This is a genomic window from Bradyrhizobium japonicum USDA 6 (assembly GCF_000284375.1).
Lineage (GTDB): Bacteria > Pseudomonadota > Alphaproteobacteria > Rhizobiales > Xanthobacteraceae > Bradyrhizobium > Bradyrhizobium japonicum.
On record NC_017249.1, the window covers coordinates 8544779 to 8602449 of the forward strand.

The 57671-nt window shown below is 59.2% G+C and carries 38 protein-coding genes and 4 pseudogenes (2 of these 42 running past the window's edge); 24 read left to right on the top strand and 18 right to left on the bottom strand.

Annotation, left to right across the window (positions count from 1 at the left end):
* The 3 genes from BJ6T_RS39465 to BJ6T_RS39475 all read left to right on the top strand — a co-directional run.
* On the top strand, positions 1–340 hold the final stretch of the coding sequence (locus BJ6T_RS39465; RefSeq protein WP_202557266.1) for an AAA family ATPase. 2081 nt of this gene lie to the left of the window's left edge; only the last 340 of its 2421 coding nucleotides appear in the window; its start codon lies beyond the left edge, outside the window; the stop codon is at positions 338–340.
* Positions 341–1284: 944 nt separating this feature from the next.
* Positions 1285–2379: a DUF3800 domain-containing protein gene (locus BJ6T_RS39470; RefSeq protein WP_014498100.1), complete on the top strand. Its 1095-nt coding sequence runs from the start codon at positions 1285–1287 to the stop codon at positions 2377–2379.
* A 72-nt stretch (positions 2380–2451) separates the two neighbouring features.
* Entirely contained in the window at positions 2452–3051 is a 600-nt protein-coding gene (locus BJ6T_RS39475) for a hypothetical protein (protein ID WP_011084407.1), read from the top strand.
* 288 nt (positions 3052–3339) lie between these two features.
* Here BJ6T_RS39475 and BJ6T_RS47820 read toward each other — a convergent pair whose 3' ends face one another.
* The gene (locus BJ6T_RS47820) at positions 3340–3783 is read right to left on the bottom strand and encodes a hypothetical protein (RefSeq protein WP_014498101.1); all 444 of its coding nucleotides are present in this window, start codon (positions 3781–3783) and stop codon (positions 3340–3342) included.
* 98 nt (positions 3784–3881) lie between these two features.
* Here BJ6T_RS47820 and BJ6T_RS39480 point away from each other — a divergent pair, with 98 nt between their 5' ends.
* Positions 3882–4118 (top strand): helix-turn-helix domain-containing protein, encoded by a 237-nt coding sequence (locus tag BJ6T_RS39480; RefSeq protein ID WP_011084405.1) that lies wholly within the window; start codon positions 3882–3884, stop codon positions 4116–4118.
* Here BJ6T_RS39480 and ku read toward each other — a convergent pair.
* Positions 4105–5076 (bottom strand): non-homologous end joining protein Ku, encoded by a 972-nt coding sequence (gene ku, locus BJ6T_RS39485; protein WP_014498102.1) that lies wholly within the window; start codon positions 5074–5076, stop codon positions 4105–4107. The genes BJ6T_RS39480 and ku overlap by 14 nt on opposite strands.
* Positions 5077–5199: 123 nt before the next feature.
* Here ku and BJ6T_RS39490 point away from each other — a divergent pair, with 123 nt between their 5' ends.
* Positions 5200–5604 carry a hypothetical protein gene (locus tag BJ6T_RS39490; RefSeq protein WP_161170732.1) on the top strand — a complete coding sequence of 135 codons (405 nt, stop codon included), beginning with the start codon at positions 5200–5202 and terminating at the stop codon, positions 5602–5604.
* A 414-nt stretch (positions 5605–6018) separates the two neighbouring features.
* On the opposite strand, the gene BJ6T_RS47825 is transcribed toward BJ6T_RS39490, so the two are convergent.
* Positions 6019–6207: a hypothetical protein gene (locus BJ6T_RS47825; protein WP_028170338.1), complete on the bottom strand. Its 189-nt coding sequence runs from the start codon at positions 6205–6207 to the stop codon at positions 6019–6021.
* 161 nt (positions 6208–6368) lie between these two features.
* Between BJ6T_RS47825 and BJ6T_RS48970 the strand changes: the two genes are divergently transcribed.
* The 6 genes from BJ6T_RS48970 (at position 6369) to BJ6T_RS39520 (ending at position 12669) form a co-directional block, all read left to right on the top strand.
* A complete protein-coding gene (locus tag BJ6T_RS48970; RefSeq protein WP_011084401.1) occupies positions 6369–6764 on the top strand; it encodes a hypothetical protein in 396 nt (131 codons plus the stop codon).
* Positions 6742–7596 (top strand): site-specific integrase, encoded by an 855-nt coding sequence (locus tag BJ6T_RS39500; protein WP_011084400.1) that lies wholly within the window; start codon positions 6742–6744, stop codon positions 7594–7596. Before BJ6T_RS48970 ends, BJ6T_RS39500 begins: the two co-directional genes overlap by 23 nt.
* 510 nt (positions 7597–8106) lie before the next feature.
* A complete protein-coding gene (locus BJ6T_RS39505) occupies positions 8107–9840 on the top strand; it encodes an ankyrin repeat domain-containing protein (RefSeq protein ID WP_011084399.1) in 1734 nt (577 codons plus the stop codon).
* On the top strand, positions 9837–10640 hold the full coding sequence (locus BJ6T_RS39510; protein WP_014498104.1) for a hypothetical protein: 804 nt from the start codon (positions 9837–9839) through the stop codon (positions 10638–10640). Before BJ6T_RS39505 ends, BJ6T_RS39510 begins: the two co-directional genes overlap by 4 nt.
* Before the next feature lie 11 nt (positions 10641–10651).
* Positions 10652–11773, top strand: a complete 1122-nt coding sequence (locus BJ6T_RS39515) for a hypothetical protein (RefSeq protein WP_014498105.1) — start codon at positions 10652–10654, stop codon at positions 11771–11773.
* A 290-nt stretch (positions 11774–12063) separates the two neighbouring features.
* Positions 12064–12669, top strand: coding sequence for a hypothetical protein (locus tag BJ6T_RS39520; RefSeq protein WP_011084396.1), 606 nt, complete (start codon positions 12064–12066; stop codon positions 12667–12669).
* 165 nt (positions 12670–12834) lie between these two features.
* On the opposite strand, the gene BJ6T_RS39525 is transcribed toward BJ6T_RS39520, so the two are convergent.
* Entirely contained in the window at positions 12835–13182 is a 348-nt protein-coding gene (locus tag BJ6T_RS39525) for an HAD hydrolase-like protein (protein ID WP_011084395.1), read from the bottom strand.
* A gap of 40 nt (positions 13183–13222) precedes the next feature.
* A pseudogene (locus BJ6T_RS39530) lies at positions 13223–13540 on the bottom strand (transposase domain-containing protein); the annotation flags it as partial.
* Between the two features lie 39 nt (positions 13541–13579).
* On the opposite strand from BJ6T_RS39530, the pseudogene BJ6T_RS49790 reads away from it, so the two are divergent.
* Both BJ6T_RS49790 and BJ6T_RS49795 read left to right on the top strand, forming a co-directional pair.
* A pseudogene (locus tag BJ6T_RS49790) lies at positions 13580–13901 on the top strand (IS66 family transposase); the annotation flags it as partial.
* Positions 13830–14096: pseudogene (locus BJ6T_RS49795) on the top strand (IS66 family transposase); the annotation flags it as partial. The pseudogenes BJ6T_RS49790 and BJ6T_RS49795, both read left to right, overlap by 72 nt.
* Before the next feature lie 39 nt (positions 14097–14135).
* On the opposite strand, the gene BJ6T_RS49800 reads toward BJ6T_RS49795, so the two are convergent.
* The 4 genes from BJ6T_RS49800 to tnpA form a co-directional block, all read right to left on the bottom strand.
* Complete coding sequence (locus tag BJ6T_RS49800) at positions 14136–14300, bottom strand: IS66 family transposase (protein WP_014498108.1); 165 nt, start codon at positions 14298–14300, stop codon at positions 14136–14138.
* A gap of 27 nt (positions 14301–14327) precedes the next feature.
* Positions 14328–14759 (bottom strand): IS66 family transposase, encoded by a 432-nt coding sequence (locus BJ6T_RS39540; protein WP_011084391.1) that lies wholly within the window; start codon positions 14757–14759, stop codon positions 14328–14330.
* Positions 14760–14940: 181 nt separating this feature from the next.
* Positions 14941–15162, bottom strand: coding sequence for an IS66 family insertion sequence element accessory protein TnpB (gene tnpB, locus BJ6T_RS39545; RefSeq protein WP_370141156.1), 222 nt, complete (start codon positions 15160–15162; stop codon positions 14941–14943).
* 26 nt (positions 15163–15188) lie between these two features.
* On the bottom strand, positions 15189–15620 hold the full coding sequence (gene tnpA, locus BJ6T_RS39550; protein ID WP_011084389.1) for an IS66-like element accessory protein TnpA: 432 nt from the start codon (positions 15618–15620) through the stop codon (positions 15189–15191).
* A 233-nt stretch (positions 15621–15853) separates the two neighbouring features.
* Here tnpA and BJ6T_RS44860 point away from each other — a divergent pair, with 233 nt between their 5' ends.
* Positions 15854–17311, top strand: coding sequence for a hypothetical protein (locus BJ6T_RS44860; protein WP_014498110.1), 1458 nt, complete (start codon positions 15854–15856; stop codon positions 17309–17311).
* Here BJ6T_RS44860 and BJ6T_RS39555 read toward each other — a convergent pair.
* Positions 17222–18478, bottom strand: a complete 1257-nt coding sequence (locus BJ6T_RS39555; protein WP_014498111.1) for a hypothetical protein — start codon at positions 18476–18478, stop codon at positions 17222–17224. The two genes, BJ6T_RS44860 and BJ6T_RS39555, sit on opposite strands and share 90 nt — an antisense overlap.
* A gap of 11 nt (positions 18479–18489) precedes the next feature.
* The gene (locus BJ6T_RS48975; RefSeq protein ID WP_014498112.1) at positions 18490–19059 is read right to left on the bottom strand and encodes a hypothetical protein; all 570 of its coding nucleotides are present in this window, start codon (positions 19057–19059) and stop codon (positions 18490–18492) included.
* Between the two features lie 148 nt (positions 19060–19207).
* Here BJ6T_RS48975 and BJ6T_RS39560 point away from each other — a divergent pair, with 148 nt between their 5' ends.
* The 5 genes from BJ6T_RS39560 (at position 19208) to BJ6T_RS39575 (ending at position 42613) form a co-directional block, all read left to right on the top strand.
* Positions 19208–31513, top strand: a complete 12306-nt coding sequence (locus tag BJ6T_RS39560) for a hypothetical protein (RefSeq protein WP_014498113.1) — start codon at positions 19208–19210, stop codon at positions 31511–31513.
* A 14-nt stretch (positions 31514–31527) separates the two neighbouring features.
* Complete coding sequence (locus tag BJ6T_RS39565; protein ID WP_225895086.1) at positions 31528–39648, top strand: hypothetical protein; 8121 nt, start codon at positions 31528–31530, stop codon at positions 39646–39648.
* A gap of 118 nt (positions 39649–39766) precedes the next feature.
* Positions 39767–40378: an amidase domain-containing protein gene (locus BJ6T_RS44865; protein WP_011084384.1), complete on the top strand. Its 612-nt coding sequence runs from the start codon at positions 39767–39769 to the stop codon at positions 40376–40378.
* Positions 40379–40544: 166 nt separating this feature from the next.
* On the top strand, positions 40545–41285 hold the full coding sequence (locus tag BJ6T_RS48980; protein WP_225895087.1) for a hypothetical protein: 741 nt from the start codon (positions 40545–40547) through the stop codon (positions 41283–41285).
* Positions 41286–41299: 14 nt separating this feature from the next.
* A complete protein-coding gene (locus BJ6T_RS39575) occupies positions 41300–42613 on the top strand; it encodes a lipase family protein (protein WP_161170733.1) in 1314 nt (437 codons plus the stop codon).
* Between the two features lie 210 nt (positions 42614–42823).
* On the opposite strand, the gene BJ6T_RS39580 is transcribed toward BJ6T_RS39575, so the two are convergent.
* The 3 genes from BJ6T_RS39580 to BJ6T_RS47830 form a co-directional block, all read right to left on the bottom strand.
* The gene (locus BJ6T_RS39580) at positions 42824–45652 is read right to left on the bottom strand and encodes an alpha/beta hydrolase family protein (protein WP_011084380.1); all 2829 of its coding nucleotides are present in this window, start codon (positions 45650–45652) and stop codon (positions 42824–42826) included.
* Positions 45653–46990: 1338 nt separating this feature from the next.
* The gene (locus BJ6T_RS39585) at positions 46991–47194 is read right to left on the bottom strand and encodes a hypothetical protein (protein WP_011084377.1); all 204 of its coding nucleotides are present in this window, start codon (positions 47192–47194) and stop codon (positions 46991–46993) included.
* 64 nt (positions 47195–47258) lie between these two features.
* Positions 47259–47396, bottom strand: coding sequence for a hypothetical protein (locus BJ6T_RS47830; RefSeq protein WP_155256745.1), 138 nt, complete (start codon positions 47394–47396; stop codon positions 47259–47261).
* Positions 47397–47689: 293 nt separating this feature from the next.
* Between BJ6T_RS47830 and BJ6T_RS47835 the strand changes: the two genes are divergently transcribed.
* The 4 genes from BJ6T_RS47835 to BJ6T_RS39600 all read left to right on the top strand — a co-directional run bounded on the left by BJ6T_RS47835 (position 47690) and on the right by BJ6T_RS39600 (position 50125).
* A complete protein-coding gene (locus tag BJ6T_RS47835) occupies positions 47690–47884 on the top strand; it encodes a hypothetical protein (protein WP_014498117.1) in 195 nt (64 codons plus the stop codon).
* A gap of 229 nt (positions 47885–48113) precedes the next feature.
* Positions 48114–48590: a hypothetical protein gene (locus BJ6T_RS44880; protein ID WP_225895088.1), complete on the top strand. Its 477-nt coding sequence runs from the start codon at positions 48114–48116 to the stop codon at positions 48588–48590.
* 367 nt (positions 48591–48957) lie between these two features.
* Entirely contained in the window at positions 48958–49290 is a 333-nt protein-coding gene (locus BJ6T_RS44885; RefSeq protein ID WP_225895092.1) for an avidin/streptavidin family protein, read from the top strand.
* Positions 49291–49633: 343 nt separating this feature from the next.
* Positions 49634–50125, top strand: a complete 492-nt coding sequence (locus tag BJ6T_RS39600; protein WP_014498119.1) for a hypothetical protein — start codon at positions 49634–49636, stop codon at positions 50123–50125.
* Positions 50126–50331: 206 nt separating this feature from the next.
* Here the strand turns inward: BJ6T_RS39600 and BJ6T_RS49485 are convergent, their stop codons facing one another.
* The gene (locus BJ6T_RS49485; RefSeq protein WP_306328939.1) at positions 50332–51186 is read right to left on the bottom strand and encodes a Crp/Fnr family transcriptional regulator; all 855 of its coding nucleotides are present in this window, start codon (positions 51184–51186) and stop codon (positions 50332–50334) included.
* A 646-nt stretch (positions 51187–51832) separates the two neighbouring features.
* Between BJ6T_RS49485 and BJ6T_RS39610 the strand changes: the two genes are divergently transcribed.
* Positions 51833–52192, top strand: a complete 360-nt coding sequence (locus tag BJ6T_RS39610) for a methylamine utilization protein (RefSeq protein ID WP_014498121.1) — start codon at positions 51833–51835, stop codon at positions 52190–52192.
* Positions 52193–52196: 4 nt separating this feature from the next.
* On the opposite strand, the gene BJ6T_RS39615 is transcribed toward BJ6T_RS39610, so the two are convergent.
* The 3 genes and pseudogenes from BJ6T_RS39615 to BJ6T_RS49805 all read right to left on the bottom strand — a co-directional run.
* A complete protein-coding gene (locus BJ6T_RS39615; RefSeq protein WP_014498122.1) occupies positions 52197–53189 on the bottom strand; it encodes a hypothetical protein in 993 nt (330 codons plus the stop codon).
* Between the two features lie 507 nt (positions 53190–53696).
* Positions 53697–54719, bottom strand: coding sequence for a cytochrome-c peroxidase (locus tag BJ6T_RS39620; RefSeq protein WP_014498123.1), 1023 nt, complete (start codon positions 54717–54719; stop codon positions 53697–53699).
* Between the two features lie 388 nt (positions 54720–55107).
* A pseudogene (locus BJ6T_RS49805) lies at positions 55108–57671 on the bottom strand (putative bifunctional diguanylate cyclase/phosphodiesterase) (it continues 237 nt past the right edge of the window).

Here is a 57671-nt window from a genome sequence, read left to right on the forward strand (position 1 = left end):
CGGCAACCTCAATACGGCTGCGCTGACGCTTTTTCTCGGACTTCATCTCTCGGTCTCTCCAGCCTTGCCTTGGTTGGTTCTGGATGACCCAGTTCAAAGCATGGATGACGTGCATATTGCCCAATTTGCGGCCTTGCTGCGTACCCTCAAGCAGCATGGGCGCCAGATCATTATCGCGGTGCACGATCGACAGCTTTTCGACTATCTCACGCTTGAGCTCAGCCCGACCTACAACGGCGATCGTTTGATTACGATCGAATTAGGGCGAGATTCGGATGGAATGACCACCGCGCCTTGGAGTCTGATGTCATTTCGGCCCGATCGCGCAATCGCTGCATGAAAGCGACGCCAGCCTTGCCGGCCACGGCCTGCAGCGCAGCATGTTGCTCCAGTTCAAGCGCTGCGATTTCCGCGGCGCGGCCTTCCGGCCGCGACAGGTTCGAGCGGTCACTAACGTGCAGCCTACCAGCGGAGCATGCGCGCCCGCGCCGCGAGCAGGGCCGGCCGACACTCCTTTAGTGAAGGGCTGCCTTTATCAGACGCCGGCGGAAGCAAAGGAGCTCGACGTGCTGTCGTGGCGGTGGCCGCAGGTGTTGAGCAATACGGTAGATCCGGCAGGGCAAGACGGGCGGGACGAGCTCAACTCCTGGACATCAACGGCAAGCTGACGGTCACTGCCCTGCTGCGCGCCAATACACGCGCAAGAAAGGCCCTCAGTACACGCGCGAGGCCATTGAAGCTGCTGGACGCCAAAGCGCCCGACGTCTGAAATAAACCATTAGGCGGACATACTGCCCCGTCTTCGCGCCGGCTCTTCGCACGCGCCCCTAATAAACACAGTTAAAATCCCGGCGATAATCTGAGGCTCGGGCGTGAACAGCATCCAGCCGCTTCGGTTCAGGGCAAGCTGGCCCAAGGTTGCGCTTCCGGAAAACATGGAGGCGCTCTATATCGATGCCATACAAGTCGCGGGCGTGAGGCTTGATTTTTCATGCATTTCCACGATGGTTCATGAAGCGGGGTATGGCGACGATGCGGCTGTGCTGCATTGGACATCGCGGGCCGTCAGGGGCCCTGAGATCATCTCGGTCCGTAGCTACACGTACGACCACGAGAACTTCGCCGAGCGCAACAAATCGGAGGCTGGGATCGATGCGGTGATGATGGCGACCTATAAGAGGGACCTAAGCCGAGCTAAGCGGCGGCGCCGTCGCAAACTCTTGCGGTCAAGGCAAATCCTCCGCACGGCCCGTGATAGAAAGATGGCACTGCAAGCGATCGGTTATGAGAACCTATTACGTCGACGAGACAGGCTTTACCGGCGAGGACCTCCTGGCGGCAGACCAGCCGATCTTCTTGCAGGCGACCAACGACCTCAGCGAAGACGAGGCGGATCGACTCATCGCTTCGACCTTTGGCGGTCTGGGCAGCACCGAACTCAAATATAGCCGGCTCGCGCGCGGCGGCCGTCACCAAGACAGGATCGTCGAGTTCATCGGGATACTTGCGCAGGATCCTCTGCGCGCCGGGGCGTGGATCGCCCACAAGGAATTCGCCATGATGACGTTGATCGTCGATTGGTGGATGGAGCCCCTTGCTTACGAGGCAGGCTTGAACTTGTATAAGGACGGCGCAAATCATGGTATGGCGAACATGCTGTATTTCTGTCTGGAATCCTACTGGTCGAAAGGTTTCAGGCGAAAGGTCCTTGAACATTTCCAGCGCATGCTCCGTACGCGAACCCTGGAACGATATACGGAGTGCCAGCTCCTGATCGAGAAGGCGCGCCGGCACGCAACAGGCGATCCCACCCGAGAAGAGCTTTTAAGGTATCTGTCCGTGTCGTTCATGCTCCTCGGCTACGATCACGTACGCCGTATGCCCGAGCGCGCGCTCGATATCGCGCTGACCGGCCTCGTGCAGCTCGGTCATATGTGGACCGAACGGCACAGTGGTCCGTGGAGCGTCGTGCACGACCAATCCTCCAACATGTCCAAGCAAAAATGGATATGGGACGCCTATTCGGCGGAAACTATGCCGCCGGCCAAGTTCGAGAACCCCGGCACGGTGGCGCGGTTTCCGATGAACGTCACGCAAACGCGCTTTGGCGATTCCGCGCAGGAGAAGCAGTTGCAAATTTGCGACGTTCTGGCGGGCGCGTGTTCGGCATTCGCGCGGTTCGATAAGACAGATGCCGAGCACCTCGCCTACCGCGATCGCCTTGGCGCGGCCGGGATCGAGAATTTCTTTACAGGTGTGATGTGGCCGGTCCCGGAAGTGACGCCTGAAGGCCTCGGTCGACGGGGCTGGGACGGCAATATCGCACTCGAATATTTGACGCAGAACATGCGTGCGAAACGGCCGGAGCCCAAACCTTGAGACGCGTGTGAGGCATTCTGCAGCATCGCGCCCTGCGCAGGGACTCCCTCTAACCCAATCCTGGCGACGAGCATGTCCAATGCCTATCAAGAACTGATCAATAGTGACCCGGAATGGAAGCGCAACTACGAGCTGATACGGACGCTCGGCGTCGAGAGTGAACGTGGCATGGCGGTTCTGGTCGGAGCTGAGCTGGACCGCGCGCTGGAACTTGTGCTTTGTGCGTATCTTGCACCAGGAAAGGCGCGAACAGAGCTCTTCGCGGGCAGCTCGCCACCGCTCGGCACGTTCTCGGGCAAGATCAATCTCTGCCGCGCGTTGCATCTGATCAACGAAGACGAATGCACAGCACTTCACACGATCCGAAAGATTCGAAACGAGTTCGCGCATGACCCGGACGCATCCTTCGCAAATGCGCAAATCAGGTCATGGGTCGACATTCTTAGGAGCAATCCCGAGCAAGACCACAAGACCAGATTCGAACTCGAGGCCGCAGGACTGATCGCATCGCTCGAAACGACGGCGGTCGATCAGGCGCACGGGCGGGTCTATGAAGAATCGTTCAATACGTGGTACCGGCGTGGCGCCGATCGTGACGCCAAGCCATTAAAGTCGAAGGAAGAGGCCGCTGAGGCCTATCGATCGAAGAGGAGCGACAAGACCGCGCGCTGACCCAGATAGCCGAAGCGATGGTCACAAGGACCTGCTTCGCTTGTTCGAGGATGTCCGTTCGCCGCCATGGGCCATACGAAACGACAGGAGCCGGCGCTCGGCTTCAAGAACGTAGCGTCGATCAAGAGATGACCCTTGCACCCACTGGTTGACGTATCGCCGCAAGTCCAGCGGGGCGCGTTCTTTGACTAGCGCCAGTACGTACGGCCAATCGTTCCGACGAAAGCGCGTCAGCAGCCGCGAGACTACGCTGTCCTGGCCAGTTCTTTTTCAGCCGTGCTTCGAAACTCAATTTTCGAAACTTTGATCTTTCGCTCTATCAGTACAACGAGCCAGAGCATCTCTTACGACGTTGACCGATGCTTCCAGTCTTTGAAGCATGGTCGTCAAGCTCACGATCGTTGCTTCGTCCATGTGAAGATTTTGCGGGGTTAAAGTCGCGCGGATGAGTTGATCAATCGGCAATATGAGAGCTCCATTCGAAGAAGTCCTACCGCGTTCAAACGAGAACTCAGGAATCAGATCGCCGTCCGGGGTAAGCCTGCACGACAACGCCATGTTGGATGAAATTGCTTCTTCTAAGAGCTCAGCGGGAATTTCGATCGCCGCGACAATGGCCCCGGTCTCACTGATTCTGTATCCAAACCGATAAAGATCATCCGCCGTTCCCGCATTTCCGAGACATACGCGTTCGGCAAAGGGTTCAACTGCTTGTCGAGCAGCAAGAGCCAATAACTTAACTCCGTCAACGTAAGCTTCCCTCCGCTAATACCTAATTTATCGGTATCTGAAAAGTCGTTCTATGTGTCTGGCCCCCTTCCGGAGGCCAGATGCCCAAGACGGTTACCTCGCCCATTCAAAAGAAGCTTGCCGCCATGTTGGTCGAGCTAAGAAAGGGCGCGGGACTCCGTCAGGTTGATCTCGCCAACAAACTAGGGGTCTACCAATCCTGGGTAACCCACCTTGAATCTGGGCAACGTCGAATAGACGTCGTTGAGCTGATCGAGTTGGGGCGAGCCATTGGCTTTGACCCCGCCGAGGTCGTTCGGAAACTCAACAAACGTTAGGGCCGAGCCAGGCAGACCGACGCTGCGACCTTGCCGGCTGCTTTTTTGCACCTGCCTCCTTTGCCTGCTTCTTGCCGGCGATAGGCATCAACATCTCCTTCTGACCGCTTGCGGCCTTGCGCGGCTTCTTGGCCGACTTCTTCGGAGCATTTGCAGGCTCCGTCGCCTTCTCTCTCCCGACGCTCTGCCGTAGCGCCTCCATCAGATCAACGACGTTCTCACCCTTTGGCCGCTCTTTAGGGCGGATCAACTTTCCGGCCCGCTTCTGGTTGATCAATTCGACCAGTGCGCTTTCGTAGTGATCCTCGAACTTTTCGGGATCGAACGTGCCTGCCTTCTGGTTCACAATGTGCCTGGCGAGGTCGAGCATATCTTTGGTAACTTTGACATCCTGGATTTCGTCAAAGTACTCCTGCTCGCTGCGGACCTCGTAGGGGTAACGCAGCAACGTTCCCACGAGCCCTTTGTCCATCGGCTCCAGTGCAATGATGTGCTCGCGATTGGTCAGCACGACGCGGCCGATGGCGACCTTGTTCATTTCACGGATGGTCTCGCGGATCACCGCGAAGGCGTCGTGGCCGACCTTGCCGTCCGGACGAAGGTAGTAGGGTCGGATCAGGTAGCACGGGTCGATTTCTGACTTGTCGACGAACTCATCGATTTCGATCGTGCGGGTCGATTCCAACGCGATCTCTTCGAGCTCCTCCTTCGTCACTTCAATGAACTGGCCCTTCTCCAGTTCATAGCCCTTGACGATGTCCTCGTTAGGCACCTCGTCGCCCGTGTCCTGGTCCACCTTGATGTACTTGATGCGGTGGCCTGTCTGGCGGTTGAGCTGATTGAAGGAGATCTTCTCGGACTCAGAAGTCGCTGGGTACAGCGCCACCGGACAAGTCACGAGGGACAGACGCAGGAAGCCTTTCCAATTGGCACGGGGGCCGTGTACGCAGAACTCCATGTTGGACGGCTCGGACTCAAGACGATCGAAAGCGGCTGGTTCCGACAATGTCAGGGGCAAATAATTCGGCCAGCCTCCCTTCGTCGGACTCGACTTTTGTTCTCTTTATGTTCTAATTCCGGGATGAACGATCGGCCTGCGAGTTGGCGAATGCCCACCCCGAAGCAAATGGAAAAGCTAGCCGCCTCAATGGGAAAGAAAGCCGCGAGGGAGCGTTCGCTCGGTCCCAAGGACGACATGCCGGACGAGTACTGGCATGCCCTCCTCGATGATGCCGATGACCAGGCCGCGGTTTCGGGACGTTCGAGCCCCGGCCAGCGCCTCTGTGAGATGCCGCAGCATGTCCTGCGGGTTTCCTGCCGCAGGTGCGAGCGCATTGTTGAGATCCAGAAAGCGGATGCCGCCCGTCTCTACGGGCAACAGGCGAGCTGGAAGGAGGTCGGGCACCGTTTGCTGGACAACACATGCCAGAACCGAACCGGCCGCCACGAGGAGGACGGTTGCTGGCCGGCCTTCGGGCCGGTTTGACCGATCCCCCCTGCGTCGGCCCCGGATGGCTCCGAAGCATCACCCGACGCCGCTCTCCGGCGGCGACCGGAAAGCCCTTGGCAAGGAGCTCGGCAACCCGAAGCCTATGATTACGCTTCGTCCAAATTGCGTGCGTTCACCGAGCAAGCGAGCGAAGCAACCACAGACCAGTTGGACTGAAAGTTAAATGAGGCATATCACGAAAGTGATCGATACCCGCACCTAGGACGACGTTGGCGCGGCCGCCACCAAGCCTTCTCCGCGCCGGCCCATATCGGCTCAAACAGCAGCTCGTCGCAATTGAGCTATCGCCCGCGCGTTGATTGTATGTGCCAATGGGCACTGGCGATCTCGAGGCGGATAGCACCAACGGAAGGATTCGCAATAGCAGCAGCGTTGAGCAGAACGTTGCCGTTACTCAGCGTTGCCACACATTTCGAATCCCCACATCTGCCCCTTGCTTCTCGGCAAGCGCACTCCTCCGACGAATAGAATCGCGTCGATGCCGCCCGCATAAAGCTCGATCACCGTTAGTCCCTCGCAGATCGCGATTCGGCTAACATGATCGAGATAACAAAGCGCCCGAAGGGCGTTGGTCTGCACGATCCACTCCGTCTTGCTGTAGCAGCGGCCGTGGCATTCCCCGATGGTTCGATGACCGCTTCCGGACTGCGCAGAGAGAGCGCCCGCGGACGACTCATCATCGAGCGCATTGCGGGCAAGGACTACACAACACTCTTTTATATAGAGAGAATGAGGGAATTATGCCGCGTCGAAGCAAGGGTGCCAGGCTCCATCTCAAGGCCGCTCGACGAGACAAAGCCGGCAAGATTACCCACCGGGCAACGTGGATCATCCGAGACAACGGCCTGGATATCAGCACAGGCTGCGCGTCAGATGAAATTACGGCCGCCGAGCAAGCGTTAAAGGATTATATTGCCTCGAAATACGCCCCCAAGCGCAAGGCCCAAGACATTGAATCAATCCCGATCGGGGATGTGCTCTCGATCTACCTCGATGCAGAGCTCGCCAAGCTCCGCGATCGCTTCAAGGTCGCTGAAGATGATGAAGAGACGATTCCCGGCATCCGCAAGTTCAAGGCGGATTGGGCGCCTGAACGATTGGTGGGGCGCAAAAATGCTAGCCGGGGTCGACGGTGAGCAGTGCCGTCAATACGCTAAGGAGCGCGGCAACAAGGGCGGCTCAAGGCGCGATCTTGAAGACCTACGCGCAGCTATCAATCATCATGCGGCGGAAGGTTATCATCGAGGGATCGTCAAGATCACGTTGCCAGCAAAGGGCGAGCCCCGCGATAAGTGGCTCACGAGATCCGATGCCGCAAAGCTGATCTGGACGTGCTGGAGATACCGCGAGCTGCAGAAGATGTCGCGGGGGCCACTGAAAGGCCAGAAAGTCGCGACCGGAAAGCGGCCCTTACGGCACCTGGCACGGTTCATTTTGATTGGTGTTTACAGCGGGTCGCGAGCCGGCGCTATCGCCGCCGCTTCGCCGATTCCGGCAGTCGGCCGCGCGTTTGTCGACCTGGAGCGCGGTATATACTATCGGCGCCGCCAGGGCGACGCAAAGACCAACAAGCGGCAACCGCCAGTGCCGATCCCGCCGCGCCTGCTTGCGCATCTCAGGCGTTGGCACCGGATCGATCATCACGCGAAACACTTCGTGGAATTCAATGGAAAACCCGTCATCTCAGTGAAGACGGCCTTCAAAACCGCCGTGCGACTGGCCGGCCTTGGCGTGGGTATTTCGCCCCATACGCTTCGGCATACAGCAGCGACTTGGTTGATGCAGCGTGGCGCCGATCCGTGGCAGGCAGCGGGCTACCTAGGCATGTCGCTTGACGTTCTGCTCAACACCTACGGCCATCATCACCCCGATTATCTCGCAGACGCCGTTGAGAAGATCGCCAAGCGAGAGAGGAAGATCGAAGGAAACCGCGGCAACTTCGATTCGGTACTGCCGCTGCGTCGATAGAAGAATGGAGTTCGTGGGGATTGGATTGCTGGTGCAACCCGAACTGATGACTATCGAGCTCACCCGACGTCCGTCAGAAGACCTTTGTTCGAGGCAGAGAGAGTATCAGGAAATTCCCATTGAAAAATAGAGCATTTTTCGATCTTGCCGGACAAGCAACCACTGTTTGAGCTACGGCCTGAAGATAAATTCCGGCTCCGTTCCGTTAATGGCCGATCCATCCGCCGACCATCAAACGACCAACGAGCGGCGAACTAGTTGAACCAACCACTCTAATCGTTAGCCTATCCTCCGAGGGCAAAGGTCCACGCTTTCGGATCGTGACGGGCGGGCCAAAATGCAATAAGGTTGATGCTGGCAAGACATGCTACCTTTGCTTCGCTCCAACATCACGCAACCGCGTGGCAGCTAAGTGAGGGCAAGAAACTAGAAAAATCCGGCTATATTTCATAGACTTAAGTGCCTAGTTCGCACAAACAATAATGTCCCAATTTGACTTGGGGAAGGGCTGTGCTGTTGAGCGAATTGTTGCGCGAGGCAGTTATTGTTGCACTGGTCCTCGCAATCAGTTGGTCAGCCTCGGTAGGTGGTGCTGCCTCACAGGAGCGCCCGTCTGACACATTCAGGGCATCGGCAGTCTCCCTGCTAGCCAGTTTTCTTCGAGTGAACGCCAGCTTCAAGGGTTGCAACGCGAAGGAGGGCTTTGCGTTTATCGTTGGCGAAAACGACGACAAGCTTTTCTTGGCGGTGCCGGATCACGTAATCCACTGCCGGGTATTTACTCCACCGGTTGCCGAAGTCGTCCAATTGGGGGGGTATTCGAGCGACGGGAAGCCTTTCAGCTTTGGCCGGGCAGACCCGATCGCCTTGCCTGCGGCGGGTACCAGTGGCTCCGAGGACATCGCCTTCCTATCGGTACCTAAGCCTCAAACCTGGACAACGAAGCACACGTTAATGGCGGACGCCGCCGAACTAGCGAACGGTACGGCTGTGACATTTCTGGGCTATTTACAGCGGCCGATCATCCCCCAACAGCTAGGTGTCGTCGTTGATGTCTGCGACACCGCTTATACAACCAAAGCATGTGGAATCCTGGTTGAAAGGCTTGCGACGCAAGTCGGGACCTCTGGCGCGGTCGTCTTCAACGAGCAAGGACACGTCGTTGGATTGAACATTCTGGGAGAGCGCGATGAATCGCTTGCGCTTGCGCTTAGGCTTGATGAGATTCGGAGAATTGCAGAAAAAGCCGGGGTGCCGTGGAACATTTATACTGACGCCGAGGAACTCAAGTTCGGCGAGCGGTTGGGACGGGCCATCAATGGCGGCGACCGAGAGAAATTTAAGGCGGTCGTGGCCAAGCGCATCAATCTCGATCGATCATATAAGTTCAACGATGAGAATAGCCCGTACCCACCGCTTGCCGTTGCCGGTTGGGCGAACCAGATCGACATGGCCGTGACTTTGATCAAGTCCGGCGCGCGTGCTCACTATGGCCCCGCTATTGGCGCGGCAATGGCAGCGCAGCGCTACGATGCCCTGAAGATCATGCTGGACGCAGGCATGGGTACCGCGTGCCCTTTTAATACCGCGCTCAGCAAGGGAGATGAGACTTCGATCAGGATGATCCTAGCGGCAAACTCCCGCGAGCTCGTAACGGGAAACTGCGGCGGGCTTACGCCAGTGAATGCAGCGATCAAGGCTGGAAGAGAGGACGTCGCAGCAGCCTTGTTCGAGTTAAGGCCAGCCGGCCTAGGCGACGAGGACCAACTGCTTGTTTCTGCTATCCTCAAAGGGCAGTCAAGCATGGTTGAAAAACTCCTGAACACCGGCGCTGGCAAAGGGTTAGTGGGCGATAACGTGACGGGAAGTCCGCTTCATGCCGCGGCTTTTGTGGGAAATTCAGAACTGGTCGAGCGATTGCTAGCGATGGGTGTGCCCGTGGACCTTCGCGACTATCAGGGCGGGTTGTATGGACCAACGCCTTTTGAAGCAGCGATTTTTGGCGGCAACTTCCAAATTGCACGGCTGCTAGCCAAGCGAGGAGGTAGCCCGCTCGGGTACCGCAACGGCAAGGAGCGTATCTTCAGTGACCTTATCTTTTATAAGCTGACAGACGTCCAACAACAGCAGGCCAGACGCGTGGTGATAGAACTGGCTACGGACTACTGCAGTAAGCTAAAAGAAACCCAGTTCAGCGAAGCACGCGACTTCCGCATTCAGCGACGGAATTGCGAGAATCTATGACCACCTGTATCAGTGGCTCACGCTTAATGACCATCTTGCCGGTCGCGGTTATTAGCTTTTCGTCCATTCAGCGGTCACAAGCCGCCATGGACTGTGGTGCCGTGCTTACGATGGACAACCAATCGCCGGCACATGGCGCGAGTTCGTACGGACGGCGCTCTGAGGAGCGATGCGAGGGGACTATTCGGGAAGATCAAGCTGGCTCGGTCGGTGTCGCGATATTGCGTCTCGAAGTCCTACCAAGGGTAGACCTCACTTTGGTCAAGACCGTGACGATAACTCGCACCGCCGATATACCCAAAGGCGCGAGCGCCATTGCAACCATTTTGGAGAGGACAGCACAACACTTCTATCGTCTCGACGCGGCGCTCGATAAGGCGAAGGCCGTTGCTTGGCCGCTCGACGATGTTGCCAAACCACTTGGTGTCTCTCTGACTAGCCTGGACCTGGTCGGTCGGATCCAAGATCCGGCACAACCTGGACAGACGATCTTTTTCCCCATAGCTCTGCGCCAGCCACAGTCAGCTGGTCCCTCCGAACAGTCCGACCTCGCGCTTCGGATGATGCTTACAGCGCCGGCCCGAAATGTATCTGTCAGCGTCGGCCGCTCCGACCTATCCAATAAGTGCACCGTTGATCGCGAGCTTCTGAGCCTGGCATCCTCGTCGCCTTCAACGCCCATAGAATTGACGCTACCTGCTGCTATTCCCCGAATGTTTTGTATCGAGGTTACCTTCAGCACCAAGAATCTTGACGGGAAGTTCGTCGAAGGTAGTACCTACCTGTCCTTTCGAAAATAAGGGGGCGCGGCATGGGTCTGGAGGCCGCTAAGGACTGGGCCCGAAGCCAGAAGCAATTGGCACTCTCCGAACTCGACGCTGCCCGTCGAGCCAACGATGCCAACGCAATTGAAGAAGCTGCCAACAGACTCATACACCTCAGCCAGTTCACAGTTGCGTTGAGTGGCGAGGCGCCGGATGCGAGCGATGGCAAGCTAGGACCAGGGGGATGGTTTCTTCTTATCGGGATAGCATGTGCGTTGGTTGCGCTATTGCTCAGCATTCACCCCACCGCCGGACTGATTTCAATGGAAGCGTCGTCCCGAGGTGTTCGTCTCGCATTCGAGAAAGACGTTAGGCTGAAGGGAGAAGGACTAGCATTCGTCGGATACGACATCACCGAAATATCTGGAGCCGCAGCGGTCACGGACGCCCGAGGCGGGGCCACGTTACCGCTAAACGTAAAGAACGAGCGACTTAAGATTGAGGCAGACGCAGCTATCGCCGAGATCCACGTCGCGAAGGATGACGAACTTTCCGTGGAGCTTTTCGGTTCCGATCTAATGCGGTTGTCCCTGCACGGTCCGGGGTCCGGCATAGACTTATCGCTCAATGGCACAGCTGTTCGATTGCTCGATGGCGATGGCAAGCCTCTCCAAGCTGGAGCGCTCACGGCAAAGAGGAATGTTCATTTTCAGAGCGGACCCGCACTTGAAGTGCTGTTGACGAGACGGCCAAAAGCCGGTGAACGTCTGTCCGTCATTCAATATAGCGGTCAAATGGGCCTAATCGCGTTCGACAAGCGGGTGCCCGTCAATGGCATACTGAATGGCCGCAGCAACCTTCTCCAGTCAGCGACGGTCGCATTTTTGGGCTTCGGCGACGAAAAAACGTCCCCCTTCGGCGGACAGGCACTTTCGGTAATTAGGGGAAATGGCGCTTTTGAACTGAGCGCCACGGCCACGACGCTGAATGTGGCATTTAATGGCAACGCCGTAGACGTTCGTGGTACCCAATCGACTCTCACGCCGAGCCTTCTTCACTGGCTATGGAAGAATACAACAATCACTTTCACATTTGGTGCAATCATCAGCGTTCTTGGCTTCCTTCTAACAAGTCGCACTCGGATACGCGAGTTTCTAAACAAGGGTTAGGCTTAGAGGTCCATTCAAAGTCCGAGAGTTCATGCAGCATGACTCGAGGCCCCGGTTTGGACGCTTGAATCACGTCCAAACCGATGCCTTCAATCAGCGGAAGCCGGACAATCGGCATTTCCGAGATTGCCCCCTTACCGGACATGCGGACATGCCAAAATCGACGTAAATGGACGATGCGAGCCAATTGCTGGAATTTCTCTGTGATGTAAGGTGAGTGTATTCCCTGAGCCGACAATCGCGTTGGCGCCGTACCAACTTTACTTTGTTACTTGGCGGAGTTTGCGCAAATGATCGATCCAAAAGTCGTCAAGACATTCATTGGACTTATAAAAGAGCTTGTTGGGGCGGGTTTCAAAATCGACGCGAAGCATAAAGGGCGTCTGGGGAAGAACCTTCGAGAAATTGCAGAGCTTCTTGAGACCACCAAGGATCAACTAGCGAACGGCATGGTGCCGCGTGAATCGTCGCACCAAGTTGCAACACTTATCAATTTCACAAACGACACCCTACAAGGCGTGTTCAAAATTCCCAACGCTGATGAGTTGGACGACATATTCTCGAAGCAGCTTCCCCACATTGGCTACTTGTTACGCAGCGCCGACGTGTTCATTGATGGCAAACCTCGAACTGGCCGCCACAAATACATGTATGGGCTGGAGGCCCGCGACGGTGATTATCAGGTTTCGCCTCAATCCGTCAGTTCGGCCATAGAGGAAATTGAACGAGCTGCAGGTCGACTTCGCGGCGCGGCGAATTTTCTTGATCCCAACGCCGGCATCAGCAGAAATAGGAAGTCAAGCAGCAAGCCCAAGGCCTCAAATACTTCGAAGGGAAACATCGCAGCAAAGAGAGGTTCGGTGAGGAAGGCTGCCAAACCAAGCGGCAAACGCTAGGCATGCGGCCTTAGTCCAGCTTCGTAATTGAAGTAGACAAAGTCAGTTAATGGACCATCTCGCCGTTCCGCTGCTGTGCAACAATACGTCGGCTATCGGGGCAGAGCGGACTTCGACAAGCCGTCAGCCCTGTACGTTTGTGGGTTCACGGCCTACGTAAAGCCGTCACGAGCCGAAAATCGTCAACGCTGGAGGTCCACTGGATGCAACGCACTTGTAATGGCTCAAGTTATCAAGCATCGCTACAACGCCGGGCATAGGCTTTAAATCGCGTGCAAATAACTCTGAGACGCGCCCGCGATCGTTGTTTTCAAACGTATCGGGCAGGCTTCCGCCGATACGATGTTCGATATCGGCGAGAATAGCCGAGAGCTTTTTGCCACGGTATCTTTTGACTAATACCTCGGCAGGATCGCTCAACTCCGGCAGCAGGTCGAGAAAGGCTTGATTACAAAGGGTCTCGCTGTCAACGAGCGTTCCATCCAGATCAAAAATGACACAGATATCTGGCATCTGCAAAAGGTCCCACTGCCGTTTCAGTGTCGTCCCAACCTTAGATCACTGTATTGGCTACAGCCATGATTTCGGGCTTGTCAGCATAGGCCCAAGGCAGCAGATCATGTATCTCGCTATTTGGATGCCCATTGACGATTTTGTTGAGGACATCGGTCGGGTAGGCAAGCGGATCGACATCGTTCAGCTTGCAAGTCTTGATCAGGGAGGCGATCACTGCCCAATGCTCGGCACCGCCGTCGGAGCCTGCGAACAACGCATTTTTCCGATTGAGGGTGATCGGACGGATCGCGCGTTCGACGGCATTCTTGTCGAGTTCGATACGGCCATCATCGATGAAGCGCGTCAGTCCCTCCCAACGGATTGGGTCGGCCATGCCGCCTGGCACCTGCGTCCGCTGCACGAACGACTTCTCGTCACGCTCCGGCAAAGATCAAAGCTGTTCGCCGACGAGACAACGGTGCCGGTGCTCGATCCGGGCCGTGGCCGCACCAAGACAGGGCAACTGTGGACCTATGCCGTGGATGACCGGCCATGGAGTGGGCGCCGATCCGCCATGCGTCGCTTATGTCTACGCCCCTGACCGCAAGGCGAACGGCCGATCGCTCATCTCGAAGGCTTCAAGGGGATTCTTCAAGTCGACGGCTATGCCGGCTACGGCAAGCTCGCCGAGCGCGGCGACGTTGCGCTCGCGTTCTGCCGGGTGCATATGCGGCGCAACTTCTACGAACTCGCCACCCCCGGCCCGGCGCCAATTGCCAGCGAGGCGCTCAAGCACAACCGAGTTCTACGCCATCGAGAAGAACATCCGGGGCCGCAGTGCCGAAGAGCGGTGCCTCATCCGGCAGCGCAAGAGTCGGCCACTCGCCGATACGTTCCAGAATTGGCTACGCGCAAAGCTCGCCCTGATCAGCCAGAAGGGCAAGCTCGCCGAGGCCATCCGCTATGCGCTCTCACGCCAGCATCGAGCGATCCAGCGCGATGCCTTGCCGCGCGTAAATCTGGACCTGCCGGTACAGCGGCAGATGATCGGCGCATTTGGACACCAGAACCTGGGCGACGGTGGCCTCGGTCGGCAGCCCGCCCTCGATCAACCGCGCCGGAGCCGGCGCTTGCATGACGCCGTCCTCGCAGGATCGGCAGGCCTATTTGGGCCGCCGGGTGACCAAGATCCGGAACTGCGCCGGCACTAGGTCCAGCCGCTCGCTTTTGTCCTCGCCGATCCGGTGCAACTTGCCCTTGCAGCAGGGACAAGTCTTGGCGTCGATGTCGACGACGACCTCGATCCGCGGCAGGTGCGCCGGCAGGGCTCCACGATTGATGCGACGATTGCGGGCCCGTGTTACGCGACCTTCGGGCGCTCTCGCATCCTGCTCTGCTTCGCCGCACGCTGCGACCTGCTCGACGTCTTCCAGACCAAGCAGCATCTGCTCCTCGCGCTGTGTCTCCGCCCGGCGGCCAAAGCGATGGCGCTGCAATTCCTTGATGATCTGGCACAGCCGCTCGCTCTCGCACCGCTCGGCGAGCAGCATCGCTTTCAATATCTCAGGATCGTCAGGCAGGGAGTCGCTCGGCACCAGCAAATCAGATCACACTCGGCGGCACTTTGCGACGAGCGCGGGGCGTCTGATTCATTTCGCCGCAGCGCTGCTAACAATTATCCGGGCTGCGTCGGTGTCGCCGTCTCCCGTGCCTCATGGACCCGCCGCCAGTCCAGCCCCTCCAGCAGCGCAGACAATTGCGCCGCCGACAAACGCATCACGCCATCCTCGATCTTCGGCCAGCGACGCCGTTCTCCAAACGCTTGACGAACAAGAACAGACCCGTTCCGTCCCAGAAGATCAGCTTGATCCGGTCCGCTCGCTTGGCCCGAAACACATACACCGTGCCCGAGAACGGCTCGGCCAGCATGCTCTCGCGCACCAGTGTGGACAGCCCTTCTGCGCCCTTGCGGAAGTCGAGCGGCTTGGTCGCCACCATCACTCGAACCGTCCCGGATGGACCGGTCACCGGCCAGCCTTCAGCGCCTGAACGATGGCCGCGATCATCGTCGCATCCGCGCCACGGCCGACCCGGATCGTGACGCCGTCGACCTCAATCTCGATCATTCCGACGTCGGACCTGGACTTGCATCGCGGCGGTTTGCGCTCATTGCCAAGAACAGGCGTCTGCGCGACCGCGCCTACCACGGCCGGCACGAACTGCAAGTCTTCCGATCGGGAACGCTCGGCCGCGGCTTCTCGCAGTTGGCGGCGCCAACCAAACTGCGGCGATAATCCATGGCGCCGAGCCACGGCACAGACCGAGTCACCACTCGCAACGATCTCGGCAACAATCCACGCCCTGTCTTCGTCGCTCCACTTCCGCCGACGACCGGCGCCGGTGAAGACTTCCAGACGCCGAACCGGCTCCGTGATAGCACTATGCACTGCGTCCATTCTACGCCTAGCGGTCGAAACTAACCGCAGGCTCGCAGATTACCACTTCATCCGAAACGTGGCCGCAGGACGCCGCTTACCCTAGTTCGATGGTGATGCCCGCTATAGTCGGGCCAAGGCCTGCTCGGATTTCTAGTCTTAGCTTCGCACTTCGGATATCCGATCGCTTGCAGCGGCGCCTGCCAAAAGGGCCTAGTTGCAGCACCTAAATCCGAATCCCGCGAGAGAAACAAGTGACGCTACGCTTAACGCGCGAACAACTCTATGAATTGGTTTGGCCGGAGGCCATGAGCCGAATTTGCAAAGCGATCGGCATTTCTGACGTGGCGATAGCCAAGCACTGCGGCAAGGCGGATATACCCATCCCGGAACGCGGATACTGGAACAAGCTGCATGTTGGTCAAAAGGTTACGCGAACGCCTCTTCCTCCGCGCGATCTCGCAACGATCAATCTGATTGAAATGGGTGGAGCATTGCCGCCCGAACTAAAAGCTCGGATTACCGGTGAGCCCGGCATTGACGGCGAACCGGAGAACATAGATGTGCTGACGGAGCGGTTTCGGAAGCGTCTCGGCAAAGTAAGCTTATCCCGCGACCTGACGCGCGCAGATCCCGCCATCGCCAAACTGCTCAATCGCGATGAAACGATTCGTCAGAAGATGGCAGCAAGCTCCTTCCATTGGGAGAAGCCTCGTTTCGAATCATCCTACGAACGGCGGCGTCTACGCATTCTCAACTCAATCTTTCTCGCCTTTGCCAGGGTGGGGGGAGGAAGTGCTTACATCCGCGATCGGGAGGCACGCGAGATTTCAATCCGCGGACCTGCGGGCGTCAGCATAACTTTGGGTTCCCCAAAGAAGCGTCAGGCCCGTAACCGGCGCTCTGACGATGCGGACGCAAAGGACAAGCTGGAGCTACGGGCTGAAGGTGGTCGGCACCATCCAGATATTATTTCGAGTTGGATGGATGATGATGCAGGTAAGCTCGAAGACAAGCTGACTGAAATTGTGATCGGCCTTGCTGTTGTGAGTGAACGCGAATCGCGGCGATGGCAGTCCGAGATGGCGACGTGGCAGCGCAAGCGTGAGGAAGGGGAAGCCGAAGCACGGCGCAAAGCTAAGGAGAAAGCTGAACGCGAAGAACGGGAACGCATTGCAGCCGAGGAGAAGGCGCGCCGCGATGGGCTTTTAACCGAGGCCAAGAACTGGCGAAATGCCAGGCTAATACGTGAATACGTCGAGGCAAGACGCAGATCAGAAGTAGCGCAAGTGCCAGAATTCGAAAAATGGGCGCGTTGGGCGCTGGAGGTAGCAGATCAGATGGATCCGCTCTTCAACATTAAGTCTAACTCTGACATTGAGGGCGTCAAAATTCGTCCGTCTCGGAAACAGAGTTTCCGCCTTCACCCAGAGCCGGTGCTTCCGATAGCCAGTCGTCCTGATCAAGCCGATCGTGGCTACGCATCTTGCCATGCCCGGAGCGACAGAGCGATACGCACCGCGACACTGCGCGCCTCAAGCGCTTGCAGGCTTGCGAAACCGATTGGACCGGCTATTGTCTGGGCGTGCGGATCGGCGAACGATGCCGGAAAGTCCGCGCGGTTAGTGCTGCACTGGTTTTGGCGACGGCGTGTCAGCAGCCTTTGCCACAAGATAGGTGGCGTGACTGACAGCCAGCATGGCGGCCATTGACGTTCCTACCGGCGGCAAAGCGCCAATGAGGACATCAACCTTCTGGATCACGAGCAAGATTTCCTGCGCAGTGAGATCGCGGACCGCCGCGAAGATCGCGTTTCCGTAGGTGACAAGCAGCCCGGACGTTATCAGCACCATCTGCACGCGCGTGATGTCTATCTTGTCCTTGTTGTCGGTGTCTTCACCCAGGAACCAGTCTGCAATGGAGGCGCGGTGCCGCGGGTCGTATCCCGCGACCTTGTCCTTGAACATGGTCACGCTGCCGACTGGCTGCGACCTCTCGGACGAAACAACCGTTGGCGAATCGTCGGTGCCCTTGATTGACTTGATCAGCGTGGACAAGACGGTTGACCCGAACGAAATCCCCAGCACACCCCAGATCCCGGTAGGGATATCCGGAAAGAATCCATTCTTGACAGCATTGGGCAGGTCGCTCACCGCTCTTGGGAAATTACGGACCATCTCGGAGACAAGACCTCCGTTGAAGATAGCGATCGCCATCACGCTCGTCAGTACGAGAACAGTCCAGGAGGTCACTTGGGCGAGCGCGAGCGAGTATCGGCCATTTGGACTGATCAGCGCACCAAGTGGAGTACCGTTGACGCCCTTGCCCAACCCAACAAGCACAAGGATCACGCCGAGCATCATCAGAGCCGTTGGCATACCAAGCGACACGGCCTGCGCTCCGCTCGTCGGCACATGCCAGCCAAACAGCCACCAACCCACGAATTGTGCGGCGTGTCCGACCCACGTGTCGGCCTTGATGACGAGATTTTGCGCAGCAAACTTGACCGCGTCTCCGAGCAGGGCAAGGCAGAACAGATTTTTGGCTTGATCGTCGGCCGAAATCGGCTTCTTCGTTTTCGGATCAACTGGCGGTTTCGTTTCGTCAGCCCATTTCGTCAACCGTTCAACGCACGTAGGTCCTTGATCGGAAAAGAGGTCATACAGTTTTTTGTCACGACTCTTTCTCGCGTCATCCAGCGCTGTGCCGCTCTTGCCTTTTAGAGTGTCGGCTGCGGTTTCGCAAGCCTTCTGATCCGGCCCCCCTCCAGCTGGACACGCCGGCAACGGCAGGGAACTGCTGAACTTCTGACCGTCTTCGATCTGCCGATTCGCGAGCAGATCATACGCTAGGCTGAAGCTGCTCGCGGTCCACAGCAAGCTGAAAGCCGCTAGAAAAAAAGCGCGCCGCCGGAAAGTCCTATCCCCCAAGCTGGGCTTCGATACCAGCGTCGCCGGTCCGAAGGCCGAACGACACCGGAATCGGTATAACCGGAGACGTAGGGCAACTCGTCCTCGGCAGGAAGTTTGGGCGATTCAAAGAGCCGGTAGGTTCGCGTATCGGCGCCGGTACCGGCAACAAAATCGCCGCCGGACGTGACATCCGCGTCGAACATCCAGGCGACGGATGTTGGCGGCAAATTGTCGCGCGGCGGCGCGCCGTTTTCGTTGACCTCCCAGAGCACTGCGCGCGCTGGCAACTCCATCTCGGCGCGATACGTGTTCGTCTCGACTGCGCTCACCGTCGACGACATCGCGTTGTAGGTGACCATTGCCACTGCGTCGTTGGCGCGCGGCGCCAGTTGCTGTTTCAGATTTCCACCGAGACCGCGGCGCTGAGCGGCGGCGGCCAGCTTAGCGACCACCGCGTGTAATCGTGCGAGCGTCTGATTGCTACCATCCTTAGCCGCGAGCCCCGAGGTCTCTCCCCACACGATCGCGAGTAATTGCTGATCGGCCATCTTGCGTCCCCCGGCGCGGTTGAAAAACCATTTCTAAAAATCTGACGATGTCGCTTGGCAATGGCCTATCATTTATGATTGAATGGCAAGATACAACTGAAAATTGTTGGCATATTTCGCCAACTCAATGCCGACACCGGGGGCGTGGATGGCGGCGAGCATAATTTTTTTCTCCGGCGCAACGAATGCGCTGACCATCGCGGGCCTAACCCCGAACGATCCATTCAAGGTCGAGGAGATTCTCGTCACGACGCCGCAAGGCAGCGGAAGAATCAAAATCAATCCGTTTGTAATTCCGTCCCATGCATCCCAGACGCCCGGCCATCCACTAGAATCTATCCTGATCGAAGACGCGGATGTCGCGCTCGATCCGTGGAAGCTAAAGTCCTGGAGTCAGATCCAAAAGGACATCAAGTCCCTCAGAGACAGTGCGGCATTCGCGCTGGCCGCAGCCGCCGAAGCTGAACGGGACACGCTGCGGCAAGCGCTTCAAGGCGTATCGATAGACCTTGCGGCTGCAGGCTTTTTCGGCATCAGCGGGATACCGTTCGCAGCGGCCGGAGCTTTCGAGGCCCATCTCGGTATCGACATTGCGGCTTTTGATCCTGGCCAGGACGATACTCCACTGCTGACCGCGACGCTGACCGGAACTGGCCAGATATCGGTGCCGAACCAAATCACCCGCGCTGACGTCCGCTTTGAGGTCTCGCTGACCCGCAACGAAGTGGTCGATCTGCTGCCCTCGATATCGCTGCACCCGCTGCCCCAGTTTCCCGCGCTGCATCTGCGCTGGCCGAAGATCCCGTGGCCCCAACTAAGCTGGCCCGCGCTCGATTTGAGCGGTCTGATCAATCTGTTCAAGTTCGATCTACCGATTCCGAAACTCGATCTCGGCAAGTGGCCGATATCGATCCGATGGGCTACCGCGCCCAAGCCCACACTGGCGATCAACGCGCAGAAGCAGCTGGAGATCACCACCAGTCCGGCGCAGCGCGGCGATGGTACGCTGATCTACGAGAGCGCAGGCCACACTACCGATATCGCTGCGATCAACGGCTTCGGCATCACGCTCGATGCCGCCGGCACATTGTCGCTTGCGGGGAAAGTCATCCCGACCGGCGTGCCCCCCATCGATCTGCCAGCGACCACCATCGAAAAGCCCGACGCGCTGCCGTTCAAGATCGAACTGGCGGCCTCGGAGCTGAGCCTCGCTATGCCCCCGGTCGACCTCTCAAATCCGACGGCGGTGGGCGTCACCGCCACGCTCAACATGCCGCGCATCCTGGTCCGCGCCAAGAACGATCCGGCACTGCTGATCGCCGTTCATGCCGCCTATTCACAGACGTTCGACACCCTTACCGGCAATTCGTCGGGCCAACTGACCGCGCTGGAAATTGTCGAACCCTATCCGGTCAAACTTGTCGCGCTGGCAGCGCAGGAAGCGGCCGATCTTGCCCAGGCGCTGGTCCGGTTCGTGTCGGCGCTCCACGTTCAGGGTCCGAACGTCCCCGATCTGTCAAATGTTCTCAAGGTGCTCGAACGTTTCGCGGACATGATGGCGGCGGCAGTGCGCTGGCTGGCGCAGCAGGCCGGCTCCGCCGCCAGTTCGCTGCTCGGCGTCGCCGAAGCGGTCGCCGAGGTCCTGGCGAAGCTGATGCGCATGCTGTGGGATGCAATCAAGGCCCTCGGGACGAGCGGCCCCGGCATCGCAATCGTCGTGGAGGTGCGGCTCGACGCGCGCAGCTATGCGCTGCGCCAAATCGTCATCACGCCGGCATGGGTCAATGCGCCGGGCGGGAATTTTTCAGGTCAGGAGCTCGGCCTCAGCATCGACATACCGCTGGACTGGCAACCGATGCTCCTCGTCGAGCTGGATGGCTCGCCGAGCGTCGCGCTGATGGCCGTACCGCCGGTAGGTTCACTCGCAACCTTGGGAACCGATCTCTGGCTGTCGCGCGACGCCGGCGTGGAAGCCGTGAGGGATACCGACCCGGACGGCAAACGGGCTGATAAGCGTCTGATCCAAGCCACCGCGAAATTCAATACTACGACGGCGATTGCGGTCATCCGCCTGAGTGGCGGCAAGGCCCAATTCATGCAGGCCTGCAAGGCGACAGTCCAGGCGACGCCGATCATGCCGCCGGCCGGGACCAGCCTGCCCGCGGGCTTGATGGTCGCGCGCATGACGGGCGCGATCACCTATTCGCCGCTCGATTGGGCGAGTGTCGATGTCAACATCGAGGCTCAGACCGACAGGCTGCTGCCGTTCCTTCAATCATCCAAACAGAGTACGCCGAAGTTTGTTGACGCGCTCGGCCAGTACATCCAGGTCACCGCGAAGAAATCTGCTGTTCCGGTCGGAAACGGTGCCTTTGATCTGCCGATCAGCGTGACGCTGAAAATCAAGGACGCAAATGTCGATTTCGATCTCAACGTCCACATCGACCTCACGAATTTCAGCGTACGATTGTCCGGCGGCGATAAGGTCCGCATCTTCGGCGAAGCCAGCAAATCGGATTTCAGTTTGCTTGGCCTGAACGGCAACATCGTCCTGAATGCGCCCAGAAGCGCCGATTGGCCTGCCGGCAAATTTCCGTTCTTCGGGCTGGATTTCTCGAGCGGCGACGTGCGCCTCTCACTGGCTCCTGAGGCGCGGCTCGACCTTGCCTACGGCCAGGTGGCCAGCGGCGGCCGCGGCATCGTGTTTCATGTCGATGAGCTCGGAATGTCGCGCAGCGGGCTCGACCTGGCGGCCAAGGTCGACCGTGACACTCCGGTGCAACTCGCCGGCGTCGACATGCCGTTCCGCTTCGATGGCGGCGGGCTCTCGATCAAGAACAGCGAAATCCAGGCATTTTCGATCAAAGGCTCCGGGCAACTGCCTCCTGAACTGGTCGGCGAAGCCAACGCCACGATTTCCATCTCGATGGGAAGGGGAAGCGACGGCTCGCTGATTGTGCAGAGCGCCGAAGCCAAACTCGACAAGGCCAACGATCCGATCGTTTGCCACGCCACACGGTTCGTGCTGACTATCACCGCGCTTGGCCTCGAATTTCAGAACTTTACCGGCAATGGCGCCGGCTATCATTTCTACTTCACCCTGACTGGGACCGCGGTATTCCAGCCACGGGAGGGCGAATTCACCGACGGGCTGCTGAAATACCTCGGTAGCATTACCATCACCCTGGACAAGGCGCCGCTCGCTCGGGATTCGTCGATGCTGCTGCGCGCGATTAAGTTCCAGGTCGCCGTGGTTCCGGCCAAGCGATTCAACTTCTTCAATCTATTCAACTTCGAGCTGCGCGGCATCGGATTCCATCCGGCTTCGCCGGCGTTCGGCGGCAAGCCGGCATTGTCGATTTCCGGACAGGTCAATTTCGTCGAAGCCGGCGATATCGTCAGCCCGAGAATTGATTTTCACGAGCTATGGATCGCGCCGCCGAAGGCTGGCCAGTCACTCCCGCAGATCCGGTTCGACGGATTGACGCTCGGCATACGCTTCGGCGGTGCGGCATCGATCGAAGGCACGGCGATGACCGTGGACGATACCTTGCCGAGTCTTTACTCGCCGGGCGCACTTCCAAAGGACGTCACCGTCCACGGCTTCCTTGCTTCCGGCAAGCTGACCATCAAGGGCTGGGGCGCTATGTCCGCCGCGATGGGCTTCCTCGAGCTTCGCAAACCGGGCGGCGATTTGCGCCAGGCGTTTTTCCTTTATGGCGAGGCCGACGACCTTTCGATCGAAATACCGACCCCGGTCGGTCCGATCTATCTTCGGGAGGTCGGCTTTGGCTTCGGCTACCGCTTTACGCTCGCCGCCTTCAACCGCGCCGATCAGGTGACCAACGTCAAGGACCTCATCAAAGTCCTGGACGACATATCCAAATACCAGGGCAACCTTGCCTCGGTAAAATCGTGGGAGCCGGAGGCGGAGGGCAATCGCGTCACGCTGGCGCTACGGGGCTTGATCACGATCGAGAGCGCCTCCGAGGAAACCGAATATAACGCCGACGGCGAAAAGGAGCTTCCTAACCCGATCCTATTCGACATCGTCGCAGCCCTGCGCAGCGACTTCACCTTCTTCTTGAACGCGCGGGTCTGGATCGCACGCAACTACGCTGACTGGCATGATTCCAGTGTCAATGATGGATGGCGCAACAACCCGACCCTGCGCGGTTATGTCTACCTTTCAGTCCCGCGCAAGGAGTTTCTCGGGCGCCTAATCGCCGATGGCACCGGCGACGTCGAGGGTACTCATCCAAAACTGCCGGCGCCGCTCGTCAAGGCCATGAAGAACATTCGGTGGTCGGCGACGACATACATCCGTCCCGGGCTGTTCCACCAGGAATTCGGCTGGCCTTACGAACTCGGTTTCACGTTCGAGGAGAGGCAGAGCGGCGGCAGCTTCCAGATCGTCTGCGAGGGCGGGCTGATCAACCGCATCGAGGACGGCTCGATGCTGTATGGCATCGCCTTCCGCGCCCGAGGTTACGCCCAATTTGGCGGCCAGGTCGGCGGCCGCTCGTTCGGCGCTTCTGTGGCGGCGCGCGCGGACTTCGCCATCGATGCAAAATTCATTGCGTACATCTCGGTCAAGCGCTTCAGCGAAACACTGTTCTACGGCTCGATCGCTTTCGACATCTCGCTTTCGCTGCAGGTTCGCGTATGGCTCGAGTTCAGTGTCGGTTTCACCGACATCCATCTGGAAGTCGGTTTTTCGATTTCGCTGACGATCTCGATCGCACTTGAGGCCGCCGCCACGCCGAACAGCATCGCAGCGCGTGGTGCGGCATCGGTTGCCGTCGGGGCGTTTGGTCGTCACATCCGGCTGGGTATCGGGTTTGCGATCAATCCCGGACGCCTCGACGAGGCACGGGCGCGCGTCGAACGCTTCATGCAGCTTGGCCTTACGGTTGCGATGCCGGACGCTGAAAAGGGCATCGCGCCGCCGGCACCGGAGCTGCCGCGCGGACCTAGTGCAGCCGATGCCGACCAGGCTGCCAACGACGCGCTGGACAAGCACGACGCGGTGACCGCCCCCGCACCCGGCGCGGCCCCGACCGCGCAGGGGCGGCCGCTGCAGCCGACCGCGTATTGGGCGATGCTGTTTCCGGTCGCCGGCGACCAAGGCACCGGCGACGACGAGCGATTTGTGATGGTCTTCGTGCCCCGGGATCACACCGAAACCGGATTGGATACCAACAAACTCCCGACCAGCAGAGATGGCCAGTCCTTCAGCAGCTTCTACCCACCGCCGACGATTTTCGAGTCGGGCGGCGGTGTTTACCCGACGGCGCTGCGCATATCGACGCGAACGAAAGCAGACGGCACTCCTTTGATGACGCCCGTCGATCTGTTCCGACTTGATGCCGAGTCAGGCAAGCAGCCTATCCAATTCGGAACCCCTCCGGCAACTCCCGTGCCGCTGACTTACAATCTGGACTGGAAGATCGCCGTGTCCGGCGGCGAAGCGCTCCCGATGGGCCGGTTCCTGTCGCAATGTTTCATTCGGCAGCCAAACGCGGCCGGCGCGGCGGATCTGAACGAGCCGTTGAATACGCATATCAAGGCTGACCGCGAGAGACTGCCGGATAACCGCGAGTCCGCCGCTCAAGTGCTCACCGAAGCGGGCCGAGATCAGATCAATCTCGGAATCGAATATCGCGCAGCCAACGATATCGAGGAACGACGCTCGGCCGCGATCGCCTCGTTGTGCGATTCCGCAGCCAGGCTTGCGGCCGGCGCCGATGCTTCCTGGCAGGCGGGCGCGGCTGAGGTCGGGCTGGACATCCGGACCATGGGAATTGCCTTTGTCGTGAAACGAGGCGACATCGACAAGCTGTTCGAACGGGCTTCAGCCGACGATCTTCCGCGTGTCGCAAATTTCAACGTGGATTCCGCAGTCAGCTCGATCGTTCCGCTCGATGGCAACGTCCATCTCTTCAATCCGCCGGAACGGATGTTCAGGGAGCGCGCGCCGAGGCTGGCCGATCCGGTCATCGAAGCGACCGCGAGCGGCATCCGGCTCGACTGGGACCTCGAGCCCGCATTCGGCGCATCGACCGGTGTGTGGAACGACCCTGAATTCAACCTGAAGCACTACCGGATCGAGCGCGTCGTAACGACGCCGGATAGCGTCGACAGCCAGTACAAGCCGATGCGCATCACGACCAAGGCGGCCGGTCCCATGCGTCTGGTGCGCGACCCGGTCACCGCCAATTTCGTTTGGCGTTTCGTGCGACCCAACGCGCAATTCGTCGACGATCTGTCTGACCTTCCCGATGAGCTGCGCCGCTTGCTGCTGCCGCCGTCGAACATACCCGCGAGCAAGCCGGGCGGACCACCGGCGAACATTCCGAACCCGCCACCCAATGTGCTGCGCTACGTCGTTGTGCCGGTCGACACGGCCGGCACAGATGGACCGCCGACGCCGCTGGTGTTGCAAACCGAAGCGGTCAAGCCGGCGCGCAAAAGTGTCAGCCGTGCGGTGCTGCATTTCGAATATCGCGGCAGCAAAGACCAGGTAATCGCCGACGTTACCTCGACGGCCTCCTTCATACCGACCTTTACGCTCGGTATCGACGACGCTGCCGACCACCCGGCCGCCGACCCGAAGAAGCGCAATGACCTGAAGTCGCCGCGCTCCTACGTCGTGCGGGTCCGGAATGAACTTGCGGTTCCGATCGGGCTCTATGGTTCGGATGCGGTGAGCGACGCCCGTGCACGGCCGTCCGCGGCCGACTTCGCGATCAAGCGCCCGACAGACCGGGATTTCGTCATCACCTTGACCGATGGAGTGCTGCCCGGACCCGACGCAGGCAAGGTAAAGGAGCCGAGCTTCGACGACCCGACCGGGGTCGTGGCCGCGGCATTGCCGCCGAAGCCGGGGTACATGATTGATAACCTGGATGGCTTCAGGGAGGCCATCGGAGCAAAACGGACAGCGCGGAATCGGCTCGACAGCGGACCGATCGGCGTTCGCTTCGCGATCCAGCCCAAGCTTGACCTCGGCCTTAAAGGCGTTGAGCCGCCGTGGTGCCCGATGGACGCAACGATCCTGATTGATCTGACCGGCGTCGCTACCAAGGACAATTTACCGGCGGTCGCCGCGCCGGTCGAAGTATTCGAACACCCGGTCAAAATCGAGTCGGCGCCGTTGCTGTCGGAAGATCTCGATGGGGACGCCGGCCGGGTCACCATCCTGCACCCCGACAAGGATGCCACCCTTGCCCAATTGCTCGGCTGGAACGACGGCTCAACAGGTACGCCGCCGGTTCGGCGCATGCGCGATGCTGCGCGCCGCGTCGCTACGAAGGTTCGATGGAACGCCCGGCCCGCCGCATCAGACACGCTGGCCGCGGACCATAGTGCCAAGCGGTCTGCGTTGTACTTCGGTGGATACGACATTTTCGAGCTCGATGTCGCCGGCGAAGCCGAAGGCGCCACCAGTGCCCCGGCGGCGCTGAGCCTGCGTTACCCATTCAGTAATTCCACCGTGGATGCCAATCCTGGCACCGCACTGCGCATCCACACCGTAGATGGCACGATGGATGCGATCTACGTCGGCGGCGATTTGGCGGCGCTGGACCGGCTTGACGATTCCGGCGACGCTGCCAAAGGCCAGATCCGCCTAGTCCAGATCGACAATCTGGCGAACGCCCTGACCTTCGATCTCAAATTATGCGTGCGCGCGCGCGGCTATCGCAAACTCATCGTCGAGCCCGTACGCGGCAAGCCTCCCTTCGCCAATGGCAAAATTCTGGCACTGATTTTCACACGTGATCCTCCCGCAGGCCACCTGGCGCGCGTTCAAGCCTTACCGCCGTCGCTGGCGCGGCTCGATCCAGCCGAAATCATTGATTTCGCCAAGCTCGAGGCGCACTATCCAAGTGAAACCAGCCGGCTGTTGGCGTCGAGCTCCATAAGGCAGGGCGCGTGGTATTCACCTGCGGAATCCTTCCTTGTCTGGCCGGAGCGGATCTTGCGCCGCTCGCTGGCGATCAATGTTGACGAGCCGCTGTTGACCGAACTGCTCTCCAACGGTCGGCCTGAACGCATTGCCGTTGCACTCAAGATTAGCGATCAACTCAGCGGCGAGGTGCGGCGGCTTCTGGCCGACGGAGCCGAAGAAATCCTGCATCCGGAAGGACTGAAGGCACAATGGACCGCCGCGGTCTTGCGCGAACTCTTTCAAAACCTGGTCTGGAATGCGAACGCTCCGGATATTCGCGCGGCATTTGAAGCGAACCCCGCACCGTTCCGCAACGCGCGCATCACCGTCCGGGCCCTCAAACCCGGCGCGACCGGCGCGCCGGACATCGTGCTTGGTAGCACCGACTGGCAGATCGATCTCGACCCGCCCGTGCATCCCGTGCTCGCCGACGTCATCGACTGGGCGCGATATCAGACCGCGCCGCGCCTCAGGCTGCGATACCCTCAGTTGGATCTGGCCAAGCCGGCTATAGAGGCGATCGAGACGTGGCTATCCGACCCGGCAACCAACATCGGACCCTCGGTCCAATTCTCCATCGCAGACTGGAGCGGCCTGGTGCCGGCGCTCGGCTTCCAACTCGGCCAGGACTTCCAGTTCCCGCCGGCGGGTCAAATCACCGAATTACGGCTCGAAGTTCCGAAAGGGAAAACGGCAGCCAGTCGGACCGACATCGTCAACCAGATCATGACCGCGATCAGTCGGCTGGCCCTGCGACTCGACGGCGTACAAGTCGCAGCACTTGGCGCGCAGCAGGCGGCGGCGAAACTCGTCATCAATCTCGGCGCAACACCAGGTACGCCCGGTCCAGGTCCACAGCCGTTCAAGATCGCGGCGCAGACCAGGCCGGGACCGCGGTATCGCCGTTACGAACCGGTTCTGGAGCAATCGCCCAAGATCGGCGCAAAGGAGGTCGCAGGCTGGTTCGATGAAACGCCGGTGCAGCGCGATCCCTACGGCTGGAGTATCATGCGCAGCCTCGGGCTCGCCGCGGGCCTCAAGCTCTACGACACCGAGGCCCGTGACTATGTCCCTCCCGCCGATGCGCTGGAGATCCTGCGGACCGCCTTTGATGAGATTCTGCGGAGATATCCGCTGACCGATTTCGGCTCGCCGTTCGTCGATATCGTCACCCACGCCGGCGGGACCATGTCGCTGGCCTCGTTCGACGGCGGCATGAGTGGCGTTGCGGCCAACGAAGTAGCTGCGCTTCTTGACGATAAGGCGTTGTCGCTGGTCCAGATTTCGCTGCGACCGACCGTCGATAGATTTGCCGGCGCTTGGGTCGACAGCGGCGATGAAAGGGGCGGAAGCCGCCAGCCGATCGATAAGGTCGTGGCGTACTTCGCCATCAAGTCAGCCTTCCCGGACCGTACCGACAAGGCGAAAATCCAAATCGATCTGAACGGCCTCAATCCTGCCCAGGGGCTGGTGGCCATTGCAGAGGTTATCGATCTTTCGTCCGGACTGGCGAAACCCCCGATCGTGACGTTGATCGCCAAGGCCGATACCGGCGATGCGGTCAAGACCTTGCGCGAGGCCATGCTCGACGGCGCCGGCGAGCAGCAAACGCTCGAAATCGACGCTAGCAAACTCAAGAAGGGCGACATTGCAGCCCTTGCGCGCGTCACCGTCAACCTGGCCGATGCAGCGGCCGTGTTCGGCCAGCCTACCGGCGCGGCATGGGTCACCGGCGCCGACATCGAGCAGGTCGCATCACCCGACGATTGCAAGGTGCAGCCTTTCGGTCGCTTCCCGGAGATGACGGCACGGCGGTACAGCGCACTGGCCGGGCCGGGGGGGCACAAGTCCTTGCTGGACGCAATCAAGCGCTTCCGCAGCTACGCGCTGCGCCGCCTGCCGGATGGGTGGCCAAACGCAACCGACGAGCCGACCGTGGTGGCGCGTATTCCCGAATGGACGCGGCGCTTCATCGAACACGGGCCTGCGTCGCGGCCGGAGCGGACGAAGATGCCGTTGTTCGCGATCGCCGAGGTCTCACGCCCGGATCCTTGGCGCGTCGGCGTGGCCGGTGACGGCACGATGGAGGTATTGTTCACGCATGACGACCGCAAGCGGCGCTTGAAGCGGTACGCGGTACGCCCATACGGAAGGTACGAGGCTTTCACCGATGCGCTGACCCACGCGACTGACCCCGACGTTCCGCCAAAGCCGCCGCGACTCGGCGGCGCTTGGGTCGACGTGCTGGCTGACAGCACCGACGCACAACAAAAGTTCGAGAACAATTGGAGCCAGCGATTCTTCGACGTTGTGATCCCGCGAAGCGAACCTTTGGCGCCTCCGGTCCTCGTCGATGCCCGGCGCATCGAGATTCTGCCACCGACCGCCGCCACCGATCCCGCGCCGCGCAAGGTGCTCGAGTTTCTTTACTCACGACATCCGGAAGAAGTTCTTTCCGAGGCCAACGTCACCGTCGAGGGCGCGTTGTCGTTCGAGACCGTCTCGTTCGGCTTCTGGCGTGAATTCCCGATGCAGAGCTGGGCCAACGACCTGCAAGCGAATATCGACACCACGGAGGCGTTTGGCGGCTGGGACCATCGCCCTGCCCCGTTCAAGCTGATCGACAGCAGCGACGAGTTCGGCGGACTTGCGCAATTGCCTCCGCCGCAGGGCAAGACCGACTTTGTCCCCGGCCGCTACACTGATGGCTGGCGTGGTGCTCTAGCGCTACGCACCGAAGCGCTTCCGTTCTTCTTCCGCACCCATGTCGCAGCATTTGCCTCGGCCGGCGTGGTGGTGTCGGAGCCGGTCGTCGCGACGATCGAGGAAGGGCACTACGAACTCGCGTTGCCGTGGAGGCCGAGCGTCCCGCCCAAGCCTGGTGACATCAATGCTCCCACTCCGCCGCCTGACTGGTGTGTCAAAAGGCTGAACAATCCCGATCGCGTCTGGGTAACCTTCCGTCTTCCCCTTGCGCGGTTGTTCGATTCGATGCCGCAGGACTCGCGGAAAGTCTGGTTGCAAGCCAACAATATTCCCGACGTCTTCATGTTGCCCGATCCAGTGGCGCGCTATGAGATCGGCGTTGTCGCGACTGATGACGCCGGGCTGTCGGCCGCATCGGCTGAACTCGACATCATCGGACAGCAGCGGCCAGTCATACCAGTGCCCGGGCAGCCGGCCGCAGCATCCGGCTACCGGATGAACCTGGTCGGCCCCTTGTTCGACCCGTCGTCGCCGACGTCTCCCCCCGTCGAGCCGCCCGCCGTCAACGGGATATGTTGGAAACTCTATCCGTCGGTGCTGGTAAAGGGCGACGCGACGCTGCCATCGGAAAAATTCGCGCCATCGATCGCCACGACGGATCCTACAAGCGGTGGCGGCGACCCGTTGCGCAAATTCGTGCTTGCGCCGGAAGATTTTGGCGCGGCCGGAATCTGGCCGGTCGTTGCGCCGACCACGACACTCACCTTCGAAGTGCATGTCCCCGCCGTCAACACTGGCTGGCCGGCCTTTACCGCAGCCGTCGCGGCGTGGCGCGATGTCTATCAAGACTACCGGGCCATTGTGGGAGCCAAGGACATTTGGGAATTCCTTGATCTTTGGGCCCGCACCAATTGGCCTCCGCCGGCAGACCAGCCGAGACAATTCACCACCGCCGCGTTCGCCGCGGGTCTTCCGTGGCCATCGACCCTGCCGGCCGACGTCAGCACCACCCAGACTGGCGGATGGACATGGCCGACGCTCGCCAGTAGCGCCGGCGGCATCACGCAGCGCCAAAGTGTCCGTGCTCTCATCCCAAGGACCGGTTACAACGCGGCAGATTTCAAGACCATGATCAGCGGACCCATTTGCGCCGAAATGCGTCGCGTCGTTGCCGCGCGCAAGGAGGCCAAGAGCCGCTTTGCGAACTATTCGCCGCTCAACACCGTGTTGCCGGCCGATCCAGCCGTCCTGCCGGCGTCCGGCTCCATCGCAAAGGCGGCCTATCGCCTCGCCACCACCAAGACGCTGCCAAGTTCTGTCGATGTGATTGTCGCGATCCCGATCACTGTCGATACCCGCGCGGCAGGTACGTACGCCAAGATCAACGCACTGATCCTGGCGGTTGAAGCCAGGGATTTCACGGCAACCGCCATTCTCGATCTCGGCGCCTTTGAGGACGGGGTTGCCGCCGTGCTGGAGATGCATCTGCCCTGTCAAGCACTGTCCGACCCGAGCATTGTCGCAGCACTGGGGGATCTCGATGGCAACGCCATGGCAAGGCTCCGCGTCTGCTCGCTATTGCTGCGGCAGCCACCTGACGACGGAGAGCGCAAGTCGATCATGGATGCGATCAATCAACTCGCGTCTGATCCGCAAGAGGACAAGGCCGGCCTAGTGAAATTTGTGGACCGCTGCCTTGCCGACCAGATTTTCGGCAGTGGGCGATCGCCGCGCGTGAAAGTCTACCGCGGCACAGCCGTACCGTTGTTTGATCCAATCGCAAGAGCAGGGACGTAGCGATGGCTGGTCGCATGACCGCATTTCGCCGGGTAGGCATCGACGGGCCTGACTATGGCAGCAACGGAGCGCTGTGGCAGGCCTGGCTCGATCTCGGCTCGCAACCCAAAGCGGCCGACCAACCGCCGCGAAATAGTTCGATCCGAGTGATCTTGCAGGCCGCGCGCGCCGATCAGGTACCCATCCAGGATCAGGCCGACGTCCTGTTCCAGGAACCGATGTTGCTGGCGATGGCGGCAACAACCGTCGACTTCCGCAACGACCCTGGCTCGGCGCCTTCTATCACGATCGGAAGAGCGCAATTCACGCCGCTCGCCCTCGCCGATTTGTCGCCGTTGCCGGCGGCGGCCGGCGTGGCTGGACCGCCGCCCCGCCCTTCCCGCTATTCGGATTTGAGGGTGGCGCCGAAAACCGCATGGCCGCCGCGGCCGGACGGATTCGTCAAGATCGACAACGTATTCGAACTTGCCGCGCCTCAGCTTCGCGCTACACGCGGCCGGATTCCCGTCGCCTGCGCGCTGGATGCCGAACCGAAACCTAGCGTCGGCTACGCGCTGACCAAACAGCTGTCAATCGAATGGGCGACGCCTGGCGACTACATTCGAATCTTCGGCGGGCTGTTCATCCGGCGGCGGAAAACCGCAAAGCCCATCCCCGGCCATACCAAGGTCTCGGATGCCATCACCTTCGATCTTACGCCAGACGGAGTCGAATTCGACGTCCTCGCCCCCAATCCGTTCGGAACCAGCAATGGTGACCGATTGCCGTTGCGCCTTCGTCTGGTTCCGGTGGAAATCGGCAACGGACTGACCGGCCTGCAACTGGACCTGATCGATCCAGTTTCGGATTCGGCATCGTTGATCAAATTGAAAGCCGGCCTGAACTGGATGTCGCGCGACCTCACCGATCGAGGCGGCTGCATCTCGCTGCAGGTCGATACTTCCGCCCTTCCACCGCTGGCCTGGCCGCTTCAGGTCAAAGGTGAACCGGCTGCGCCGGTCTGGGTGTGCGACAATCCGGCTGCTGTGCCCGGCGCGGATCTGATTCCGTCAATCCGCATGCTTGAAGACGCGGTGGCCGCTCGGCTGCTGACGCGCGAGGACTATGGCGGCGGCGAACCCGGCGTCGCCGAGCTTACCGGTCACAGGGCCACCCTATCCGCACGCAGGGGGACCGATCCTGTTGTCCTGACCATCACATCGCAAGCCGAACGTCCGGCCGCGCTGGAAGAAGCTGCCACGGCATCGCCCACTATCCTGCTGACATGGAGCGAGGCCGCCAAGCCGCCGTTCAATCCGGACAAGATAGAGGTCAAGCCGTTTTCGGGAATTGTCGACGCCTCTCCGCTCGCGGCGCGTCTCGGCGAGGTCTGGGCGGTATCCGGCGCCATCGCCAGCGGGACGCGGCCGCCCTATGCTTTCATTGCGCTCGAACGCGGCTGGGTTCAGATGCCGCTTCCCCCCGCGCCGAAGCCCGATGATCCACCGCCGGTCAAGCTGCTCGCCGCAGGCTCAGCGTTCCGCGGCTTCCTTCGGGTTGCGGTCGATGCCGGCGGCTCCACCGCACGTGCCGACGATCCGACGCTGCCGGGTCTGGAAATCGTCGGCGCGCAAAGCGTCAACGCCACCGTGATCTGGAAGAAGCCGCTCGACACCGCTCTGCCGCGCAGCATCGCCGTTGCGGTAAATGCTGCGGCCGGAACGCTTGAAGGCGTATTGTGGGCGGGCGAGGCCAGTCCTTCGCCGACCGAAATCTTGCCGCCGCTGGACGCCGGTCCGGCTTCCCTGACCAGCGCTCCAATTGCATTCGGTGTCAGCGGTCCGACAAACTGGCAAGTCCAGGTGGCCGGCTTCCGTGAAAAAGGCGTTGGGTCGATCAGCTTTAGGCTGCCGCTGTTCCCGTCTGCTGTGGATCCCCTGCTGGTCTGGCAGCCGCATCAGACCCTTGCGCTGGTCTCATCGGTATCGATGACCAGAACTGCCGAAAGCGCCAAGCGGCCCTCGGCAACACGCGAGCTGGTCCCTGCCGAAGTGATCGGCAGCCCGACCACACCGTTGACATTGACTTTCGCCACCGACACCGACGGCAACGCGCTACGGCTGCCGTACATCGATACACTGCCGTTGAATACGACGGCCTATGGCGACGGCCGCTGGCGCTGGCCTTGGCCACCGCAGCGGGCCGTGGCGCCCGGGCCGTATCCGTCATCTCCCGAAGAAAGCGCGGGCGTGGCGCTGGCTTCGCTGACATTGCCGGGCATCGAGTTCACGCCTTCGGCGGATGCAGCCACGCCTGTGTCGAGCAGCCAGATGCGGGTGTCACTCCGCTACGACTTGCCGGTGCTCGACGAGCTGTTCGCAGATTCCAAGGCGCCGGAGCCGAAGGTGCCGATTTCCGGTGACGCGAAATCGCAAGCCGGATCGTCCGATGCGGCGCCCGAGAGCCCGAAAAGGATCGACACACCGCCAACGGCACTCGATCTGGCGCGGCTATCCGGCGTGTGGTTCGAAAACGCACGACGATTGGCGCGCGCACGGACCGAAGGCGATCGCGTCGTGCTTCGTGAATTGCAAGATCAAGACCACAAGCCCGTTGTTGAACTTTGGCATCGGTTAAGCGGCGTAACCGATGGCATCGTTCGCGGTATCGCAGAGCCGTATGTCTGGAAGCCGCCGACATTCGGTTTCAGTGCTCTGCCTCCGGCACCAAACGTTGACGTCCATCTCGGCGCTTATATCCTTGGTAACACTTGGCAGTATGGACCCGCGGCGCTGGCTGGCCTGCCCGACACTAACTTCACAATTCCCACGACCGGCAATGAACTGAAGCCCTCGACGGCGCCCGGTCCCGGCCAGATCGAGGTGAAGGGCTTCGCAGCATCTTCTTTCCCCGTCGCCTTCACGTCACCCGGTTCAGCGACGCCCGTGACCCAGCCCAACCATCTGCAAGACGCGCGTGGCTTGTCGCTCGCGTTGGTTCCGGATCTGACTTCGCCTCTTCAAACTAGCCGGACCGCGGCGCTGCGTGCGGCGCCCGACGACCTGGCCCTGGTGCTGGCAACGTTGCGCAAGCCGGTCAAAGTCATGGTCGGTGACGTCGGTTGCAGTTTCTGGTTCCGTGACCTGCCGCTCAAGACGGACGCCGGCCAGCTGACCTTCGATACCTCCGGTGGTCTTGAAACCGGACTCGGGCCCGATCCCGCCGCCATCAATCGCAACCGGGTCACACGCACGGTGTACGAATGGGGTTTCTTCGGTCCGCAAGAAGAGAGACCGCCGGGGGGGAAATCGTGGAACCAGAAAAAACCAAAGCGCGGTCGGTTTGAGTTCGACTTGGCTGGTCCTTTGTCCGCCCGACCGTTACGTCTGCTCAGTGTTGACATCGCTTCCGCTGGCGGTGTGCTGCAGTTCGAATTGCTGGCTTCCGTGCAATACAAGTCGCCTCCTTCCGACGACAATGACACCGCGCCGTTCGCCGCCGAAGCGATCTATGCGACCGGCAATCTTGTGCGGCTGACGTTTGGGCCCGGATCGATGCCGGACGGTAGTCTCGCCCTGACCAAGATGATTCGGATCGAAATCAAGGATCCTTCGGATCCGACCATGGTCTCCGACCCGTTCGTTCCGCCGTCCAAGGTTGATCCAAAACCCGGCGACAAACCGAAGTCGGTTTCTCTGGTGTCGGATGTTGAGGTACATCACGGGCCCAATCAGGCTGCCTCGAAGACCTCGAAAACACGCTTGAGCCTCGATTTCCATTTCACCCGGGACGTCCAGAACAGTAAACCCGACATCGCGTCCGCCAACCTTCGTGTGCGTCTGTTCGGACAGGACTGCAATCTCGACACCACTGATGCGGGCTTCAATCCGCCCGGATTGACCGCGTCATTCAGCGCTTCGCCGGTAGAAGGCATCCTGAACCTCAAGAAGATGGAACTGATCTGGCCGGAGCGCGGCGGTCCGATGCTTTATCTCGCCGACGGCGACCTCACCGTTCCGCTACGCAACGCGAATAGCCCGCCAGTTTTCAAGCGCAACTTTACCAACGGTACGCTGCAATGGCTTGGCCTCGGATCTCGCCCCGCCGATGGGGCGGAATCGATCGATCACGAAACCGGGGTGGTCACGATCGAAGTCAAGGACAAGATCGCCGGCCCGGTCGACGGGCAGCAACCTCCGATGCTTTTCCGCGGCTTCCATCTGCCGGCCGGGACGTTGCAGGGGGTGGTGGCCGTCGTATTCCCGAAAGGACATGCCGTCGAAGGCCAGAAATGGCCGACATGGCCAACCCCTGCGCTCGGCTCGGCCTTGGTCGAATTCGCGTTTGACGCCGATACGTCGACATCGCCGCAACGGATCACCGCCATCCGGCATCGTCACAGCGGCGCCGCGGCAGTTGACGGCAACCCGGTGCGCTGGACCTCGCGGTTGTTGTTCGACGCCGCATTTGCGGCGCCGGGCCTCGACATCAGTTCGGTTTCGTGGCCCGTCGGCTACGCGACGCCGAGCCGCGTCACGTTCGATCCCGATTCCTCCGTGCCGGGGGACTGGCCGGCAACGCTGACCATGCGTGGCAGCGGCGACCCGCTTGCAAAGCTGATGCTCGCGCACAAGGTACAACCGCGGCTTTGCGCACATGAATTGCCGACGGACATCCTTGTTGCCAACGGGAACGCCGTGCTCCTTGGCAGGTCGTGGTCGTTCCGAGCTGTCGTCGATCACACATTGACACCCGTGAAGGGAGCGTGGCCGGGTGCGCCAGCCACGCTGGCGAACACTCCGCTGATATGGACGTCAATCGATGAAGTCATTATGTTCGACATGCACGGGCTCATTGCGGCGGCAAATCTGCAGCCGGATCCGGCGCGAGATCGATACGCATTCCTCGCGCGCTACAAGGACTCCGCGCTGGACGCCGATGTCCGCATAGCCGGCGTGGTTCGCCGCGCGCTTGCTGATGCAGGCTTCCCCGTTGAATATGTCATGCAGGCGCTGAAAGGGACCGTCGCACCGGACTCGCTCGTTCTCACCGGCGCTGCACTGACCGAAGTCGTGACGTCGCTGGAAACGCCGAACCGAGGCGTCGTGCTTGTCCCCCAATGGATCCTGCCATGGTCGCCCCTGTCCAGTTCTCCGGGGGGAGACGCGAACGGCGAGGCCGCCCTTGGTGCGCTGAAAGCCTGTCCGCAAACCCACACCGACAACGGCGATCGCGTTTACAATATTGCTCTGTATGACGCGACAGCCGGCACGCCACGGTCGCTGGAGGGACCGCCGCCCAGTTCGTGTGCGGTTCAGGACGGAACGCAAAGTCTGCTTGAAACACTGATGTCTTCCATCGTGGGCGGCGGCAAGGCCCGCGCGATGGTCGCCGTCGATCAGGCCATGCTAGTGCCAAAGACCGCGGCCGTTCCCCCGCTGTCCCGGCCGCTTTTCCCGCGCACGCTGCTGGCGTTGAGTGCGGTGGCGGAAGCCTACGGCAAGGCGCTGAGCAGCAATCCCGTGCCACCATTTGTCCGGCGGATCAGTTGCTTGACGGCACGGGAGGTACCCCTTGACGGTGTCCGTGCTTCTGGCGAGGTCAGGTTTACGGTGACGGCATGGCCCCCGAATTCGCCGCCCCTCGATCCTGCCGCGCCGGCGGTGACACTTATCGTGACCGACGCAGCATCGGTGCAAAATGACTTTCTTCCCGCCGCGCTTGCCGCCACGCTGGTCGATTCCGCCAGCAACCAGGTGGTCCTTGACGGCAAGCAACGCGCCGATGCGTCGATGCGCGCATTCGGGTTGAGCGCGAATCCGCGGGTTCTGATACTCGCCAGCGTCGACAGCAGCTACTTGACGATTCACGATCCTAAATCGTCTCGCGATCCGGATTCGCCGTCGCGGATTCCGCCACCGCACGTTTCGTGGCTGGTTACGCAGCCCGCGATGCCGCTCATGAAGGAGCAGCGGCCGCACGTTTTGCGAAGACTGTCCGATACGATCTATGCCTCGCCGGCACTGGGTTGGCCGCTGGTTACCCGTGCCGATGACACCGCGAAAGCGCAGGTCAGTCTTGGCGAGGAAGAAGTTCGCCGCAACGAGCAGCACGCCTGGGCGGGGCGCGTGCGGGGCTTGGCATGGCCAGCAATCGCATGGAACCGCAGCGCGATTGCGGATGACGAGATCCAGCACGACCCGACCGGCGCTCCTGACCAGACTGTTGAAGGCGGCTATCTCCCGGCCGATGCCGCAGAAATGCGCGAGAGCGCCTTCATCACGGCCGGACAACGGGTTGCATTCCGTCGCCGTGCCGCAAAGAGTCTGCGCGCCCCACCCGACCGGCATTCCGTGCTGGCTCCTCCGCGAGCCCGCGCGCCGACCATTGACGCGATCGCCGCGGCGTTCGGTCAGGCTCGAAATCCGCTGCCTGAAGCCGCCAAATCGGCGGACCGTGCCGGTCTCGCGCCGATGCTTCCGGGCGCGATCGAAGCCACTGTCACCGGACAACGGCCTGGTGTCATGCTCTCGCAGTTTGAGGGCGTACTGCTGACATCGTTCATGGTGCCGTTCGACAAGGATTTCAGCCGGTTCGGTCGCCCGGCCTGGCGTGGACCCCTAACCCTACGCCAGGTTCGAGCCCCGCGATCATCGGCGCTCCCCGAAATCTCCGACCTGGCGATCCGGCGCAAGACTTACCTCTCGATGGACGAGATCGATGGCGCGAAGAATCTGAAAGCCTTCAAGGTTGTCGCGGGGCCGGCGCAAGTCGTACGCTTCGATCGCCACCTGACAGGCGATACGCGGAGCCCACATGCCGTGACGATCCGCGTGGAGAATCCAGATCACGGGCGTCTTTCGGCCGATTGGGACGGAAGACTCCGCCTGATCGCAACCGTGCCAACTGATCTGACCGGGCCCGATCCCGCCGCTCACGTCGCACTGGCACGGATCGGCCTCCTGCCTTCACAGACCGAGAAGCGGCGTCCACGGGTTGAGCTCAGGGTTGGGGACATCATTGTCGTATTCACCCAAATGATTTGGGCACCGCTTCCTTCAAGCGGACCCAGACCAACACGCTTGATGATCGATTTCATCGTCGAGGGACCGGCGCGTGACGCGGCGCAGGCAGCCGTCGCGCAGGCGCTTCGCGATTCCTCGGCAGACACACCGGTACGGATAACGATCCGCGGCACGCGGCCCAATCAGGCGAATGAAGGCGATCCGTCGATAAATGGATCCGGCTCTGCACAGCTTGAAACCGGAACCGTCAATCAGCTTCTGCCCGGTCCGCCGCATGTTCTGGTTTTCGACCTGCCGCACATCCCGAGCCGGCAGCGATGGCTGCCAGTCAAGACGTTCACGCTGGCGTTCGGCGATCCGGCCTATGATCGCGAACTCGGCGGCCCAACGTCCAGCAATCAGGTCGGTATCGGAGACGTACCGCACGTCCTTGCGGTCGATCGGGCCGAATATGATCCTGCCGCGACGATCCATTTGGCGTTCTGGAAGCGGCAAAAAGGCCTCAACACGAAGGTCGAAAAGCCTGCGGGCTCCTGGGCGTTGATCGTTCAGGTCGTGCCGGGCGACGGCGGACCGTCGCGATCACTGCAAATCGCGGCGACCGAGGCCAAACCCTCGAACCCCAAATTCCCTGGTTCGCGTTATGTCGTGGAAGGTTGCGAAATCTATGCGATTCCGCTCTCCGCGCTGCGAGAGCCCGTTGATCCGAAAAGCCCGTCGGCCGACGTGCCCGCAAAATTGAAGGCGGGTGACCGGTTGCAGGTCACGGTGAACAACGAAGCAGCCGACAAAGAACAACTGACACTTAATGTCGGCGTCATTGCCCAACCGGTGCTACCACCGCCGGCCGCCACGTATGGGCTCGCAACCCTGCAACGTGTGGACGCTGCCGTCGGCACAACGCTGTTTGCGACGGCGCCACTGCCCCAAGCGATCGAGTATCCCGATCTGCTCAGCGACTTGGTCGCAGGTCACGTTCGCCGGCGCGGAATGTTTCTCTGGCCGTTTGCCGGCAACGGACCGGCAGGAGCGGATTCGGGTCACGCGTTCGGATTTCTCGTCAAGGTGGATCGAACAGGCGGCGGCCAGCTGCCTTCGGCCAAGGCTGACTTCGAGAAATCCGAGAGCTGATCGGAAGGATGGCCGGCGTGCCGATTCGAATACCATCGCATGCCTGCGTACGTCTTCTACGTCGTCGTAAATGACATTGCTTCGATCTGTTTTTTAACTGAGCACATAACGAGGTAAAATGACATACGATCGTACCAAGGCGCTCGCGTACGCCCGCAAGTATTGGACGAAGTCATGCTCTGATGGATACATCGGCGTTCGCGAAGCAACTCCTTACGTTAAGGTTCCGAACGGGACCATCTTCGTCCGCACTGACACTAACGAAACAGCGCGCCGACCAGATGGGATGGAGATCGACAATGTCGATGATTGCGCCCACTTTCTCTCATGCTGCCTTGGACATGAGGCAAACGAGGCCGGCGGCGGACTGCCAATACGCCGGGATTTCCCGTCTGCGATCTATGGGGTCATCAGCGCCCGTCGATTGTTCAGCACACTGACCGAGGACGGATTGATCGAAACAATACTCGAAAAGGCAAATCACACGCAAACTGCGAACAAGCTTTCTCAACTCGCCGCCGGAGATTTGATCTTTTATTGGGATCCATCGGCGAATGCATATGGTCATTCCGCGATGTATCTCGCTGATGCAAAGAAACGAATTGCATGTCATACGCGATGCCGATGCGATCAAACCAACGAAACCGGCCAGGAATGGGATAGCGTCGCTATTACCAATGTCAGCTACACGCTAGCGCGAGTGCGTGACACGGCGCCTCTGGTTGCATAGCGTTCCGTAGACCGGCTGCCCTCGGTTCACTCGTAGCGCCCGCAGGCTCCGGAATACGATAAGCATGTGTTCAGCAGAGGGCGTGCATGATAAGGTCCACAACTACCGCGATGGCCGTTGGTCGGGTAGGACTGGCCGGCTTTCGTCGGAGATCCGGGGATAGACAATGGGACGGCTACGAATTCTCGCGCTTCTTCCAGTTGTGTATTGCTCATCAATCGTTTCGCTCCGCGCGCAGGACGAGCAATGCCGAACGAGCCCAGAACCGCAGTGCCAGTGTGCGTGCCGTGAGGTACGGTCGATCGCATCGTTCGCGCCGCGAGGGACGTGCCGGATCATCGAACCGGGCGGCGGCGCATGCCAGCTTCGCTGGTTCGATGCTGCGCGCGGCAACGACGAAAAGCTCACTGATCCGAATCGAGCCGGGGCAACGCAGCGTCAATTTCTGGATCGCGTGCGCAGCGGCAGCCTGTCGGTCAGAACAAGGGACACAGCATATCTCCGCGTCGATTTTCTTGAAGAGAAAGTGAAGAGCAGCGACATCAAATTGCCGCCTGAGCCAACGCCCTTGGAGACAGCCGCCGCCTATCTCGCCATCGATCCGAACAAGCTCGAGCCAGAACCGCTCCTCATCAGCCTTCTGATCTTGTTGGGACCAGCCGTGTCGGGCCAGGCAGGCGACGCCGTGGCAGCGGCGCTGGTGGACTACCTTGCCAACAACCCCAAGATGATTCTTGCCCGCTTTCAGGCCGAAAAACCAGAGGTCATTTCGGACAAGGCTGGTTCCTTTGAGTTCGTCGACATGAGCGCACGCGGCTGTCTCGAGTTAGTGGTCCGCGGCGAGAAACCCGTCACGTTAATGGTCAAGTCTCCCAGAGCCGTAGGACGCACCCGATGCCGCGAATAGGGTTCCTGGTCTTCATGCTTCTCCTCACCTCGATAGGCTCCGCGGCCGCGATCGGGGTCGAAACCATTCGTAAACATCCTCAAGGCGCGGATGTCGCCTTGGTCTTCGTCCATGGGCTTGGAGGCGGTCCTTGCTCGACCTTCGAAAGCAGCACCACGAATGCCGATGCTGCCGAACGATCCTTCGAATGCCCGCGCTACGAGCCTGGGAAGCGAACGGTGAACGGAAAGCCAGCACTGAGCTGGTTCACAATTTTCGAGCGGGACCACGCGGCAGCACTGCCCGGCGGCAGGACGCTCGGCGATATCGACTTGTATACGGTTAGCTATATGGATGCGGCGCCCGCAACGATTTCTGCGACCGAGATCGGTGAATCGCTCGTACGCAATCCGGAGTTCCTTCGGATTTTGGACGAATACAACAACGTCCTTTTTGTAGCCCATAGCATGGGCGGTATTGTTCTGAGACGCGCCATTGTCCGTCTCCAGTTGAATGGCGAGCAAGCTCGTCTCGACCGGATCGTGGGCCTCGGCCTTCTCGGGTCACCCTCTGAAGGTGCACCGCTCGCTGATTTCGTCAAGACGTGGGGTTGTTGGATTCCAGCCATCTTGCGCAAAGTTTGCTGGGGTGAATACGTCGCGCAATGGTATGGCGCGGGCTGGCACCAGATTACGGACCTGCAAACGCTGGAAGGACACAATCATCTCCTGGCTGGGTTGCAGACGGACTGGGGCTCGGTAATCAAGGCGCGCCAGGGAAAACCCTTTGTCGTATCGTGCGCGTACGAAACGGTCGCAGAGATCCCGGCACTCAAGTTGACTGTCGTCGAGCGCATATATACCCATACCGCCGGATGCTTCGAGCAGGAGCCAATCACTCAGAGCCACATGGCCTTGGCCAAACCGATCGACATTGAAGACAACCGGCATCAGTGGTTACGCCGAACAATCGTTGAGGCGCTCCAGCGTGTCGAGAACTTCAAACTGCGCAACTGGTCGCAGAACGACCCTCTCGGTGCGCTCATCGACCAGATCAATCTCGAGGCCGGACAGCCGCGTCCGTCAGGTGCCTTGGGAGAAACCGTGCGGGTGCGGCCCGAATCCGAGGCAGAAGTCAATGCGCTTCGCCTGAAACCGGACAACCGCGACTATGGCGGTCCGACGTGGGGAGCCCTTTTGAAGTCAATCGCCCGTTATAATTCCTGTTTGAAGGTGCAGTCCGACCGTCAGCGACGAGAGCACGAGGTATGGACCAAAGGCGCAATGGCGTGCCCGAACTCAATCGAAGCAAAGCGCATCTACGCTTGCGATCTACGCTTTTGTTCTTGAGAACAAGCTATCTGGCACGTGCAAGCGAAGCGCTGCAAAAGCATCCCATTCTTGGCCGCGTACGAACTAGCAGGACCCGTCTGAGCGCCGCCAGCACAGACAAACCGAATTCCTGTTTCGAGTTCAGACTTTGCGCTACACCGTGGTCCATCGGCGCGCTCTGCCTGCCCATAATTGCAACGCATGAGGCAGCCGCTCCTCCGCAAACTCCTATTCGTTCGACTTCACTCCATCGATCTCGAAATAGTGCTCGAGGTTAGAGACCAGATGTGGAACACGTTCGGCGGCCGCTGGTGGAGCACGCTGTACGCGGCAGCCTTCGAGGGTGAACGTCAGACTTTCATCCGCTTCGATTACGGCTGACAGCAACCGGCCTACGCAACTCAGATTCAATTGAGCCAGATCGATGCGCGGTGTCAATGCTTCGCCGTCTAGTGCTGAGTAAAGCCGAATCTTGCTACCGACCTGCGCAATTAGTATTCGGCTTCCAGATCGCGCCGTTAGCTCAGCAACTGTATCGCCTAGGTCTAGCTGTTGTACGCTCCACCGAAGAGGGATCGACGCATCCGGGAGCACCTGACGTTTTACAAACCAGCTCGAGATCGTCCCGGCGGCCTGATCAAACCAACTCGTCGGCGTTGGAACGTCGAGGGCGATTAGCGTGTCCGGCATCATGGAGAGGACGAACGCGCCGCCCGTGAACACCAACCTGGGCCGAGCCGCATCATTCTTGTTGGCCGAACCGCGTTCGTGAGTGAGCACGCCGTCATAGGGCGCTTCAAACGTGCGCCGACCAGTCAATTTCACCTCATCAGCTTCGAGGCGATAGGCGGACACCTCTGCGGCGCCCGGATATCCTTCCACGTCGGAGATCACCATCACCGCGTGCCGTTCGCTATCGACCGCGGCGGCAAAAACAGTTCCAGGTGGAATGTCATTGGGCGCGAGCTGCGTGCCACTCGCAAGTTCTACGATTGTAAACCCGCCTGGATTCGTCTCAGTCCTCGCGTCGCCGAGGACTGCGAGATCTCCTGCAGCGGACTTCCATATGCTGCCCCCACCTTCGGACGCAAACGGGTAGATCCCGCATCTACCGACCCGCCGCTCGTCTATCATCTCACAAATCACACGACCGTACATCCATTGTCCGACTGCGATAGCTGTCGCTAAATATTGTTTCCCTTTGCTTCCGGAGAATATCTGAGGGCATCCCATATCTTGGATGTCTGACTTAGCCTGCTCAAGCGACGTGCTGGTCCCTTTGATGAGGCTCATGGACGTCAAGTCAAGCGACGTCATGTCTTTTACTACCCGCGTATCGGTACCCAGATTGTGGTCGGGCGTGCAGGCATCTTCGGCTGCCTCATTCTCCATTGTCGGGGCTTGCACTATCTGGAACAGTTTCTGCTCGGGAACCGATCGAGGGAATTGCAGCCTGGATATTCCGAGAACCTCTAGAGTCGTTCCGCAGTCCTGGTGTAGATCATCAGAATAGGATTTCGACGTATCCTCATGTCGCGGCACCGTGCGTCTCTCGATAGCATCCTCGAACAGGTAGCTCAGTGGTGCAATTGAGATTGTCTTTTTTGCATCGTTATCTTCATCGTCGAACCATGCCAAGTTCTGGCAGTTCGAATGAAAGCGGAGATCAATATCCTCCCTTATCGCCGATGTCCGGGCTGTTCGGCGCGCAAGGTCAATACCTACGTAGTATGTCGTACTGTCGTCTCCTTCGATTTCCCTCACGGCAAATTCGATGAGAATGCGGTTCCGGTCGGCACGCAAGGGTCGCACGACAAATTCTCGGCTCGCGCGACCATCGTGGTTGATAGGAACGCGCATCAGAACCGTGGCACGCTTTAGATCAAACACGATGAACTCGATCTGACGTTGCTGCCGCTCCTGCTCAACGACCTCGACTACTTTCTCGGTGATAAGGACCGATACTCCAGCGTCGGAGTGTCGAAACTGAAAGAGCGGCGGCGGAACGTCGAGCCGCAGAACCCTATCCCCCTTGAGGTAGATTCCACCGGACCACCGGAAGATGCTTCCCGCTGGAACTGTAGCAAGAACCTCGTTCGCGGTGAGCAGGCGTTGCAAGCCGAACCTCGCGACATCGGACATTCGGGCCACGTCCCTTTCGGTAGTGAATGTCCCTGCATTGATCAGACGAGCGAGGGACGCCACGGCATCCGACACGAGCCGGTCGCTACCCACTTGTCCGGCGGCGGCCTGATATTGGCGCCGTCCCTCTTCAAGCGCCGTCTCACGTCGCGGTTGAACGTATCCGAAGAAAACTAAAATGGCGATCAGTCCAAAATACAGTCCACCCTTCAATGGATCCGCAATCCGCATGAATGCATGTAAAACGCCTTGCAGAGTCCCGCCTAGCGATAGCGCGCCGGCCGGCTTCGGAGCTTGAGCAAGAGCGGCGATGGGTACCCACCATTCGCGCATAAACGAATCCGGATCGTTCCCGACAGGGCGGAAGTAATGGCTGTGACCGCCTGCGAAGTACCTGTTGACAATGAAGTCGTCGGTGAATCCGTAGAAGCCGACCCGTCCGGCCATACCAGTTAACAGTACCAGCATTTGGCTCAGCACTAGAATTCCGTCGTTCGTTCCGCAATCATTGACCACCAACTTCAACTTTCCAGTCGCACGCAAGCGACGCCAGTTGAAATTGGATCGAAGGACGCTTCCGGAAAGGATCAGTGCTGGGATGACAGGTAATTCGTCAGGCTTGATGCCGCGGAGGGCGTGAGCCACAAGGTGCGTTCCGAAAGAGTGACAAACTATCGTGATCGGACTTCCTGGATTTTCCCGGATAATCTCACGAAGCCGGTTGCGGAAAGATCGGACAGCCAGCCAGCGAAAAATCGGAATCAGGAAGGCGATAACGCTAAAGTAGCCGTAACGGTACGATTTGACGTCGATGTTCGGATTTGCGTCCTGAACGAGGCTCTTAAGCCGCTCTTGCCATTCCCCAAACGTTCGAATCCCATGGACCGTTATGAGAATTGTTCGGCTCGCGGACATGTTCGCTCGCTAGAAAAATTCAGCCATTATGGCAGCATCTACCGTCACTACGGCGAACCAGGCGACGAAGTTTGTGTCAGAGGCTCTAGCAGTCATTTGCTGCAATGCTAGGAAAGTAGCATCGTAATACAATGCTAGTAGAAGTGGAAGAGCGGATCGCTCGAAAATCCGTGAAAGAATCTGATCTGAGGTATCAAATGACCTCGGAAGCCAACTTGCGGCTTCTCTATCAGATATGCCGGACTGAAAGTCCGGACAGGCTAGACTGGGGGCGAACCAAGTTGCAATGGCAATGCGTCTCGTCGGCACTACCATTGCGGGCATCTGGCACCCACACGACCCAAGGCGGGTAAAATTGACGCGAAGTGCATGCAGCGAGGCTTCAAGAAAGAGACCTCGACCGGCCCCCCTTGCTCGACTCGCCCTCTGAAGTAGATGATGTCGTAATTTGCTCCGCTGCCCTGAATATTTCTCGTACGATCGACATCGGATCCTTCTGTTAGATCGGTCAGACCTGTGTCGTCGTCTCCGGTCAGATCAGCCTCAACGGTCTTCAGAAGCTTCGCCCGCCGTCACGACGTCACTCACATTTTTAACTGCTGATGATGCTTCGCTTTTTCAGATGTCCCGGTCCAATCCAGCATGGGCCAGGCTCACACCCCGACATGCAGTGTTCCGAACGATCGGGGCTAGCCAAGTTCGATCCCGATTCACTAACCGCACCAGTTTCGCACCAGAAACGACCTCAACAAAACGCAACGAACGCGATCAAACTCAAACGAAAAAGCAGCAAAATCAACGAAGCCGATCGATATCCTGCCGCATCCTGCCGCTCATAACGGTCTGGTTGCAGGTTCGAGTCCTGCCGGGCCCACCAGTATTTTCAAGGAGGGCTTGGCCCGCCCGTTCGCGCTTCGTCTTTTCGTCAACCAACGAAACAACCAATCCTACGTTCTTGCTCGGTGCCGAATGCGTTCCGATAGCGTTCGCTGCGGTACGCAGGGCGGGCCGGGTGGTGATGACCATAGGTTTCGCGAAGCGTCATTTCGCTCATACCCAAGAAGCCCGCGGCTTCCCACATCGGTGCCGCTCGCTGCATCAGCCAAGTTGCGGCGGTATAGCCGGTAGGTGAGACGTGGACAGTCCGACCGCGGGCGAATTGGCTAGGGGTGGGCCTCAAGCAGTTCTTTGCGGCCGATCTGAGCGCCGTCGATCCCGGCATGGCTGACGCTGATTGGTGAGGTTATGCGCTTTTGAGATGGCTCGGGTACTACGACGGCGGATGCGGCCCGCAAGATCGTCGGGCATGCCAGCAAGGAAAAACCTGCCAGCAGGTGTCTACGGGTCAGCATGCGCAGGTGTCTTGCTGAGATTAGCTAGTTTCTGCGCGAGCAGGATGCTTTGGCGCTGCAGGGCCTCCTCGATCACGTCAAGCTTCGCGCGCATCAGGCGCAGCGCAGTGGCCGATGCCGGCCGGTGCGCCACATCGAGTAGCATCAGCCGAGTGGACATCGCCTGATATTGCGCGGCGAAGTCGGTCACCTCGGAGCGGTAGGTTCGCAAAGCGTTCGTCAGCGCAACGATCGCTTGATCGGTCGATTTCTGCTCATGTTTGATGGCCCCCTAAATCACGGTCGGTGGATGCCTGCTCATGTTTGACGGCCTCTAGATCACGGCCGGTAGATGCTTGCTGATGTTTGATGACCTCTAAAGCGCGGCCGATCGAAGCCTGCTGAAGTTTCATGGCCGTGAGTTCGTCACGCGCCTTGTTCTGTAGACCACGCCGGCGGCCGCCAGGATGGCCAGTGCGGCAAGCAGCCATCGACGAGTGGGGTGGGTCATTCTGGGGTGCGGCGTTCAGAACTACTGACGGCTCGGGACAATCCTATAGCCGACACAATCGCCGCGAGTAAGCCCCGCAGGGGTCTCCCGCCGGCGCAGACAGATCTCCCGACTTTCCGGTCCCGATTTTTTAGCGACCTAGAATCGCCGCGCAATGATTTCACGCATTTCCCACATAACGTGAAGGAAAACTTCATGAAACGCATCATATGCGCGTTTTTTGCCGCGCTGATGCTCCTTGTCGCCGATTTGGCACATGCCGCAGCAAGTATCCGGGCGGCATTCCAATTATGGTTGATGATACTGATCCCGGTAGATGGCAGTCGCGATGATAATCAGCGCAGGAGGGCCTTCGTGCGCTGTCTTTCTGCGCCGCTTCTTCCGCGTTAAACGGGACCGTCATCTTTCTTGGATATTCGCGCTGGCCAATCTCGTGCAGCTCGCGGCCAACAGCCCAACTAAAGAGATTTGCACATGAGATTTCACGGCGCTCATAGGTCTCCTGGCGTCTACCACGCTTGCCGTTGCATTTTTGTGGACTTCGCGGTGACAACATGCAGACGCGCTTCGTCATATTCGATCGTGGCTGTATGCACCTCCGAGGCGATAGGCTAACCGATTGATTTCTGAGGTATGTGATAATCACACGATCGAGGCCGATTACGGGATCGATCATTCGCAGCGTTGTTTGGCAAGCGGGTTGGGACACTTGATGCGAACGATTCTTATAGCTCTAAGTATTTGGTTGTTGATCAACGTCCTCTTTGTACTAGTCATGATTCCTCCGCGCAAACCGCGGAAATCTAGCCGTCAGAACGGCACCGCCGGTAGGCTTTCACCCGCATTAATTAAGGAGAACGCCGAACCATCAAGCGAAGAGGATGATAGCTCTTCTCTTCGCCACGTTGTCATCGCGATCGGGCTGGGCGTCTTCTTTTCGCTGACGCCGCCTTTGCTTCAGGCTTACGATGCTATCAACGAGTTCGTTAACCGTCGCCGATCAAGACGAAACGCTTCGGCGACCCATCACAGCCTTGATCAGCACGCTGACGAAGTCTCCGATGTTGAGACCGGCCAGGACAAGAACCGTCGGTAGCCACCATTCGGGATGAATGTTCAATCCCATTAAGTCGTAGTCGGTCAGTGTTTCGCCGCCCGTGTCGCATTGGTGCTTTCCGGCGAATTGATCCACTTTTAGCAGTGGGCTCGGCGCGCGGCCGCCAGGAACCATGTCGGGGTAACGGTGCCGGGGGGCTCGACGGAGTCCGACTCCGCCGCGATCCAGCGCTACCTGGCGCATATGCGCCGCATTCCGTTGCCTAATGCGAGATAAGAGCAGCGAACATGACCTCAAGTTGAACCACACTACATGATCTTTAAGCGACTAATTTTGGGGCTTCAATATGAAGAGACTTCTGGGGCTTTTGCTGCTCGCCCAATCCTTCTTGCTTTCCGCCGAGGCCATGGCGCAGGGGCTTCCCGCTCCCTCATACTGGAAAAATGAACGAGGTTCGGAACTGCTTATTTGGTCCGCCAATAGCGGGACGATACAAGGGACTTTCACAAACCATGCTCAAGGGTTTGCGTGCCAGGGCATCCCGTATCCTGCAGCGGGATCCGTTAGTCCAACCGGCTTGTATTTTGTTGTTACCTTTGCCCAGTGCAATTCCTTTACCCGCTGGGTTGGAACAATTAAGGGGTCTCAGATGCCAACGTCTTGGACGCTGTTCTACGTTGATAACAAAGGCAAGCCTAGCAGGTTGAAGGGTGGGGATATATTCACGCGCGTATGGTAGTTTTCAATCTTCCTGCAAACGCAGCGACCTAAGATTTGAAGATCGCTCTCGCGACGTCTGCACTCCGAAGCGGCGTGTGACGCTGAGCCCGGCGCGCGCGGGCCCAGCGTCGCGCCGACGCGGCGGATTTCGGCCTATTCTCCGCCCTCGTAGAAGAGCTCGAGCGGCAGGTTGACCAGCACCGATCCAGTCCCGAGCAGTTGCATTCGGCGGTTCGGGTGGTAGACACTTCGCTAATACTTCGGTTCGAAGCGCGCTACTCTGCGCGTCATCCCTGAGCTCTAGGTTCATTCTCGAGGAGATCCTCAGCACGTGCCTTGGCGTCGTTTCTCGGGATTATTTTATGTCACCTATTCAAGCGATTAAAGACTGGTACGTGTCCCTGGACAACGAACTTCAATCAGACATCGCGTACATGTTCGTATCTCTGACTCTCGGTGATCGCCAGTTTGCTCCCGCTGCCGCTGTCCGAAGACTGTTGCAATGGTTTGACGTGCGTAGTGAAGGCACGGAACACGAGGATGCTCTAGCAGCCGTTACGTTTCGGGCCTCATTCGAATACATCTTTGCTGAGCGCTTCACGGGCGCCGGGTGGATCTTTCCGGAGCAAACGTTCAAGGACGTGATCCGCGAGGCTGCTGAAGGTAAAGAGGCAAGCAAGATTGCAACGAGCGCATTCCGGTTACTGCGGAGCCTTCCGGACCGGAGAACGAAATGGAAAGAGGCAGGTGAGAACTGGAATGCCCTAGTCAACTCGACAATCAACGATGATGCGTTGAGGCAGTGGACACAAGATCAGTTCCTGGCGAGCGACTACGGGCCGGCGCAAGACTGAAAAAGCTCCTCACCTCCCGCAATCCTCGCGACGGTGCACTTGCCAGGCGATTCTGGCGCCATCGATGTTAGAACCTCCATCCTCACTTGCTTTGTTTGAGTAGGAGTCAAGCGCAAATGCTGTTCGGCTCTTCGCTCCGCGCAGCAATACCGTGTTCGGCAAGTCGTCTCGATATGAACTGGAGAGGTGAAGCCTATGCGACGTTGTTACCCCATCAGCTCTTTTGCTGGAATCGCGGACTGAGACGAGGCATAGGCGCCTGAAATGAGCTTGTAACAACAACATGCCCTTTTCTCGAGGCACTTGGGTTCATCAATCTCCAAGACACCGCGCATCTTGCGGATCAGCCCTCGTTCTTCGAATCGGCTTAGAGTCTGCGTCACCCCAGCGCGACGAAGTCCCAAGACAGACGAAAGGTAGTCATGGGTAACTGGCAGCACACGAACGTCAGCAGCATCACTCGCCAAACAAAGCCAGCTCGCGAGCCTCTGTTCACGATCGTGCCGAACCCCGCACAATCCTGTCTGAACGCACTGAAATGTCAGCGCTTGAACGTACTCAAAGAGATGCTCTCGGATCTCAGGACGCTCTTCTACTAGCCGGCGCAATTCCTCAACACGGATCCTGTACGCGCTTCCGGGAAAGAACACCACAGATTGATGCGTCGAAAGATGTCCTCCCCACAAGAACGAAGCACCGACCACACCCCGATATCCTATGACGGCCGTTTCAAGCATGCTCCCCGCCGCGACAACCCTTAGCGAGACGAGGCCCGACTCCACGAAGTAGACGTGCTCTACATGCCTTTTCGGCTCTTGCAGAACCATACGCTCTTTCAGGACGATCGGCTCAAGGCACTCCCCCAATGCCGCGAGGCCGTCCGGAGAAATTCTGGACAGGATAGCATTTCTGACAGGGGGCCGCGTATTAGGTCGCAGGCTATCGAGCCGACGAAGCGTCGGCTGTGTGCCGGTAACTCCTGCGAGAGCGGGGTCACCCGAGCTGTCCCGCGGTTCAAGGACGGCTGGCACCCGATTGGTCATAGTGCAGTGCGTCCTCATAGCGTGGATATCTGCTGGAAACGTAGCCAAATACCCATACGGATTCCTGCAATGTGCAGCGCGTTGAGCACAAATCCGGCCTTAAGACGGCGTCTTTGACGAATTTCAACGCCTGACGGGGACCGACCGGGGTGTGGAGCAACTCGCCTTGGACTCGTCGGCGCCGGAACGCCGTCAGACCAGCGCGCCACGCTGTTACCGCCTGGCCGGGGATTGCGAAGTCCGTTGCGTGAGACGAACACAGCACCACTAAGGCAACCGCGCCTCGCCAGAGAACATTTCAGATGTCAGGCGAGAGTTTAGTCATGCTCCCTCTATGCCGAAATTCATTGTGACCCACACGAGTTTTGCACTGATGATCTCAAGACAATTAATCAACCTTTTCAACCGCTGATGCCATGAGGGAGCACCGTTTGTCTCGCCGCAGGGACACCTGGCGACGACTGGCAGTCCCCTCGCACCGCCAAAGCGCAAACATGCTGCGTGGACACAGCCGGCCGCCTGCCTCGCGTCAGTTTTCCTCTAATAATGATTGGAACCGAGGCGCAAAATAAAGATCAATCTGTCATAAGTGTCGCTAGTCCCGGGCTCCGGCGGTCCGCGGTAAGGTCGCATTTTTATAGAATTTAGCTTCAGTGAGGTCGGAATGAGAGAAAGGCTAATACCTTCACGCACAGGCAAGTTCGGTTTTCAGATGATAGCCGCAATAGTGGGAGGGCTCCTCGCTGGAGCCGCTCTAGGCGCCACCCCCTATGTAATTTCGCAAAAGGACCGAGAATTCAGACCCCAAGAAATCGTAATAAAGCGCGGCGAGACCCTACGGTTTATCAACGATGACGGTGAGCTCATGCACCACACCTATTTGAGCTCAGACACCTTCGAGTTCGATTCTGGCGATCAACAGCCAGGCAGCCAATTCGACGTCGTCTTTTCTGTGGCTGGTGATTACACTGTGTTGTGCGGCATTCATCCCAAGATGAAGCTTGGCGTGCACGTCAAAAAGTAGGGCCCTACAGAATTGAGGTGTTGAAGATCGCTGCATGACCGACATAGTAGGCGAACAGCGTAACCGTCAACGCCGCACATAGTCCGGCCGGAGCGAGCCAGGGAGCGCGATAGTCGGCTTCCCTCGGCTGATTATCGGAAAGTATCGCGACCAGTACGACGATGATCGCCGAGTGCCCGATCACATCAAGCTTGCCAAATTCGAAGCACGCGCTGATGAACATTCCAAGCAGTATGGCAGCCGCAACGCGCCGGACCAAGGGCGTCCAAGCTAGGGCAAACGCGAGCGTGAATTCGATCATGCCAGCGGCGCGCATATAGAACTCACTATCGAACCCGAGCGTCATGCCGGGGTGCTCGATCAGAAGTGGGAAGCTCCATTCCGGGTAGGCCCACTTTTCCACCGAAGCCCACATCAACGTGACGGCGGTTGCGTAGCGCACGACATCGAGTGGCGGAACGCCGAACAGATCTTTTTGCAAGCCAGCGAGGGCGAGGTAGGCCGCAAGGCCCAAAAAGATCGGATAATCGGCCAGATGAAACGTGCCGTAATCTCGAACGGCGAGCCCGAACAGAACGACAATTCCCGCCGCGGAGAAGGGCATCGTGCGGCGCGACAGCAGGCCTGCTGCGATGGCGAGTTGCAAAGGCCCAACCATTGACGAAGTCGTTTTCAATTCCGGGGTCAGCAAGATACCGCCCACCGCCCAAAGCGAGATGAAGAAAAATCCGCAGACAGCCCGGATGATTTCCTCAGTGAGTAGTCGCAATCCGTCCGTGAAGCGGTTGAGGGAGCGGGCCGCCAGCTCACCCAAAGACGTCCGTTCAACCATGCAGCCGGAAAAAAACCAGAGCAGGGCAAGAGCCAACAGCAGTTCAAAATCCTGGCACAGTACGTTTTCGAGGCTTCGGGGCTGGCCGGCAGCGTCATAGGCACAGAACCATTTGACATGGGCACTGGCACCTTGTGTCCCCAAGAACCAGAAAGAAAGTGCCACGATGGACCTTGCAAAAAGGGAGCTTCTCCGGAATGCCGCAAAGGCATCCCGCGTCGGAGACCTGAACATAAAAAACCACCCCTTTTGGAAAAGCGCCCGCCTCTGACGATTTGTTCAACTTAGCACAAATCTTAAGGATGTGACGGCGCTCGCATCCGAAGGTTGTTTGCTGGGTTAATGGGGACACGCCGGCAAGGATTTGTGCGGCGAGACTATCGCGCACGTCCCTTCAATTTTACAGATTTTGACGACGGGCCTTCAATGCAAGTGTCGTACTGAATGTCAGACAAAAAACGGATGTCCGGTGTAGTCCATGTTTGGTGCGTTTCGTACGAAGAGGGTGCCAGTCGGCTCTGCGCTGGCCCGCACCGCGATGCGGCTCACAGCATGCAGTGAAACCCTGGAGACGTGGGCGGGCGGTTTCCTCATCCTCGTGTTGGGCTTGCTGGGAGCGGCATTGCCGCACTTCCCCTGAGAGCCTCCCCGACCGCGCGATCGGGGTACCGGTCATCGCGCCAACCTGGGAAAAGTCGTATCCGTCGAGGATGCGGTGAGCGTCTGAAGAAAAGCGATCAGATCCGCCTTTTCGCTTTCCGTCAGAGATAGAGGCTCTATTGAAGGCGAGCGGCTCGGACGGTCAATCCCACCCTTGTCATAGAGTTCGATGACCTCTTCGAGGGTTGCGACCGATCCATCATGCATGTAGGGAGCACGCCGCGCGACATCGCGCAGTGTCGGCGTTTTGAATGCGTACCGCAGCTTTTGCGACGTCGGAAAAAGCCGACCGCGTCCAACGTCGTCGTTCCTTGCGACGCCAATATCGTGAAACGATCCGTCAGTGAACGATGGTCCACTGTGGCAGTTTGAGCAATGGGCTTTGCCGTTGAAAATCTCAAAGCCGCGTTTTGCCGCGGCGCTGACGGATGTCACGTCTCCCATGATCCACCGGTCGAATGGCGCTTCGCCAGCCACGATGGTTCGTTCAAAAGTCGCCAACGCGGCTTCGATCCTGGGTCGCGTGATCGCACCGTCCCCGAATGCGGCTGCGAATGCATCAGCATAGGCCGGGATAGCGGAGAGACGCGCGATCAATTCTGATTCCGTCAAATTCATGTTGGCCCGGCCTGTGATCGGCCCGAACGTGACGGCTTCGAGAGTCTTGAATTTGCCGTCCCACCCCAACGGTTCGGTGAACGCCACGTCGATCAGGGTCGGCGCACGCAATGGCAGGCCGCTGGGATCCTCGCCGACCGCACGCGCGAGGCCATCACCCCAGGAAAGCGACGGATTGTGGCACGTTGCGCAGGAACGGGTGCGGGACTTCGAGAGCAGCGCATCGAAGAAGAGTCTTTCCCCGAGAGCAGCTTTCGGCACCGTGTAGGGATTACGATCGGGAAAAGGGATCGCCGCCGGCCGACGATAGCTGGCGCGCGCCGTGGCATCCGCTGATGTCTCCGCCGCTGCCGAGGCAAAAGGTTGGCCCAGCGGAAAAAGGGCCGCGAGCAAAGCTAAGCTGACCCAGATCCTCATCGGCTCCTCGACGATATAGTGCTCCTATATGGCAACCCCGGAAAAAAAGCCTTAATAGCAAGTATCGGATGCTGGCGATTAATCGAAATCTCCTTCAGAGAACCCTTGCGCCTCCATGACTGGGGCGCGCCAACAATTGATGAAGTGGGCCCGTGTGACATTATAATGGAAGCCCTCGATGAGTTTCATTTCAGAGCGCTCAACAAAACCGTAGGCAGGAGCTGCGGCGCGCTGATAGCGCCGTTGATTATGATCGCGCCCGACGATCGGAACCTTTGTGGCTCGGTTGCTAACATGTCGACGCACCATGTGGATCCTGAACGCATTGAAACCCAACGGCGAGAGCGAACTCAGGACCGAACAACACTCAGGAAAGTCCTGGTTCGTCTTAGCCGGTCATCGCACCGCTTAAATGACGTCTCGCGAGGCCGCCTCTCAGATTCAGGATCGTTGATGCGATCTCGGTAGCAGGGACCGGGCGGCTGAATAGGAATCCCTGCGCCTCGTTGCACCCTTCCGCCCTTATTTGATCCAACTGTTCAATCGTCTCGACCCCCTCCGCCGTTATTGTTATGCCAAGGCTTCTTCCAAGGCTGGTAATGGCTCTTACGATTAATTTAGATCCATTTGTCGCTGTTGCATCACGGACGAATGACTGATCGATCTTGAGCTTGTCAAAGGGGAAGCTGCGCAGATAGCTCAGCGAGGAGTATCCAGTACCAAAATCATCTAAGGCGATGCTCAGCCCCTGCGCCTTCAGCTTGTGCAGTGTTGCAACCGTCTCGGCGCTGTTTCCAAGGAGAACAGACTCCGTGATTTCCAATTCGAGCCGGTGCGGGGCCAGCGTTGAAGCATCAAGCGCGTTGGCGATAACCTCTGCAAATCTTGGATCCCGAATCTGAGTCGCCGAGACATTGACGGCAATCTTGAGCTCGCTCGGCCAACCGGCCGCCTGCTCGCAGGCGCGGTTGAGAACCCACTCACCCAGTGGAGTGATGAGACCGATGTCTTCTGCAATGGGAATGAATTGGTCGGGTGGCACCAGGCCACGCTTCGGATGAGGCCAGCGCAATAATGCTTCGAAGCCGCTGATCCGGTCCATCCGCAGGTCATAAATGGGTTGATAGAACAGAGTGAACTCGTCCTTGTCCATGGCCTCGCGAAGATCGAGTTCGAGCGCGCGGCGGCTCTGCAAACTTGCGTCCATCGCCGGCTCGAAAAACCGCCACGTTCCCCTGCCCCCGGCCTTGGATCGGTACAAGGCCATGTCCGCATTTTTCAGGAGCATTTCCCGTGTCATGCCGTCACCGGGCGCGAGCGCAATTCCGACGCTGCACCCGACGATAACGCGATGCCCATTTAGCTCATAAGGAGCTCCGATACATTCCACCACGCGGCGGGCGAGACGTTCGGCGTCTGCAGCGTTTTGGACATCAGATTGTATGATCGCAAACTCATCGCCCCCCAACCGGGCGACGGTATCAATCTCGCGGACACACGCGCTCAGTCGGTCGGCGACCGCGCAAAGCAACCCATCACCCACCGGGTGGCCCAAGGTGTCATTGATCTGTTTGAAATTATCCAGATCCAGGCAGAACACCGCAAAGCCGGAACCCCGGCCGACCTCCGCGACGGCGTGTTCAATGCGCTCGGCGAACAATGAGCGGTTAGGTAGTCGGGTCAGATCATCATGCCGCGCCATGAAGGTAATCTGAGATTGGGCTCTCCGTTGTTCGGTCACATCTTCGCAACTGACGAGTAAGCCGCCATCAGAAGTGGAGCGATGGCCAATAGAGATGACGCGTCCGTCGTTAAGGCGCTGGAGGTAGTTGCCGCTCTCGTGGCGAGGCAAAATTTTCTCCCGCTCCGCCAGCAGATCGGGCACCGTCTGGCCGCCATGACTTCCAGCCGCAACACTCAGACCGAACACTTCCTCGAAAGTCATGCCCGGAGCAACGAGCTCAGGCGAAAGATCAAAGATCTCACAGAAGCGTCGGTTTACGACCTGCAGCCGTGCCTCGCTATCGTAGAGGCAGAGGCCCTGAGACATGTGTGACAGCGCCGCATCCAGTCTCAGATTCGTCGCATGCAACTCGGCTTCCTGACGCTTCAAGCTGGTGATATCGCTATAAACGAGGATAACTCCCCCTCTTGGGTCGGACTGCGGCTAACTCGCAGCCACCGTCCATCTGGGAGTCGGGCTTCGCTCGCCGATCCTTCGACGTCGCGAGAGACCTTTCGTTGAGTGATTTCGGCTCCGGTTGATTCATCGCTTGGCACCTGCTCTACTCGAAAAGGATCCGGATGAACAAGCTGCGAAGAGCAGCCGATGAATTCGCTGGCTCGGGAATTGACCAATGCTATCTGTCCGCTCGCGTCCAGGAGCACGATGCCTTCTCGAGAATTTTCAAGCGCATCGGAAAGCCGCGCTTGCGCGGAGCGACGTTGCGCCACCTCTCGGTCGACCATCTTCCTGATGTTGTCCCGCATCTTCCTCATGGCCGCGAGTAGCGAACCCAACTCGTCACTGCTGCCTCTGGGAATGTCCGCGTTCAAGTCGCCATCGGCAATACTCCTTGCCGCTTTCGACGCAATGGCGACAGGCCCGATAATCCGCCGTGCCAGCAACCACGAAAAAAGCCCGGACAGAAGGAGCGCAACGGTCAGCGCCACCACATTCAGTTGCAGATCCCGTTTGATCGCGGCAAGGGCTCGCTGACGGAATAGAAAACCATCCCCGGCCGTATAGTTCACCAGCAATTCAATCTGCTGATTTACGACGTTTGAGAGCTGGTCAACGTCATCGATTTCCCGAGCGCTCGCTTCATTATTCCCGGTGCCATCAGCTTGAAAGCGACGGCGATGAATCGCGACCCAGGCGTTTGCAGCTTCTTTAACTTTTGCGGCTGCCTTCGCAGCTCGCGCTGATTGCGACCTTTCAGCCGCAATAGT

Coding starts and splice junctions, on each gene's coding strand:
- BJ6T_RS39470 (WP_014498100.1), top strand. CDS start 1,285: ATGAGAACCTATTACGTCGACGAGACAGGCTTTACCGGCGAGGACCTC.
- BJ6T_RS39475 (WP_011084407.1), top strand. CDS start 2,452: ATGTCCAATGCCTATCAAGAACTGATCAATAGTGACCCGGAATGGAAG.
- BJ6T_RS39480 (WP_011084405.1), top strand. CDS start 3,882: ATGCCCAAGACGGTTACCTCGCCCATTCAAAAGAAGCTTGCCGCCATG.
- ku (WP_014498102.1), bottom strand. CDS start 5,076: ATGGAGTTCTGCGTACACGGCCCCCGTGCCAATTGGAAAGGCTTCCTG.
- BJ6T_RS39490 (WP_161170732.1), top strand. CDS start 5,200: ATGAACGATCGGCCTGCGAGTTGGCGAATGCCCACCCCGAAGCAAATG.
- BJ6T_RS48970 (WP_011084401.1), top strand. CDS start 6,369: ATGCCGCGTCGAAGCAAGGGTGCCAGGCTCCATCTCAAGGCCGCTCGA.
- BJ6T_RS39500 (WP_011084400.1), top strand. CDS start 6,742: ATGCTAGCCGGGGTCGACGGTGAGCAGTGCCGTCAATACGCTAAGGAG.
- BJ6T_RS39510 (WP_014498104.1), top strand. CDS start 9,837: ATGACCACCTGTATCAGTGGCTCACGCTTAATGACCATCTTGCCGGTC.
- BJ6T_RS39515 (WP_014498105.1), top strand. CDS start 10,652: ATGGGTCTGGAGGCCGCTAAGGACTGGGCCCGAAGCCAGAAGCAATTG.
- BJ6T_RS39520 (WP_011084396.1), top strand. CDS start 12,064: ATGATCGATCCAAAAGTCGTCAAGACATTCATTGGACTTATAAAAGAG.
- BJ6T_RS39525 (WP_011084395.1), bottom strand. CDS start 13,182: ATGCCAGATATCTGTGTCATTTTTGATCTGGATGGAACGCTCGTTGAC.
- BJ6T_RS49800 (WP_014498108.1), bottom strand. CDS start 14,300: ATGCAAGCGCCGGCTCCGGCGCGGTTGATCGAGGGCGGGCTGCCGACC.
- tnpB (WP_370141156.1), bottom strand. CDS start 15,162: ATGGTGGCGACCAAGCCGCTCGACTTCCGCAAGGGCGCAGAAGGGCTG.
- tnpA (WP_011084389.1), bottom strand. CDS start 15,620: ATGGACGCAGTGCATAGTGCTATCACGGAGCCGGTTCGGCGTCTGGAA.
- BJ6T_RS48975 (WP_014498112.1), bottom strand. CDS start 19,059: ATGGCCGATCAGCAATTACTCGCGATCGTGTGGGGAGAGACCTCGGGG.
- BJ6T_RS39560 (WP_014498113.1), top strand. CDS start 19,208: ATGGCGGCGAGCATAATTTTTTTCTCCGGCGCAACGAATGCGCTGACC.
- BJ6T_RS39565 (WP_225895086.1), top strand. CDS start 31,528: ATGACCGCATTTCGCCGGGTAGGCATCGACGGGCCTGACTATGGCAGC.
- BJ6T_RS44865 (WP_011084384.1), top strand. CDS start 39,767: ATGACATACGATCGTACCAAGGCGCTCGCGTACGCCCGCAAGTATTGG.
- BJ6T_RS48980 (WP_225895087.1), top strand. CDS start 40,545: ATGGGACGGCTACGAATTCTCGCGCTTCTTCCAGTTGTGTATTGCTCA.
- BJ6T_RS39575 (WP_161170733.1), top strand. CDS start 41,300: ATGCTTCTCCTCACCTCGATAGGCTCCGCGGCCGCGATCGGGGTCGAA.
- BJ6T_RS39580 (WP_011084380.1), bottom strand. CDS start 45,652: ATGTCCGCGAGCCGAACAATTCTCATAACGGTCCATGGGATTCGAACG.
- BJ6T_RS47830 (WP_155256745.1), bottom strand. CDS start 47,396: ATGAAACTTCAGCAGGCTTCGATCGGCCGCGCTTTAGAGGTCATCAAA.
- BJ6T_RS47835 (WP_014498117.1), top strand. CDS start 47,690: ATGAAACGCATCATATGCGCGTTTTTTGCCGCGCTGATGCTCCTTGTC.
- BJ6T_RS44885 (WP_225895092.1), top strand. CDS start 48,958: ATGGCGCAGGGGCTTCCCGCTCCCTCATACTGGAAAAATGAACGAGGT.
- BJ6T_RS39600 (WP_014498119.1), top strand. CDS start 49,634: ATGTCACCTATTCAAGCGATTAAAGACTGGTACGTGTCCCTGGACAAC.
- BJ6T_RS49485 (WP_306328939.1), bottom strand. CDS start 51,186: ATGAGGACGCACTGCACTATGACCAATCGGGTGCCAGCCGTCCTTGAA.
- BJ6T_RS39610 (WP_014498121.1), top strand. CDS start 51,833: ATGAGAGAAAGGCTAATACCTTCACGCACAGGCAAGTTCGGTTTTCAG.
- BJ6T_RS39620 (WP_014498123.1), bottom strand. CDS start 54,719: ATGAGGATCTGGGTCAGCTTAGCTTTGCTCGCGGCCCTTTTTCCGCTG.